The organism is Bacillus crepusculi, from assembly GCF_014764715.1.
Classification (GTDB): Bacteria; Bacillota; Bacilli; order Bacillales; family Bacillaceae; genus Bacillus.
The window spans coordinates 286,577-344,247 of the sequence record NZ_JACXXE010000003.1 but is presented as its reverse complement, the minus strand read 5'-3'; the positions used below and the strand labels follow the sequence as shown (position 1 = coordinate 344,247).

Genomic DNA, 57,671 nt, shown 5'->3' with positions numbered 1-57,671 from the left:
TGTCAGAGCTGGCAAAGCATGATATTTCATCTGTCGGTGTATCTGGTAAAGATGGTCAGATGCTCGTTGCTGATTTTCTCGATCAAGATGTTTATGGATACGTTGGACAAATCAAAGAGGTCAATCCTGAAATGGCTGAAGCATTAATGGATAAACAGTTTATCCCTGTTATTGCTCCGCTATCTATGACGGAAGAGTGCCAAACTTTAAATGTGAATGCCGATTTAGCAGCATCAGCTGTCGCAGGAGCCATGAAAGCCGATAAGCTCATGTTTGTCACAGATGTTGAAGGCATTTTAAAAAATGGTGAGCTATTAGATGTCGTCACCGAACAAGAAGCCCTCACGCTCATAGATGAAGGCATTATTTCCGGGGGAATGATTCCTAAAGTACAATCCGCGTTAAGTGCTTTATCAGGAGATGTGGATGAAGTCATGATCGTCAATGGCAAAGGTAGCATCTTTACAGGGGAAACCTTTAAAGGAACAAGAATTGTGAAACAAAAGGAGGCGGTCCTGTGAGTCATCTCTTTCAAACCTATGGCCGGTGGAATGTTGAAATAAAAGAAGCAGCAGGTTCTTGGGCAGTCGATACAAATGGAAAAAAATATTTAGACTTTATTCAAGGCATTGCGGTCACAAATCTTGGCCACAATCACCTAAAGGTGAATCAAGCCATTAAGGAACAGCTTGATCGAGTCTGGCATGTATCGAATCTATTTGAAAATGGACCGCAGGAAAAAGCAGCAGAAAAGCTGGCAGCAAACTGTTCAGGGGATCTCGTGTTTTTCTGCAATAGCGGGGCTGAGGCGAATGAAGGGGCTATCAAATTGGCCCGTAAAGCAACAGGAAAAACAAATATCGTGACATTTTTGCATTCTTTTCACGGGCGCACGTATGCTGGTATGGCTGCCACAGGTCAAGATAAAATCAAAACTGGCTTTGGCCCTATGCTGGAAGGCTTTCACTATGTACCGTTTAATGATCCAGAGGCTATGTCAGCTTGTGAAATCGATGATGTCGCAGCAGTGATGCTGGAGGTTGTGCAAGGTGAAGGTGGAGTGAATCCAGCGACAGCAGAATTTCTAGAGGCAGTTCAGGCATTTTGCAAAAAGCATGAAGCACTGCTCATCGTAGACGAAATTCAAACGGGTATTGGACGAACAGGAACAGCGTTTGCATACGAACAAACGGGACTTGATCCTGATATTATCTCAGCTGCAAAAGGTCTAGGAAATGGCTTCCCAGTCGGTGCAGTCATCGGGAAAAAGGCTTTAGGAGATGCATTCTCCCCAGGTTCACACGGAACAACATTTGGTGGTAACATGCTTGCCATGGCAGCTGTGAATGCAACACTCGATGTGATTTTCAAAGAAGAATTTCTTTCGGAAGTCAAAGAAAAAGGCGCTTATCTGTTAGAAAAACTACAAGACGTCAAACAGCTGAACATCGTAAAGGAAGTACGAGGAAAAGGATTAATGGCAGGCATTGAGTGTCATCAGCCAGTAGGTGACTACATCACAGCTCTTAGAGAACAAGGGTTGCTAGTGCTTCCAGCTGGTCCAAACGTCATTCGTTTATTACCTCCGTTAAATGTGGAGAAAGCAGAATTGGATCAAGCGATCGAAGCGATCATTCAAGTGTTAGCAAATGAAACGGTCACAGTGTAAATTTTTTTACACCATTTCGTATAAAAATGCATTTATATCATTAATTATTCAATTTTGGGGTGACATAAGCATGAAAGGTTATTTAAATTTAGAAGATGGAGCCTCTTTTGAAGGAGATCTGACAGGAGAAGCTGGTATCACTGGTGAAGTGGTCTTTTTTACAGGCATGACAGGTTATCAAGAGGTGCTCACAGATCCCTCTTATAAAGGTCAGATCATTGTGTTCACGTATCCGCTTATCGGAAATTACGGCATCAATCATGAAGATTTTGAGAGCAAAAAGCCTCAAGTAAAAGCGGTGGTTGTCTATGAGGCAGCTGAGCATTTTTCTCACCATCTTGCAGCAGTCAGCTTAAAGGATTATTTACAGAAATGGAACATTCCGCTTCTGACACATACTGATACTCGCGCAGTTGTGCAAAACATACGGGCAAATGGAACGATGAACGCTGTGTTAAGTATAGACGAAAACGAAACACCACCGGCGATGAAACAAGACAATGTAGTCGAGCAGGTCACAGAGGATGAGATCTACACACAAGGAAGCGGCGAGGAGCATATAGCACTCATTGATTTTGGCTTTAAAAAGTCAATTGCCGATTCGCTTGAAGCGCGCGGCTGTAAAGTAACGGTCCTTCCGTATAAACAAATGGAAAAGGTGTTTGAGATCAAGCCAGATGCGATTCTGCTGTCAAACGGACCTGGAGATCCTAAAACAATGAAACCATATTTAAAGACGATTCATGACATCATGATGACCTTCCCGACACTTGGCATTTGCTTAGGTCACCAATTAATCGCTCTAGCACTTGGCGGGGATACGTATAAGCTGCCGTTTGGCCACCGCGGGGCGAATCACCCTGTACAAGATACAGAATCAAAACGTGTCTTCATGACGAGTCAGAATCACAGCTATGTTGTGAATGAAAACAGCATGAATGACAAAGAAGTGGACGTGAAATTCCTTCATGTAAATGATGGGTCTGTAGAAGGATTCATTCATAAAGAGAAGCTGATCATGTCCGTTCAATTTCATCCAGAAGCACACCCAGGGCCTGCTGAAAGTGAATGGGTATTCGATGATTTTATTGAGAAAGTGAAACAAGCAAGGAGAGAAGTCGCACATGCCTAAAGATCAAAGCATACAAACCATTCTAGTCATCGGGTCTGGTCCAATCATCATTGGTCAGGCAGCAGAATTTGATTACTCAGGAACACAAGGATGTATGGCCTTAAAAGAAGAGGGCTACAACGTCATTTTAGTGAATAACAACCCAGCCACCATTATGACAGACGAGTCATTTGCTGATGAAATTTATTTTGAACCGCTTTCAGTTGATTCAGTGACAAGAATTATTGAAAAGGAAAAGCCAGATGGTCTTTTAGCCAACCTTGGCGGACAGACGGCTTTAAACCTTGCAGTCGAGTTAGAAAAAGCCGGTGTACTGAAAAAGCACGGGGTGACACTGCTCGGAACGTCAGTTGAAACAATTGAAAACGGTGAAGATCGTGAGAAATTCCGTGCTCTCATGAAACAGTTGAACGAACCTGTGCCAGATAGTGAAATTGTGGATAATGCGAAAGATGCCCTTCAATTTGCAAAAGAAGTAGGCTTCCCGGTCATCCTTAGGCCAGCGTACACACTTGGCGGTAAGGGCGGCGGAATCGCTTTAACAGAAGAGGCGTTTAAGCCGCTCATTGAAGGAGCCCTATTAGCAAGCCCGATTCATCAGTGTTTAGTTGAAAAAAGCATAGCTGGCTTCAAAGAAGTCGAATATGAGGTCATGAGAGATCGTCAAAATACGTGTATCACTGTATGTAACATGGAAAATATCGATCCAGTTGGTGTGCACACAGGTGACTCGATTGTTGTTGCGCCATCTCAAACATTAACGGATCAGGATTATCAAATGCTCCGTTCCGCGAGCCTGAAAATCATTTCAGCACTGGATGTAGTCGGCGGATGCAATATTCAATTTGCTCTTGATCCACTTAGTAAAAAATACTTTGTCATTGAGGTCAATCCTCGGGTCAGCCGTTCATCTGCTCTTGCATCAAAAGCAACAGGCTATCCGATTGCAAAAATGGCTGCAAAGCTTGCGGTGGGCTATACACTAGACGAATTGAAAAACCCGCTCACAGGTACAACTTATGCTAGCTTCGAGCCGGCACTTGATTATGTCGTTGTGAAATTCCCACGCTGGCCGTTTGATAAATTCAAACAGGCAGACCGTCAATTAGGCACAAAAATGAAGGCCACTGGTGAAGTCATGGCGATTGACCGTAATTTAGAGTCTGCCATTCAAAAAGCAGTCGCATCACTTGAGATCAAAACAAAGGGCTTTCACCTGCCAGAACTGAAAGAGCAATCGACTGAACAATTATTTGAATTAATCAAAACGCCAGATGATCGCCGCTTTTTCGCTGTCATGGAGCTTCTTTCAAGACAAGAGACGGTTGAAACAATTCATCAGATGACAAAAATTGATCTGTTTTTCTTACATGTGTTCAACCGAATGATCGCACTCGAACAGGAACTCAAGAATCAAAAGGGGACTCTATCGAAAGACACCTTGAAAAAGGTAAAAGAAAAGGGCTTCCTTGATGAAACGATTGCTCATCTTACAGGTAATAGTGAAGAGGCAATTAGGCAGCTTCGGAAGGAGTATGGCATTGCTGCTTCATTTAAAATTGTCGATACATGTGCGGCGGAATTTGATGCGAAAACGAATTACTTCTATTCCACGTACTTTGGGAAAAGTGATGGGGAGCATCAGGAGAAAACAAAGCAGCGTGCACTCATCATTGGCTCTGGTCCAATTCGAATTGGGCAGGGAGTCGAGTTTGACTATAGTGCGGTTCATGGGGTTCTCACTCTGCAAAAGCTTGGATTTGAAACCATCATGATGAACAACAATCCAGAAACGGTAAGTACCGATTATGAGATTGCAGATCGTTTATATTTTGAACCCATTACACTAGAGCATATCTTAAACGTGGTGGAAGCGGAACAGATTGATTTCGTCATCGTCCAATTTGGTGGACAGACTGCGATTAATGTAGCAGAAGGCTTGGAAAAAGCCGGGGTTACGCTATTAGGTACATCCTTTAACACATTAGATGCATTAGAGGATCGTGATTTGTTCTATCAGCTTCTTGATGAATTGAAGCTTCCTCATGCAAAAGGAGATACGGCTCACTCAAAAGAAGAAGCACTCACGCATGCCAAAAGCATCGGTTATCCTGTGTTAATTCGCCCATCGTATGTCATTGGCGGAATGGGAATGATTGTTGTCCAATCAGAAGCTCATCTCACATCACTGCTTGATCAGCCAGATCATTTGCCGTACCCGATCTTAATTGATGAGTATGTTACTGGAAAAGAAGTTGAAGTGGATCTTATTTCTGACGGAAAAACGACCTTCATTCCAACGATCGTTGAGCATATTGAGAAAGCGGGCGTGCATTCAGGTGACAGCTTTGCTATTTTACCAAGCGTCTCTATCAGTGAGGACATCAAACAGCAGGTGTATACTGCATCTGAACAAATAGCGAAGAAATTAGCGTTTAAGGGCATTATGAATATCCAATTTGTGATCAAAGGCGATCAGGCGCTTGTATTAGAGGTGAACCCTCGGGCAAGCCGGACTGTCCCAGTCGTCAGCAAGGTCATGGGCATTGAAATGATTCCAATGGCAACAAAGTTATTAGCTGGTGCGACGCTTGATGAATTAAACCCTTCAACGAAAAACAAGGGGGGAACAGCTGTGAAATTCCCAGTCTTCTCATCACATGCCATTCAAGATATCGATTTAAAGCTGACACCAGAAATGAAAGCGACAGGTGAAGGAATGTGTGTAGGCAAAAACGTCGAAAGCGCCTTGAAAAAAGTATTTGCGTCGATTTGGCAACAGAAAGGGAGCCTCTTTATACAAGGCAGTGAATTATTAATAGAGGAAGCGAAACAAGCAGGCTTTGACGTATGGACTGGCAGCTTTGAATCTTGGCTGCAACAAAGCGATAAATCCCTTCACATCCACTTAGGGGAGGATGAAGAGGCAAAAGAGCAACGTGTAAAATCGCTCACGCATGGTGTTCAAGTCCTAACCGAATATGAAACAGTTCAAGCATTCCTGAAAGGGAAAGAGGGAGATGTATCGCCAGTATCTCTCCATGAATTATATAAAAAGGAAGTGACGGCATGAATCAAGTAGACGTGCAACCGGCATTATACGGAAAAGACTTTTTATCGTTAAAGGATTTCTCTATCAATGACATTGCGTACTTAATTGAAAAAGCGGAAGAAATGAAACAACATCCATATCAGGATTTATTTAAAGGGAAAACGTTAGCGATGATTTTTGAAAAGTCCTCTACTAGAACCCGTGTATCGTTTGAAGCGGGCATGACGCAGCTAGGCGGACACGCGCTTTTCCTCAGCTCAAATGATTTGCAAATTGGCAGAGGAGAATCCGTTAGTGATACGGCGCAAGTGCTGTCCGGGTATGTAGATGGCATTATGATTCGTACCTTTGAACATGAGAAGGTAGAGGAGCTGGCAAAATACGCGTCCATTCCAGTCATCAACGGATTGACTGATTACTCACATCCATGTCAGGCACTTGCTGATTTATTGACAATCAAAGAAGCAAAAGGGACTTTAAAAGGAGTCAAAGTGGCGTATATCGGAGATGGAAATAACGTAGCGCACTCCTTGATGGTCGGCTGTGCGCAGTTAGGCTGTGATATTGCGGTTGCATCACCGAAAGGCTATGAACCACTCCAAGAAGTGACAGACACTGCGCGTGAGTTTGCGAAACAATCCGGTGCAGAAGTGATCGTTACAACAGATCCTGTCGCAGCTGTTCAGGATGCGGATGTCATATATTCAGATGTGTTTACAAGCATGGGGCAGGAAGCAGAAACCGAGAAGCGTCTTGCTGAATTTAAAGAATATCAAGTCAATGATGAACTGATGCGTCATGCAGCAAAGGACTATATTTTCCTTCATTGTCTGCCGGCACACCGCGGAGAAGAAGTAACAGCAGACATTATTGACGGGCCGCATTCAAAAGTATTTCAGCAGGCAGAAAATCGCTTGCATGTACAAAAAGCGTTAATCAAAGAGCTGATGTATCAACAAACCAAATAAACCATATGTGTCCCTGACTCGAAGGAGCAGGGACTTTTTGCATCAAGGATTGGGGAGGCAAGTGACGGACATAATAACAGCAATCGAGAAAGGAGGATGGAAATGGGCCAACAGCATCAGTTTAAATCAGGGAATAAAGCACCGAATAATGGTATCTATATCGAGATCGGTGAAACCGGCAGCATGGTGAAGGATCCTTTAAAGATTAAGCTTAAAGCAGGCGACGTCTTTCCGGATAACTCGAACCATAACCGTGTTTGGACGTATCAAAGAAAGCCGTAAGCAATTGACTAAGAGTCCATATGAATAAGTCTTTAGAGGCATGTGTCATGCCTCTTTTTTCTTTATAATAAAAAGCAATTAAGGTCAAATTTTCAAATAAATAGTATGAAAAAAAGAGAATGTAAGGTAAAATATGTAAGTGACAATTGAGATGTTGAAAGGATTTGTGTGATGGAAAAGACGAATCTCAGTGAAAGTGTTTGGAATAAACGCTTCACCTCATTATTTATATCAAGACTTATTAAAAATACAGGGGAAAGTTTTGCTTTTACATCCGTTCTTTGGCTATTGATTTTAAGAGGGGATGGAGCGCTGGGTACAGGACTTCTTCTAGCAGTTACCGTTCTTCCTTCATCATTGTTAGCCCCAATATTAGGACCTCTTATGAAAAAGCACCATTTGTCTAAATGGATGTTCGCTTCAGACATCGTTCGAGCAACAATTGTACTCATTATTCCACTACTGCACTTTTCGCATCTTTTGCCTTTATGGTTATTGATCTCATTAATGGTGATTCAGTCGGCAACAGGTGCAGCATACAACCCAGCTTCTGTGGCCATTCTGCCGCAGATTGTTCCGAAGCATCTCATTCAAAAAGCAAATGCAATCCTGCAATCTTCTTTTGAAATTGTCGCACTTGCAGCAGTGATGGTAGCGGGGCTTTTGGTCAAATTAATTGGACCTGCGGATACACTGCTGATCACAACAGCCTTATTTATCATATCTGGCCTGTTTATTATCGGTGTCAAACTTAAGAAAGCCGATGAAGAAAAGGTAGCGGGCGTGAAACAAGCAAAGAATACATACCTATATAACTTAAAAAGAGGCTTCCTTGTTGTCAAAAATCATCATATTTTATTTGCGCTGACGCTGTATTGTATTTTAATGAATGTCGCAGCAGCCCCGTGGCAGGCACTTTCCGCTGTATACGTAGCAGAAGCGCTGCAAAGTGATTCAATGGTGTATTCCATTTTAAGAGGCGTTGCCGCAGTGGGCGCGTTTATGATGGGCTTTGCGCTGGCAAAGGTGAAAATTAAAAGATTTGGTTTGTTCTTTATTGTCGCTGGAATGATTGAAGGGGCAGCGTTCTTTATCACCGGGATGAGCACATGGTTGCCGGTCGTTCTTCTTGCTTCCTTTATTTTCGGTGCTGCCGTCAGTGCGATCAATGTACCAGAAATGGTCATTATTCAAACGTCTGTCGACCAAGAGGACCAGCCGCAAGTATATGCCGTGATCAATGCATCATCAAATGTCTTTCTCCCGCTTGCAGCTGTTGTATCAGGTGTCCTAGCAGAAAGATTTGGAGCGGGACCTGTCATTGCTGGCGGAGGGGTGCTTGAAATTTTATCAGGCATCGCGATCTTCCTGTTTACAGGGCTTGCGAAAAGCCATTTGACTCAAGACAAACAGAAATCCGAAACAGTTGAGGTGTAAACCAATAAAAAAACCCCCTGTATTCAAGACAGGGGGTTTTAGCATGAAGAGAAACGTTTCAATAGACGCTGAAAAGAAGAAAAGAGCTAAAATCATCATTTTAGCCCTTTGTCAGCAATCATTTCTTACTATTAAGAGTGTTTTGTTGAACTTTCCGTTTCTTTCATTGGACTTACTTCAGCAAAGATGAATAAAATAACCGTAAACACAACAGCAAGAATGGAAGTCAAAGTAAAATCATAAGCAGCTCCATTCATAGATGCAACGATGTAACCAGCCATATGTGTCAGCAGAAAAGTCCAAATGAGGGTGATAATATAATGCATAATCCCACCGTCCTTTATGTAACAATCTATTGATTATCATACCATAGATATGAGTTAAGGGAAAAGACTGTTTTCCGCCTTTATGTGACCATTTTTAGACCTTCTCCTATAAAAATAAAAAGAATTCTTCTGTCTTTAGGGGATTTCCTTATTCCTACAAGAGTTGTTGTTCATATCATAGAAAGCAGAATCACTGAAAGGAGGCTGGCCATATGGGTGTAAGCGAACGGTTTTTCCAGCTTGGTTCCCAGTGGAACGTCATTCACCTTCCTCAAAAACCAAATGGCTTTGGCATTCTTATCCTCGGTGACCGAAATCACTTTGTGCAGGAAAATACATCATTCTGGCTTCAGCATTATGGAAGAAACCAGCTTTTAACTGCCTTAAAGGATGAAGGATATACATTGTTTAATAGTCATCTTCATGGGAATCACTGGGGATGCGAAGATGCTGTGTTTAGTGCAAAGCAGCTTGTTCATCACACATTAAAACAAGAAATATTAAACCGGGAAATTCATGTGCTGGCAGAGGGGATGGGGGCACTTGTCGCCATGAGCCTTGCCGAAGAAATGCCAGAAGTGCTAAGGTCCATTGCGATGGTGAATCCATGTTTGCATCTGCATGCACAAAGAGAAAGAGAAAAGGAACACAAATTCTTTTACAAACAGCTGATCAAAGAGTTGATGCAGAGCTATGGCTGCTCTGAAAAAGAAGCAGAAACGTATCCGCTGCCTTCTTGCCCTGTTCATTCAGCTCATGTACCGATTCATATATGGCAAAGACTAAGCGGCGCTCCGTATTCATATGAACTGCACGCAAAGCCTTTTATCGATCAGCATATGAGGAATCCAGAACATTGTCAGATCGATCTCACCTTGCATATGTTTGATCATCCGAGAAGAATCTTTCAGTCCATTCACAAGTTTTATAAATCGCATGAAAGAGAATTGTAATGAATAGGATGATAACAGCCCTTCATGGAAAGGGCTCTTCTTTTTATTCGATATACTAAAAAAGGGGACATGAACATGGAAACAGGATTGATCATAGGTGCAGATGAATTTTTTGGGCTGACACTTTGTGAATATATGATGAAAGAGGGCATTCAAGTAGATATCACGTGTCCTCACGATCATACAGAAGAGCAAAAGAGGCTGTTAGAAGAGCGGATGATGTGGCTCGGCCGAAATGACCTCGTCCGTGTCATTGACCTTCAGGATGGCAAAGAGATGTATGACCTGATCTTTATTCAATCAGAGGAACCAGATAAAAGAGAGGAAGACATCAAAGCGAAGCATGGGATGTACCGGATACTATTTAAGGAACACGAAGATGAACTGTCCAAACAAAACGTGCCAGCTGTCATCCTTCCTCGCATGTTCGGACCTTGGACACTTGATGAAGAAAAAAGAACAAAAAAAGACCACTCATTTTTTGTAGAAGATGTTGCAAAGGATCTTTTGAAGTGGGCGTCTTGCACCAATCAAAGACAGGATATGGCGCATCAATTGAAGGTAGAAAGCCAAACAGATGACAAACAAGCGGAAGAAATGATTGCAGATTGGAAAAGACAAAACTCAACATTTTTCGACAAAAAGTAAGAATGATCTTCCATCTTATCTTTTTTCAGTATAAAATAAACCTATATTTAACATACAGGTTCATGCCTGCATGTTGCAAAGGGAGTTGAACATGGCATGAAGTACCAACGGCTTGTCATGATCTTTTCGTTCCTTCTCCTATTATCTGCCTGCTCGCAGGCCCCTCTAAAAGGACATATTGAGAAGGTGGGTTTACTCGTCCCCGATACGATTAATGATCAAGTTTGGGGAACGAAAGGTTATAAAGGCTTATTAAATATCCAATCAACATTCGGTGTAGATGTTTATTATAAGGAAGGCATGGTTGACAAGGATAAAATCGTTGATGCCATTGAAGAATTCCATAAAAAAGGGGTCAATTTGATTATTGGCCATGGCAATGAATACAGCGAAATTTTTAACTTAATCAGTGAAGATTATCCTAAAACACAATTTATTACGGTTAATGGAAACAAGCCTCAGGCTGACAATGTCACAAATGTGACGTTTAAAGGAGAAGCCATGGGCTTTTTCGGAGGCATGACAGCAGCACATATGTCAAAAACCAAAAAAATTGGTATTCTTGCTACATACGACTGGCAAAGCGAAGTAGACGGCTTTATCAAAGGCGCAAAATATCAAGATGGACATGTACAAGTGCTAGCGGAATTTGTCGAAAACTGGGACGATGCTGACAAGGCCGTAGATCTCTATCAAAAGCTGAAAAAACAAGGCGTAGATGTTGTGTATCCAGCAGGGGATGGTTATAATATCCCTGTCATTGAACAAATCAAAGCCGATAATTTATCAGCGATTGGGTATGTCACCGATCAATCCAACCTCGGAAGCCACACCGTCTTAACGAGCACAGTGCAGCATGTCGATAAAGCGTACAGTATCATTGCGAAGAAATTTAATGAAGGCAAGCTAAATGACCAAGATGAGTACTCCTTTGACTTTAAAGAAGGAGTCATCGAAATGGGGAAATTTAGCTCAACCATTGACCGCGCTTTTGTGGAGGACATTGAGAGTGATATCGCGTATTACAAAAAAACAGGCAAACTGCCGAATGAAAAGTGAGGACATTGATCATGCAGCACGAAAAATCGATGGAGTTTTTACAAATTGCCATGAAATATTTCCCGCAGGCGAAAGAAGAATTAGATAAAGCAGGGATTCAGCTTGAGCCTGAAGCTCTTCAACCGCTTCTATCATTGTTTACATCGGTCATGCAAGAGGCATATGAGCTTGGAAAAGCAGATGCAGAATCAGAAAAAGCCACGGAATAGTGGCTTTTTTTTATGATAATTTTTTCTTGAAGGCACTAATCATAGGGCCAACATTTTTAAACACAGGCTTCAGCTCATCAATCGAGTTCATAATGTTCCCAATCTGATTCATGACATGCATATAGTCGATTGAGTCATCATTTGAAGATGTCTCCTCGCGTTCCTCCTTTGCTTTTGTCTTGTTATTCTCCTTTTCAAGCGGCTTGCCAAACATCATTGCCGTGAAAATATCCTTTTGCGCCATATCACATGTTCCTTTCTACTATTGGTATACATTAATCTATGAAAAAAGTGAGAGGAAAGGTTAGACGTTTGTATTGCCAAGGAGAAAAAAATAAGGTAAAATTAGTACCAGATACTAATATAAGATCACAATATTACATGCTCGTATGAGTAAAAGGAGTCTTATTCAATGAATGCTGGAATTATTGGCCTTGGCCGCTATATACCTGAAAAAGTATTAACAAATCATGATTTAGAAAAAATGGTTGAAACTTCTGACGAGTGGATTCGTACTAGAACAGGTATAGAAGAAAGAAGAATTGCATCTGATGATGTCAATACATCTCATATGGCGCTTGCTGCTGCAAAAAAAGCATTAGCTGACGCAGATGTGGCTGCAGAAGATATCGATATGATTCTTGTGGCAACAGTCACGCCAGATCAAGCATTTCCGACAGTCGCTTGTATGATTCAAGAACAGCTCGGTGCACATAAAGCATGTGCAATGGATATTAGTGCTGCTTGTGCTGGCTTTATGTATGGGCTTGTTACTGGAAAACAATTTATCGAAGCAGGAACTTTCAAGCACGTGCTCGTCGTTGGCGTGGAAAAACTTTCTCGCATTACCGACTGGGAGGACCGCAATACAGCTGTTCTGTTTGGAGATGGAGCAGGTGCTGCTGTGTTAGGAGCAGTCAGCGAAGGGAAAGGAATTCTATCATTTGAGCTTGGAGCCGATGGAAGAGGCGGGAAGCACTTGTACTTAGATGAAAAAGATCATACAATCATGAATGGACGAGAAGTATTTAAATTTGCTGTAAGACAAATGGGTGAGTCAAGTGTAAACGTCATCGAAAAAGCTGGACTATCGAAAGAAGACGTTGATTTCTTGATCCCGCATCAAGCAAATATTCGCATTATGGAAGCAGCCCGCGAACGCTTAGAGCTGCCAGTCGAAAAAATGTCGAAGACGGTCCATAAATATGGAAACACATCAGCAGCATCTATTCCAATTTCATTATGTGAAGAAATCGAAGCCGGAAAAATTCATGATGGCGATGTGATTGTAATGGTTGGTTTTGGTGGCGGATTAACGTGGGGCGCAATCGCTATGCGATGGGGCCGATAAAAGAGTGAGGTGCACAAATTAATGGATAAGAAGCGAGTAGTTGTTACAGGATTAGGTGCTTTGACACCTCTTGGCAACGATGTAGAGACAACATGGAAGAATGCTTTAGCAGGTGTATCAGGTGTTGGACCGATCACACGAGTCGATTCAAGTGAGTATACCGCAAAAGTAGCTGCAGAATTAAAAGATTTTAACATCGAAGATTACATGGAGAAAAAAGAAGCGAGAAAAATGGCGCGCTTCACTCAATATGCAGTTGTGGCTGCTCAAAAGGCTCTAGAAGATTCACGCCTTGAAATCACAGATGAAAATGCACCGCGTGTTGGTGTATGGGTTGGGTCTGGTATTGGCGGACTTGAAACATTTGAGGAGCAGTTTGAAGTGTATTCAAATAAAGGGGCTAGACGCGTAAGCCCATTCTTTGTCCCAATGATGATCCCAGATATGGCGACAGGACAAATTTCAATTGCACTTGGCGCAAAAGGAGTTAACTCTTGTACAGTGACAGCGTGTGCAACAGGGACAAACTCAATTGGTGATGCATTTAAAGTCATTCAGCGCGGAGATGCTGATGCCATGATTACAGGTGGAACAGAAGCGCCGTTAACAAAAATGTCGTTTGCAGGTTTCTGTGCGAACAAAGCCCTTTCGACAAATCCTGATCCAAAGACAGCAAGCCGTCCATTTGACAAAAACCGTGACGGATTTGTTATGGGTGAGGGTGCTGGGGTGATTGTTCTTGAAGAACTCGAGCATGCGTTAAAACGCGGTGCGACCATTTATGCAGAAATCGTTGGATACGGTTCAACTGGAGATGCGTATCATATTACAGCACCTGCTCCAAACGGAGAAGGCGGCGTCCGCGCAATGAAAGAAGCAATTCGAGATGCAGGTTTGAATGTGGAAGAAATTGATTATATCAATGCCCACGGAACAAGCACACCGTACAATGATAAATTTGAAACTATGGCCATTAAAGAAGTGTTCGGAGAGCATGCGAATCAGCTTGCGATCAGTTCGACAAAATCAATGACAGGTCACTTACTTGGCGCAGCAGGCGGAGTAGAAGCCATTTTCTCTGTCCTTGCGATTAAAGACAGCGTCATTCCTCCAACGATTAACCTTGAAACACCGGATGAAGAATGTGACCTTGACTATGTCGCAAATGAAGCTCGTTCAAAAGAAGTACAAGTTGCTTTGAGTAACTCACTTGGTTTTGGCGGACATAACGCGACAATTATTTTCAAAAAATACGAAGCATAATCCTTCCTGAAAAGGCGGCGATCTATAAACAGATCGCCGCCTTTTTGCATATGATGAAAAAGGAGGTGTTCAGCGGTATGGGTCTGATCAATACACAATATCTCATTCATCAATCTTCATCATTTCAGGAGCTTGCAGCGCGCTTTGTCCCTTATTTCAAAGGAGCAGCAGAAAAAGAATGGTCCTCTATTCTCAATCATTTACAGCATCATGGGATGGTGCGATCTTGGAGCCCATGCCAGGAAATGATCGATAAGCTCAAAGAAAAAGGGTATTTCAAACTTGTCATGAAAGAATATCAAACATTGCGAAAAGAGTGGGGAGGCCCTGACGTCCCAGTATTTATTTTGCCTGTCAATGAGAGCAGCAAAGAAATTAGAGAGCAATTTTATTATCAATCCGGCATGGCATTTGACGACAAAATCTTTCTCTTTTTATCGCCAAATACCCCGAAAGAGCGTATCGGTACATTGCTGACACATGAATACCACCATGTATGCAGGTTGCATTTTCTCACGAAGGAAGAAAAAGACTTTACATTTCTTGATACAATCATGATGGAAGGGTTGGCTGAATATGCTGTATATCATAGATACGGAGAAAGCTATACAGCCAAATGGACCACATTATATGACGAAGCTCAGCTCCAGCGCATGTACAAGAAATGGGTATCCAGTCATCTTCACCAAAAAGTTCAGGACGACGAAAGACTCATCCAGAACCTCCTTTATGGAAAAGGCAACTACCCTAAAATGCTTGGTTACGCCACTGGGTTTTATATCGTGAAAAAGTATTTCAGTGAGCACCGAATCAGTGAGAAGTCTATGATTGCAGAGCCAGCCGAAACCTTTTTGAAGGCGATAGAATGAAAAAGTGAATAATTCACATAAAAAGAGACATATTACAAATTTACTAAATACTTCTTGATTTCGTCATGCTGATGTAATAATATACAAATATAAATTTTGATCATTCTTTTTATTCTGAAAAGACGGAATCTTTTGGTCGGCTCTATTGATCTAAGGGGAAAGGAGCGAATGAATGAGCGCGCTACTTGAAGTGCAAAACTTAAAAACATACTTTTTTCGAAAAAAGGAACCGATACCCGCTGTTGATGGCGTTGACTTTAGCATCAACAGAGGAGAAACTGTCGCATTAGTTGGTGAGTCTGGATCTGGCAAAAGCATTACGTCCTTATCCATTATGGGTCTGATTCATGGAACTGGTGGAAAAATTATGGACGGTTCCATCAAGCTTGATGGCAAAGACCTGGTTACATATGGTGAAAAGGAATTATGCAGCATTCGTGGTAATGACGTATCCATGATCTTTCAGGAACCCATGACCTCACTTAATCCCGTCTTAACCATCGGGGAACAAATAACGGAAATCCTCATCTATCATAAAAAACTTTCAAAAAAAGAAGCCACAAGAAAAGCGATTGATCTGCTGAAGCTTGTTGGTTTTTCTCGCCCAGAACAAATCATCAAAGATTATCCGCACCGTTTATCAGGCGGCATGCGTCAACGAGTCATGATTGCCATTGCGCTAAGCTGCGATCCGAAGCTTCTCATTGCAGATGAACCAACAACCGCACTAGATGTAACCATTCAAGCGCAGGTGCTCACCTTAATGAAAGATTTATGTTCAACATTCGGTACATCCATTCTTCTGATCACACACGATTTAGGTGTCGTGTCTGAAGTGGCAGATCGAGTGATTGTTATGTACTGCGGACAGGTTGTTGAAAATGGGACGGTTGAAGAATTGTTTGATGAGCCGCTTCATCCATATACAGAAGGACTGCTTGAATCGATTCCAGTCATTGATGGAGAGATTCAGCCATTAACGGCGATTAAAGGAAATGTCCCTGCGCCAGATCAGCTTCCGGCCGGCTGCCGCTTTGCTCCTAGATGTCCAAAAGCTATGGACCGCTGCATAGGAGAGTTACCCAAGCTGAAAACATTTGAAAACGGCCGAAGCGTCAGGTGTTTCTTATATGAGGAGGAGGAAGGCCAAACATGACCCTTGCTGAAAAACAACCACAGCTCACAGATCTCCCAGAGAAAGAAACCATTCTTGAACTGAAAAATATTCAAAAGCACTTTCCAATTAAAGCGGGCATTTTGCAGAAAAAAGTCGGTGCGGTTAAAGCAGTTGACGGCATAGATCTCAAGATTTATAAAGGGGAAACGTTAGGCATTGTGGGGGAGTCAGGATGCGGTAAATCCACATTAGGACGGACAATGATTCGCTTATATCAACCAACTGACGGTCAAATCCTATTTAAAGGGCAAGATATCTCCCGCATATCAGAATCAAAGCTAAGACAATCAACACGAAAAAACATCCAAATGGTTTTTCAAGATCCCTTTGCATCACTCAACCCTAGAAAAACACTTCGAAGCATCATCAAAGAACCCTACAAAACACATCACTTATATTCCATAAAAGAAAGAAATGAAAAAGTAGAGCAGCTTTTATCCAAAGTGGGCCTTCATCCAAGCTTTGCGAATCGCTATCCACATGAATTTTCTGGCGGGCAGAGGCAGCGGATCGGCATTGCTCGAGCGCTTGCCATGAATCCCGAGATGATCATCGCAGATGAGCCTGTATCAGCACTTGATGTATCCATTCAGGCGCAGGTCATTAATCTGATGGAGGAGCTTCAGGAGGAATTTGATTTGACCTATCTATTTATCTCTCACGATCTAAGTGTCGTTCGGCATATTAGCGATAGAGTCGGCGTCATGTATCTCGGCAAAATGATGGAGCTTGCAGATAAGCACAGCCTGTACGATGATCCGCTTCATCCATATACGCAGGCACTGCTTTCTTCCGTTCCGCTCACCCGTAAAAAAGGGCAGGTGAAAAGAGAACGGATTATCCTGCAAGGCGACCTACCGAGTCCTGCTAATCCGCCAAAAGGCTGCGTATTTCACACAAGATGCCCGCAAGCGAAAGAAATCTGTAAAGAAAAAGTACCAGTATTTCAGGAATTAAAAACGAACCACTTTGTTGCCTGTCACCTCTACGACGCTTAATAGCTTGTATGATCTCATCTTTGAGAGGGGGGATGAAGCGGCATCTGTCGTCAATTTCTTAAAAAATAGGGGGAATTGTATATGAAAAATAGAAACAAAAAGTCCATTTTGGTCAGTTTACTGATGATCTTTACACTGATACTTTCGGCTTGCTCTGGTGGAAATAAAACATCTGGAGACAGTGAAAAGAAGTCCACTGGTAAACCTGTACAAGGCGGAGACCTTGTCATCGGATCAATTGCAGAGCCTACATTATTTAATTCGCTTTATTCAACAGATGTGGCAAGCTCTGATATTGAGGAAAGAATCTACAGCTTCTTACTTCAAACAGACGGAAAACTCAACCCGCAGCTATCGCTGGCAGAGGATATAAAAGAATCTGATGACGGCAAGCAGTTCGATGTGACCATTAGAAAAGGCGTAAAATTCCATGATGGTGAAGAGCTGACTGCTGATGATGTTGTGTTTACATACAGCATTCCGATCAACAAGGACTACAACGGAGAGCGTGGATCAGGCTTTGAAGTATTAGATTCTGTCAAAAAGACAGGAGATTATTCGATTGAATTCAAGCTCAATAAAAAAGATCCGTATTTTTATAATGTCACCCTAGGAAGCTATGGCATTTTGCCTAAGCATATTTTAGGTGATGTGCCTGTAAAGGATCTCGGCGAAAATGAATTTAACCGAAAAAAACCAATCGGTTCAGGTCCATTTAAATTTGCAGAATGGAAAGAAGGAGACTATGTCAAACTAGAAGCCTTTGATGATTATTGGGATGGCCGTCCATACCTTGATACGGTCACCATTAAAACCATTCCTGATCAAAATGCAGCCATCGCCCAGCTATCAGCAGGTGATATTGATTTCTTTGCTGTACCGGGATCAGAGTTGCAAACAGCTGAAAAAATCAGCAACGTTAAAATTGAATCTGATCTAGGACTGAATTACTCATACATTGGCTGGAACCAGAAAAATGATCTTTTTAAAAGTAAAAAGGTTCGCCAAGCGCTTACACATGCCATTGATCGTCAAACAATTGTTGATCAAGTGTTAGATGGAGATGGCAAAGTAGCCAACATCCCGGAAAGCCCGCTGTCATGGAACTATCCAAAGAGTGAAAATGTCCCAGTGTTTGAATTTGACCAAGAAAAAGCGAAAAAGATGCTGAAAGAAGAGGGCTGGGAGGATACAGATGGAGATGGCTATCTTGATAAGGACGGCAAAAAGTTCTCCTTTGTATTGAAGACGAACCAAGGAAACAAAGTCCGTGAAGATATCGCTGTCGTTGTCCAGCAGCAGCTTAAAGAAATTGGTGTAGAAGCAAAGCCGCAAATTGTGGAATTCAGTGCACTCATTGAGCAGACGACAGCACCTAAATGGGATTATGATGCACTTCTGCTCGGCTGGAGCCTTGCTACATTCCCTGATCAATTCAGCATCTTCCACTCAAGCCAGTCAGAAAAAGGCTTAAATAACATCTGGTATAAAAATAAAGAGGTCGATAAGCTGTTAGTTGATGCTAAAAAATTAAGCGATCGAAAAGAATATTCAAAGGCGTATGAAAAAATTTATAAACTGATCGCAGAAGATCAGCCGTATACGTTCCTTTATTATGCCAACTCACATCGCGCGATGCCATCTAATCTCCAAGGCTACTCTTACCACCCGAAAGATGAGTATTACAAAATCGAAAAATGGTGGCTTGAACAGTAGGCTGTTAGTGAAGAAGGGGAGTGTTCTCCCCTTTTTTCATCACAGTATGGCAATTCGATGAAAAGGAGTTGTGCATATGGTTACATATATCATTAGAAGAACATTGCTTTCCATTCCCATCTTGTTTGGGATTACGATTTTGTCCTTTGCCATTATGAAAGCTGCACCAGGCGATCCGATGTCACTCATGATGGACCCTACCATTAGTGCGGCAGACCGGGAAGCCTTTATTGATAAGTACGGCTTGAATGATCCTGAATATGTGCAATATATGAAATGGCTTGGCAATATGCTTCAAGGTGACTTTGGCACATCCATAGTCAAAAAGGGAACGCCCGTGGCTGATTTGATTTTTGCCCGGCTGCCAAATACCCTCATCCTCATGATCTTTTCTACATTAGTTGCCCTGATAATCGCCATCCCATTTGGTGTTCTTTCAGCAAAACGTCCGTATACAAAGCTTGACTATGGCATTACGGTTACATCTTTTATCGGACTGGCTATTCCAAACTTTTGGTTTGGTCTGATCCTCATTATGGTGTTATCTGTGAATCTAGGGTGGTTCCCGACTGGCGGAGTCTCTACCTTGAATGCCGATTTCAATGTGTTTGACCGGCTTCATCACATCATTTTACCAGCCTTTGTTTTAGCAACTGCTGATATGGCTGGGCTCACCCGGTACACAAGATCAAGTATGCTTGATGTCATGAGGCAGGATTACATTCGCACCGCAAGAGCGAAAGGCTTTAGAGAAAACAAAGTCATTTTTAAGCATGGTTTAAGAAACGGTCTTATGCCTGTCATTACAATTTTCGGACTGATGATTCCATCCTTTATCGGCGGCGCCGTCGTGGTAGAACAAATCTTCACCTGGCCTGGTCTTGGAAAGCTGTTCATTGATTCTGCCTTTTCGCGAGATTATCCGGTCATTATGGCAATGACCGTTATTTCCGCAGTGCTTGTGGTGGTTGGAAATTTAATAGCGGATATTTTATATGCGGTCGTTGATCCGCGTATTGAATATTAGAAGGGAGCTGAAGCACAATTGGCACAGCCTAATATGGGAACACCTCCTGTTGATCTCAAATTAAAGGAAGGCCTTCAGCCAAAACCTGAGACGATGCTGCGTTTATTTTGCGAGAAATTTTTCAAAAATAAATTGGCGGTTGCCGGCTCCGTGATCTTATTGGTGATTATCTTTTCAGCCATTTTCGCTCCAGTGCTCGCTCCATATACACCAGAGCAGCAAGATTTATTGAAGCGGCTCCAGCCGCCGAGTGCAGAGCATTTTATGGGCACTGACAAGTTTGGCCGGGATATTTTCTCAAGGGTGCTTTATGGAGCGAGGGTCTCTCTGTTAGTTGGTTTCGTCTCAGTGGTCGGGGCGATCACCATTGGTACCGTCGTTGGAGCGGTAGCAGGGTATTTCAAAGGATTTGTTGATTCTATCTTAATGAGGTTTGTTGATGTCGTGTTGTCTATTCCAGACATTTTTCTATTGATCACACTCGTGACGATTTTCAAACCAGGCATTGATAAATTGATTTTAATCTTTGCATTGACCGGCTGGACAACAACCGCCAGATTGATCCGCAGTGAATTCTTATCTCTTCGAACAAGAGAATTCGTACTCGCGGCGAGAACCATTGGAACGAAAAACCATGTCATTATCTTTTCACATATTTTACCGAACTGTATCGGTCCTATTATCGTATCAGCAACATTGAAAGTAGGCTCCGTCATTTTAGCAGAATCAACGCTTAGCTATCTAGGGTTTGGCATTCAGCCACCAACAGCAAGCTGGGGCAACATGCTGCAAGATGCACAAAATTTCTCGATTATGGTGCAAGCATGGTGGTATCCTCTTTTCCCAGGTTTACTGATCCTGCTCACCGTACTATGCTTTAATTTCCTAGGAGACGGGCTGAGAGATGCGCTTGATCCTAAAAAGCTGAAGTGATCCATCATACTTAAGTAACAAAAAATGTATTTTTATATTAAAAAAGGTTGAAAAAGGAAATAATATATAGTACCATAGATTTACAGTAAATAAGAGATTGAGAGGGGAGCTCCTTATTGTCTGCTAGAGTGGAAACACCAATTTCAGATGAGGGTACAAACTTTTTTGGTTTCCAGTACAAAGAGATTTACTCACGTCTTTTATCTCGCAATGTGGATGTGGAAATTGACTTCATTCAAAGAAAAATTCTTCGAAATTATGATCGTCCGCACATTCTAGATTTTTGTTGTGGACATGGAAGACACTTGCTTAAACTATGGCAGGATGGGTTTCAAGTAGATGGACTCGATATTAATCAGGACTTTTTGGCGCATATTGAAGAAGAGTCAAATCACCAAGTGACAACATTTTTAGCAGATGGAAGAGACTTTCAGCCCCCTAGAACGTATGATGTTGTACTTAATATGGAAACGTCAATTGTCTATATGTCAGATGATGAAAACATGAAAATGCTCAGGTCTATGTATTCATGTTTAAAAGAAGGTGGAACATTACTTCTTCACCTTGCAAATCGAGAATTCCTCATTAAGTACTTCCATCCACTTATCTGGTTCGGAGACGAAAAGACAGGCTATGCTTTAGAAAAAAGACAGCTAGATATAGTAAACAGCACTATTAAAATAGATCAGACAAGAATAATGAATTACAAAACAACCAATCATGTCATCACGATGAGATTATATAGTGTATCTGAAATCACAAATATGCTAAAAGATGCTGGTTTTATCGTCAAACATATCTATGGAGATTTTGAAGGTAATTCATATAACGTAGAAGCTCACAACACGATACTTTTATGCACTAAATGAAGCATTAAAGGGGGTGAGTCATATGAAAACAAACGTTATCATCATCATCACAAAATAAATGACATTTATATTCATTCTGAGAAGTGCGTGTTCTATCACACGCACTTTCTTACGTAAATAGTTCAGAAGAGAAGATAGAGAGGTTGATTTGATTGATCGCTATCCTGAAGCAGCCGCAATTCCTTACGTTTTGTATGGCGCAACTCATTTCCCGTTTTGGGGATGGGCTTACAACTATTGTCATCCTTTATGTGGTTGGAACTACATCGAATGATCCGTTATTAATTGGATTTGTGTTATTTTGTAAATATTCACCAATGTTTTTCTTTGGCTTAATTGGCGGCGTTGCGGCAGACCGATTTAAAAAACATCATATTATGATTGCAGCCGATTTATTTCGGTCTTTCATATTAATAGGAATGATCTTTAGTTTAAACCATCCAGTGTATGTCATTATCCTCGTTTTTTTATCTGGTATAGGAAGTGCTTTTTTTTATCCGGCGCGCTCTTCGTATATTCCGGTGGTCGTGGGGGAAAAGAATATTTCAGAAGCGATGGGGGTTTCTCAAAGTATTTATTCCGTTATGCAAATTGCGGGTCCTGGAATTGCAGGCCTACTTCTTCTTTTCTTCTCACCAACAGCTCTACTCATTATCGATATTTTCACTTATAGTCTATCTGCATGTTTCATTTTGCTGACGGCTATACTTGTGAAAAGGAACAATAAAGATGAGGAATCGAGCCCTTCGACTTCTAAAGAAAAACAATGGACGGCAATCAAGCAAGGATTGAAGGTCGTATTTCAATCAGCACCGCTTGCTTTTTTAATCCTTTTATTAACACAAGTCATGTTTATCGCAGGTATTTTTAATACCACATCCAACTCTATTTTGCTACACGAGTTTCGAGTATCAGGTTTTCATTTTGGGATGATTGAAGCATTTTCGGGTATCGGAGCCGTCATCGGTTCCATTTTAGGTCCTTATTTGCTGGGTAAATTAAAACCAGGTTATATTTTAATTACAACGACGATCTTTATGGGAGTTTGGATGATTGTTATCATACCGGTTGAGTTTCTGGAAGCACTGTTTGGGTTACCGCCAGTCTACCTTTGGGTTTTTGGTATCGGCTTAATGAATGCTTTCTTGAATGTGCCGATTAGCAGTTTATTTCTAGGGCTTACTCCAAATGCTTATAGAGGACGTGCGATGTCCATCTTACAAATGTTCTCTAATTTCGGTATCATTCTTGGATTAATCATCGCCGGCATTTTTTCAAAATACACTGGTGTCATATGGATTACTGCCATCTCCGGTGTAGTGTTGCTTGCTATCAGTTTATTGTCAATGCGGATGAAAGGTTTTTATGCTTTATTAACTGTCACGAAAGAAAATAAAGATAAACCATCTGTTGCCGAGCTTGAAGTTTAATAAAGTTGGAATAATTTCTCTATCCCTTGCCCATACTGTGGACAACAGTTTTTAAAAAGTGAGGGATTGGTTATGTTATTTCTTCATGACGTATGGGTGAATTGGTTTGAAGGGGAAGAGAATGGCTATAATGTGTGCCATTTTCATGAGTGGCGCAAGGAGGACAGCGTTGAGCTGTTAGATCAAGTACCTTTACTTAAGGTGCAGAGTCCTTTGTTTGATTACATAGAGAATGATCTATCTGAGCTGCCGAAGACGCTGCTAGAATCTGTTTTTGAGAAATCATATATCCGAAAAAATCATGAACGGCGTAAATTAGAGTATTGCTTTGTGGTCACCGACGGCATTCGCATCATTGCTGTGGATACGATTGGGTATTCCATTCCTGTGAGAAAGAGCCGCTTAATCCCAAGGCAGGAGCAATTGGTGTATGAAATGGTGAAAGATGTGAAGGCGGAGGAATATGAATTTTCAACAGATCACCTTGAGTCGACGAAAGAGTATCATATTTTGTCATTGCCGCCGCAGCATATCAGCGGATTAACGAGAAAAGAAAGACAGCTGAAGCAGCTCATGTTTATGGCGCTCGATCAATTAAAAGGACTTCAAAACAGGGCGGAAATTGCGTATTGGTATACGGAATGGAATCCGCGTATGTACAACCAAATCAAACGAATGTCATTCGAGGAAATTTGGAACATGCTTTACAATGAAACCATTGACGGGTGGTCAGAGAATCATTTAGCCTTCTGTGAAAAAATGATTAAAGGACAGCCATTTTTCGAAAAGCTTTGGGAGATGGAAAACGAATCAAAAGTAAATTAGAAAAAGCTTGCAGCACAACATGCTGCAAGCCTTTTTTATTTGCGTTTTCTGCCTAGACCCATCGCATTCTCCATTTTTTTCAGCATTTTGTTTGCTGCGCGGTTTGCTTTTTCAGCACCTTCGTCTAGAATACGGTCAAGCTCGTCTGATTCAATGAGTTCATAGTATCGATCTTGAATTGGTTTTAAAGCATCAATGACAACATTCGCAAGATCTCCTTTAAACTCACCATAGCCTTTGCCTTCGTACTTTTGCTCAAGCTCCGCAATTGATACGTTGCCTAATACAGAATAAATCGTTAGTAAGTTAGCGATTCCAGGTTTGTTTTCTTTATCATATTTGACAATACCTTCTGAATCAGTCACAGCACTTTTAATTTTCTTTTCAAGCTGCTTTGGTTCGTCTAATAAGGTAATGAAGGATTTTTGGTTCGGATCGGATTTGCTCATCTTTTTCGTTGGATCTGTTAATGACATGATCCGAGCGCCTTCTTTTGGAATTTTCACTTCAGGTACAGTGAAGATGTCGTTATACTTTCGGTTAAAGCGCTCAGCAAGCGTTCTAGTCAATTCAAGGTGCTGCTTTTGATCTTCTCCGACAGGAACTAAATCAGTACCGTATAATAAGATATCGCCAGCCATGAGCGGCGGATACGTTAACAGACCTGAAACAACAGCTTCTTTACCAGCGGATTTGTCCTTAAACTGGGTCATTCTTTCTAATTCCCCAATATAAGCAACACATTGCAGCATCCAGCCTGCCTGGGCGTGGGCAGGTACCTCTGATTGGATAAACAATGTCGCCTTCTCTGGATCAAGTCCTACTGCCAAATAAAGAGCCGCTAAGCTTCTAATATTTTGACGAAGAGCTAGCCGGTCCTGACTCACCGTAATCGCATGCTGATCCACCACACAAAAATAGCCATGATAGTCATGCTGCAAATCGACAAATTGCTTCATTGCTCCAATATAGTTCCCTAATGTAACAGAACCGCTCGGCTGAATGCCAGAAAAAATTGTCTTCTTTGTCATACTAAAACCTCTTTTCTTCAATATAAAAAGGCCCACCCATCACTTTTCAACAGAAAAGGGACGAATGAACCGTGGTACCACCCTTGTTATTTCAAACAGAAATCACTCAAGACGTTGATAACGGAGACTGCTCCGTCTAAGCCTACTCACTTTTTTAGAAGTGTTCGGTTAGCTGCTCCAAAGCCCATTCCATACATGCCATTATCTGCTCACACCGGCCGCAGACTCTCTGTAAATGGTGGATATATGTACTCTTCTTCTTCATCGCAATAGTATGTCTATCTATTATAAAGGATGACCATGAAAAAGTCACGATGCCCTTATGTGACCTTCTTAGCATGTCGTTTGACACTTAAAATTTTAGATAAAATAACAATTATCTGTCAGAATTTTTTAAAAAAGGATGATTAATTATATGTATAAAACATTATTCCTGCTTAATTTGTTAAATTGTTTTAATCAATTTACGCTTTAATTTGTTGAAGTGATTGAGACTTTAGTTTATAAAAATCCCTCTTTATCCCCATTTACGTTTTTTGAAAATATGTGAAATTGATATTGCAATAAATTATTCTATTCATTATAATGAATTTGTTCACACGTTTGTGCTAGGCTCTTTACATAATGAAAATTCAGAAAAAACAAAAGAAATAGAAAGTAAGCTATTCAGGGACTTTTTTACGCTATTTCTTAAATCTGAATCTCATCTTCTATCGAGACCTTTGAACTAAAAACATATTATAAGGGGGAATACAGTTGAAAAAGCGTTGGTCTGTTGTTACTTTAATGCTTATTTTCACACTTGTATTAAGCGCTTGTGGTTTCAGCGGAAACAAATCAGGCGACAGCACGAGCAGTTCTGGAGAGGCTAAAACAACTTTAAATGTGAATATCTCCACTGAGCCTTTTTCTCTACATCCAGGATTGGCAAATGATTCAACTTCAGGAAGTGTTATCCGTCAGACTTTTGAGGGATTAACAAGAATTAACGCTGAAGGTAAGCCAGAAAACGCAATGGCTTCTGATATCAAAACAAGTGCTGATGGGAAAACATATACATTCACACTTCGTGATGCCAAATGGTCTAATGGTGACCCTGTTAAAGCAGAAGATTTCGAATATGCTTGGAAATGGGCATTAGATCCTAAAAATGAATCTCAATATGCTTACCAGCTTTACTATATTAAAGGTGCTGAACCAGCGAACAAAGGAGAAGCGAAAGTTTCTGATGTTGGTGTGAAAGCTAAAGACGACAAAACGCTTGTAGTTGAGCTAGAGAACCCAACACCGTTCTTTACTGAACTAACTGCATTCTATACGTATATGCCAATCAACAAAAAAGTGGCTGAAAAAAATAAAAACTGGTACACAAATGCTGGTGAAAACTACGTATCTAACGGTCCATTTGCTCTTACTAAATGGAAGCACGGCGGTTCTATCACGCTTGAAAAGAACAATGAATACTGGGATAAAGATACTGTAAAACTGAAAAAGATTAACATGTCTATGATCAAAGATACAAACACAGAGCTTAGCATGTTCAAAAAAGGTGAGCTTGACTGGGCTGGTATGCCAACTGGAAACCTTCCAACTGAGTCTTTAAAAACATTGAAAAAAGAAGGCGGTCTGAAAATCCAAACGATCGCTGGTATCTATAACTACAAATTCAACACAGAAGTAAAACCTTTAAACAATGTAAACATCCGAAAGGCCCTTGCATACTCAATCAACCGTCAAGCGATCGTTGACAAAATTACGCAAGGTGAACAAGTTCCAGCTATGGCAATCGTTCCACCAACAATGGAAGGTTTCACTGATAACAAAACTGGCTACTTCAAAGATCACGATGTAGACACTGCTAAAAAACTTCTTGAAAAAGGTGTGAAAGAATTAGGTTATAAGTCTGTTTCTGATCTTCCAACATTGAAACTTTCTTATAACACAGATGAAGGCCACCAAAAGATTGCACAAGCAATTCAAGAAATGTGGAAAAAAGATTTAGGCGTGAAAGTTGAACTTGATAACTCTGAGTGGAACGTATACATCGACAAAATCCACAGCGGAGACTACCAAATCGGACGTATGGGCTGGTTAGGTGACTTCAACGATCCAGTAAACTTCCTTGAGCTTTACAAAGATAAAGACGGTGGAAACAACGATACTGGATGGGAAAGCAAAGAGTACAAACAATTGTTGAATGATTCTGCAAAAGAAACAGATAAAACAAAGCGTGAAGAAATGCTGAAAAAAGCAGAAGAAATCATCATCAACGATATGCCTGTAGCACCAATTTACTTCTACACTCAGCCTTGGGTACAAGATCCAAAACTGAAAGGTGTAGTTGTATCTGGACTTGGTGATGCACAATACAAATGGGCATATTTCGAAAAGTAAGATTATAGTGTAAGAGATCTATGGCAAGGATCTTAAGGTATATGGAGGATGTCTCTCCATATACCTTTCTTGCTGATTAGAGAAATTGTTGTAAAATCATGGAGGTGCAATTCCGTTGCTTAAATATATCGGTAAGCGATTAATATATATTTTAATCACACTGTTTGTTATTGTAACTGCAACTTTCTTTCTCATGCAGGCAGCACCTGGTGGTCCATTCTCTGGAGAGAAGAAACTTCCTGCTGAAATTGAAGCAAACCTAAACGAGCACTACGGGTTGGACAAGCCCTTATTTGTTCAATATGTAAGCTACTTAGGTTCAGTTGCAAAATTAGATTTTGGTCCCTCATTTAAATATAAAGGACAAACCGTAAATGACTTAATCAGTTCTGGATTCCCCGTTTCCTTTACCCTCGGAATTGAGGCAATTCTCCTCGCATTAGCATTTGGTGTATTGTTTGGGGTCCTTGCAGCGCTCTATCATAACAAGTGGCAAGACTATACGATTGCCATTTTAACGATCTTTGGAATCTCAGTTCCAAGTTTCATTTTAGCGGCGCTACTACAATATGTATTTGCATCTGAGGCAAGCATTATAGCGATTTTCCCAGTTGCAGGATGGGAGTCTTGGGCCAGCACCGTACTACCTTCTATTGCACTTTCCTTCATGCCAATGGCATTTATCGCTAGACTTGCGCGGTCAAGTATGCTTGAAGTACTAAACAGTGACTACATTAGAACGGCTAGAGCGAAAGGATTAACGAAAACAGCTGTTACGATCAAACACGCGATTCGAAACGCATTGTTACCCGTCATTACATACATGGGACCAATGGCTGCTTCAGTGTTAACAGGTAGTTTTGTCGTGGAGAAGATTTTTGGTATTCCTGGATTAGGCTCTCACTTTGTCACAAGCATTACAAACCGTGATTACACCGTCATCATGGGTGTCACAGTCTTCTACAGTATTATCCTATTAATCAGTATTCTAGTCGTTGACGTCCTCTACGGTATTATCGATCCTAGAATTAAACTGACGAAGGCGAAGAAAGGGGTCTAACACATGGAAGAGATGAGAAAAGATTTATTTGTGCCTGCGACAGCTGACGCAGCAGAATCTGAAAAAATTTCTAAACCGAGTCTATCTTTATGGAAGGATGCCATGCTTCGCTTCCGTGCTAATAAACTTGCAATGGTTGGATTGACGATCATTTTGATTATTGTCATGCTAGCTATAGTTGTTCCTATATTTTCTAAGTATGATTACTCGACCACTGATTTACTTAATGCGGATCAGCCGCCGTCAAAAGAGCATTGGTTTGGCACAGATGATCTAGGCCGAGACATGTTTGTTCGTACATGGGTAGGGGCTAGAATTTCGATCTTCATCGGTCTTGCAGCAGCTGTTCTTGACGTGATTATCGGTATTATCTGGGGAAGTATTGCTGCGTTCAAAGGCGGCCGTACAGATGAAGTTATGATGCGTATTGCAGACGTATTATGGGCAATTCCAACACTATTAATGGTTATTTTAATGATGGTTGTTCTGCCAAAAGGGTTATTAACAATTATCCTTGCTATGACAGTCGTAGGCTGGATTAACATGGCGCGTATTGTTCGGGGACAGGTTTTACAATTGAAGAGCCAAGAGTACGTTCTTGCAGCACAAACATTAGGTGCAAAAACATCTAGACTTTTATTTAAGCACTTGATTCCAAACTCAATGGGACCAATTCTTGTGACGATGACATTAACGATTCCTTCTGCTATTTTCACAGAGGCATTCTTAAGCTATCTAGGGCTTGGTGTACCTCAACCTTTGGCAAGTTGGGGAACAATGGCGTCAGACGGGATCCCGGCCATGACATACTATCCATGGAGATTATGGTTCCCAGCCGCATTTATCTGTATTACAATGTTTGGTTTTAACGTGGTTGGAGACGGACTAAGAGACGCTTTAGATCCGAAGTTGCGTAAATAAGGAGTGATTAGGATGGAACGTGAACGTATTCTAGAGGTGAAAGACCTTGCAATCTCATTTAAAACATATGGTGGAGAAGTTCAAGCCATTCGTGGTGTGAACTTCCACTTAAATAAAGGCGAGACACTTGCTATCGTAGGTGAATCTGGCTCTGGTAAAAGTGTGACATCACAGGCCATCATGAGATTAATTCCGATGCCGCCAGGTTATTTCAAGCGCGGACAGATCCTGTTTGATGGGCAAGATATTGTCAAAAAAACTGAAAAGCAAATGCAACACATTCGCGGAAAAGACATCTCGATGATCTTCCAGGATCCGATGACGTCTCTGAACCCAACCATGAAGGTCGGGAAGCAAATTACAGAAGTACTATTCAAGCACGAACAAATTTCAAAAGAAGCGGCTGAAAAAAGAGCCATTGAACTATTAGAGCTTGTTGGGATTCCAATGCCTGAAAAAAGAATCAAGCAATATCCGCACGAATTTAGTGGTGGGATGAGACAAAGGGTCGTCATCGCGATGGCACTCGCAGCAGATCCAAAGCTATTGATTGCCGATGAGCCAACGACTGCACTTGATGTAACGATTCAGGCACAAATTTTAGAATTAATGAAAGAAATTCAGCAAAAGGTGGAGACATCGATTATCTTTATTACCCACGATTTAGGTGTTGTAGCCAATGTTGCTGATCGTGTAGCTGTCATGTATGCAGGACAGATTGTGGAGACAGGGACTGTCGATGAAATTTTCTACAACCCGAAACATCCGTATACATGGGGACTTTTAGCATCAATGCCAAGTTTGGATACAGATGGCGGAGATGAAGGGAAGTTGACAGCGATCCCTGGAACACCGCCAGATCTGACAAACCCGCCGAAAGGAGATGCATTTGCACTCCGAAGTGATTATGCAATGAAAATTGACTTTGAACAAGAACCGCCAATGTTCAAAGTATCCGATACGCATTATGTGAAATCATGGCTACTTCATCCGAATGCACCTAAAGTTGAACCGCCTGCTTCTGTTAAGGCGAGAATGCGTGAAATAGAAGGTAGCTACGAAAAACCTGTATTAGTAAAAGAGGGTGAATAGCATGGCAGAAAAACTGTTAGAAATTAAAAATTTGAAGCAGCATTTTCATACAGCAAGAGGAACTGTGAAAGCAGTTGATGGTGTTTCATTTGATATTTATAAAGGTGAAACACTTGGACTTGTGGGTGAATCAGGATGTGGTAAGTCCACAACCGGCCGTTCCATCATTAGACTTTATGATGCGACAGATGGTGAGGTTCTTTATAGAGGGGAAAACGTTCACGGAAAGAAATCAAGACAAAAAATGCTTGAGTTCAACCGTCAAATGCAGATGATCTTCCAAGATCCATACGCTTCACTGAACCCTAGAATGACGGTGCTTGACATCATCGCAGAGGGCATTGACATTCATGGTCTTGCAAAAACAAAACAGGCGCGTAAAGAGCGTGTGTACCAATTACTTGAAACGGTTGGCTTGAACAAAGAGCATGCGAACAGATACCCGCACGAATTTTCTGGTGGGCAAAGACAGCGTATCGGAATTGCACGTGCATTAGCAGTAGAGCCGGATTTCATCATTGCCGATGAGCCAATCTCTGCACTAGACGTGTCGATCCAAGCGCAGGTCGTCAATTTATTGAAAGATCTTCAAGAGGAAAAAGGTTTAACGTACTTATTCATTGCCCATGACTTGTCCATGGTCAAATACATCAGCGATCGTATCGGCGTGATGTATTTCGGAAAATTGGTTGAGCTGGCACCAGCAAATGAATTATACGAAAACCCGCTTCATCCATATACAAAATCATTACTATCTGCGATTCCGCTTCCAGATCCTGATTATGAGCGTAACCGCAAACGAATTAAGTATGATCCATCTGTTCATAAAGGAACAAACACCGAGTTCCGTGAAGTGAAGCCAGGACACTTTGTGAGCTGCACAGAGGAAGAATTCAAAGAGCTCCAGGCTAAACAATAAGATAAGAATAGAGAAGAAGCACTGCTAGGTTAGTGCTTCTTTTTATTTGGTTTGGGGGAAGACAATTGAAAAAAATCACCTTATTAAATGGAGAAAATGTTGAAGAAGTTAAGAAAGCCATCAACATTTTGACCAAAGAATTAAATAAATAAGGCTTTTGTTTTTCTTAAATAGCAACAATAAACTTGAACAGATCTCTATATTTCATAAAAATTATGGTCATTCCCAAAGGGAGAAGTCTAGGAGGAAATAAGATGTCCGAATGGAAGGCTTTTCGCTATTCATTGCTTCATCTTCTGATCGTATTCATGCTTTTCTCAACGTCTTTTTTGGAGAAACCAAATGGAGGACAATGGTTTCTTTCGTTTATGGTGCTCATTGGTATCATTTCGTTTTCGGTGGAATATATACTGTATCGACATGCAAACAGCCAGAAGCATGAAGTGCGGCACTTAAAGTATCTTTATTTCATTATGTTTCAAATTGCGATGACACTCATTCTGTTTGTGTGCTTCCATATGCTGATGAATCGTTCGATATAAAACTTTTTTTGCATTGTTTGAAAAAAAGTGAAACCACTTAACACTTTGTAGCGTCTTACTAGTACAGGCGTTTAAATAGCAGGAAATCGGGAATATCTAAGGAAGTGGTTCTACACTATATCATAAGGAGCGGATCCATGAATTGGTATGAAAAGCTCAGTGAATACTTCCCGATAGAAGAAATGAAGTCAAAAGAGCATATGGAAGCTTTGTTAAAGGAAAGAAGCGAAATTTATCATAAGGAAGAAGGGCCTCATCATGTGATGATGTACGCTGAATTTGATTCTTTCATCTTTATTGATTATTTATTTGTTTCCAAAGATGCAAGAGGTGAAGGCCTCGGCTCAAAGCTCATTCATAAGCTGAAGGATAAAAAGAAACCGATCTTGCTTGAGGTCGAGCCTGTAGATGAAGATGATGCAGATACTGCAAAACGCCTAAAGTTTTACCAAAGAGAGCACTTCAAGCATGCCGAATCAATCGGTTATAAACGCAGGTCACTTGCAACCAATGAAGTGAACCGCATGGAAATTCTTTATTGGTCGCCTCTTACAAATCATGAGGAAGAAATCATGGAAGCCATGAGGAAGACCTATGAACGAATCCATACGTATAAAGATGAAGAATGGTATGGAGAATCGTATGAGGATGTTGATGATGTATTGAAGGTCATTGAAAATAAAAAACAAAAAAATATTTTCGATCATCTCGACTAAATGAGAATGTTTAGACATCAAGCATCACCACAAAGTGAATGAAATTGTCTAGTTTTTGTCACAAAAATTGCAAGAAAATCTGTTCACACTTACTTTTTTATAGTATAATCACTATAAAGATTACTTATTTAGAACAATTTTAATTTGAGAATACAGATCAATATTCATTCTACAAATTGAGGAGTGAAGATTTATGGTAACATTATACACATCACCAAGCTGTACATCATGCAGAAAAGCAAGAGCGTGGTTAGAAGAGCACAATATTCCATATCAAGAGAGAAATATTTTTTCTGAGCCTCTTTCAATCGATGAAATCAAAGAAATTCTTCGAATGACAGAAGACGGTACAGATGAAATCATCTCAACACGTTCGAAAGTATTCCAAAAGTTAAATGTGAATGTGGAGACAATGCCGCTTCAACAATTGTATAAACTGATCAATGAGCATCCTGGTCTTCTAAGACGTCCAATTATTTTGGATGAAAAAAGATTACAAGTTGGGTACAACGAAGATGAAATTAGACGTTTCCTTCCAAGAACGGTTCGTACATTCCAACTAAGAGAAGCTCAGCGACTTGCTAACTAATAGAAAAACGAAAAGCTGCCGATCATTTGGCAGCTTTTTTTATTTGTTTTCAGCCGTTTGTTCGTAAAATAGACTGGCTAAAATGACGGTTGCGACTGTCAAAAAAGGAAGCAAAAATTCAAGGGCTGCATGCTGCACCATGAATTCATTCAATTTCACATCACGGACAATCATTTCACCGCCAGTAAAAGCTAAAAGGGCACTTCCTCCGTATAAAAGAAACGGAAATCTGGTTAAGGCTGTATGAATAAGCTTACTTCCCCAAATAATAATAGGCACTGAAATCATTAAACCAAAAGCGGTGAGCAACATGTTGCCTTTTGCAGCTCCTGCAACTGCAATCACATTATCAAGCGACATAAAGAGATCCGCAATCACAATGGTTTGAACCGCACGCCAAAGGGAGCCACTGCTTTTAATCCGAATGGATTCTTTCTTTTGTTCAATTAACAGATTGTATCCTATATAAAGGAGAAAGAGCCCGCCGATAAATTGCAAATAAGGGATGGTCAATAAATAAACTGCTGCACCTGTCATCGTAATTCTCATCAGCACTGCCAAAAGTGTGCCGATCCATATGGCCTTATTGCGTTTATCATTAGATAAGCTTCTGCTGGCCATCGCAATGATGAGCGCATTATCTCCGCCTAAAATCAGGTCTATGCCAATAATCATCAGTAAGGATACGATCCACTCTGTTTCCACCCATTTCACCTCACGTTACTAATAGAGCTCGTACAACCAATATATGAGGACAATTCAAATATATGTTTCTGCAAGTTTTCTTTGCAAAAAATGCGTTTTTATTTCTTTTATTCATGTTTTATCATAAAATAGACAGTACAAAGTAATACCTCAATTCTTTAAACGGTTAACATGTAGACGGAACGGGTAAAGTGTAGTAAAGTACTATTAATTGGGAGCTTGTATGTCCCTTCAACATCTTATATAGAAGGGAAGGTTGGCAAAATGGAAATCGAAAGAATAAATGAACATACAGTAAAATTTTATATTTCCTACGGTGATATTGAAGATCGCGGTTTTGACCGTGAAGAGATTTGGTATAATCGTGAACGCAGTGAAGAGCTGTTCTGGGAAGTAATGGACGAAGTGCACGAAGAAGAAGAGTTTGCAGTAGAGGGACCGCTTTGGATTCAAGTACAGGCACTTGATAAAGGTCTTGAAATTGTCGTGACAAAAGCCCAACTTTCTAAAGATGGACAAAAGCTCGAATTGCCGATTCCAGAAGATAAAAAAGGTCATACAGATGAAGAAAGTCTAGACGCACTGCTTGATGATTTTCAAAAAGAAGAGCAGGATCAAGAAGAACATAATGAGAAGGACAAAAAACTTCAACTTCAATTTGTGTTAAAAATGGATGATTTTGAAGATTTGATTGCACTTTCTCAATTAAATATGCAGGATTTTACCACAAGTTTATATTCGTTTGAAAACCGTTATTATCTATATGTTGACTTCCACGAGGATTTATCAGATGAGCAAGTGGAGAATAAGCTCAGCATTTTGCTTGAATATGCTCATGAATCAGTTGTCAGCATCTACAGACTGCAAGAATACGGTCAGCTGATTATTAAAGGGAATGCCCTTGAAACGATTCAACAGCACTTCTCGTAAACAACAAAAAGTCGATTTCTATAGAGGAATCGGCTTTTTTATCTGAATGAATCGTTAAACAAAGAGATCGTCAAGGAGAAAATGAAATGAGAAATTTAGTCAAGGTTCTATTTTTTCTTATCATTACGATAGGTGCTTATTTGATTATCCAAATTTTCGCCGGTGATCTAAAGGTAAGTGTACTAAGTTCCGTCAGTGTTCTATTCACTTTATCGATTATCTTCATCGGATTTGTCATTTTCTTAGAAAACAGGAATCCGTCTCAAACGATTACGTGGCTTGTTCTGCTTGGCAGCTTCCCGCTTTTCGGATTTTTGTTTTATATTTTCTTTGGACGTAATATTAAAAAGCGCCGGCTGTTTGAAAAGAAAGCGGTCTTAGATGAACAGTTAATCCAGGAAGATGAACGTATTCATAGAGAAGCGATTGAAAAAATGACGCATATGGGTGACCATCAGCAGCTCTTATTTAAGCTTGCCCATAGACTTGGACATACCCCTATTACGTATCGCACGTCCTCTAAAGTCCTAACCAATGGAGAAGAAACGTTTTCTCATATTTTTGAAGAGATTAAAAAAGCAACACATCATATTCACCTAGAATATTATATTCTCCGCCACGATGAGCTTGGTCAAGAATTAAAGAACATTTTAATTGAAAAAGCGAAAAATGGTGTCATTGTTCGTTTTTTATATGACGATGTAGGCAGCTTAAAGCTCTCTCGGCAATATATTGCTGACTTAGTAAAGGCTGGCGTTCAGATCGTCCCATTTTTACCAGTAAGACTCCCTTTGTTAAATAATAAAATCAACTTCCGTAATCACCGAAAAATTGTGGTGATTGATGGAGAAGTAGGATTTGTCGGCGGTCTTAACATTGGCGACGAATATATGGGGAGAAGCAGACAATATGGATTTTGGCGTGATACGCACCTAATGATTAAGGGTGAGGCCGTTCGCGATTTGCAGCAAATTTTTATGCAGGATTGGTATTATATGACCAATGAAAGATGCTCAGGTGCGGACTATTTTAAAGATTTCAGCCATCTTGAGAGTACAACAGAGGGCGTACAAATGATTGCTGGCGGTCCTGATAAACAGTGGGAGGTCATTAAAAATCTCTTTTTCTCCATGATCATCTCTGCTAAAAAGTCAATTTGGATCGCTTCGCCGTATTTTGTACCGGATGATGATATATTGTCAGCCTTAAAAATTGCTTCTTTGAGCGGAGTGGATGTACGGATTATTGCACCGAAGAATCCGGATAAACGCATCGTTTTCCATGCGTCTCGTTCATACTTCCCGGAGCTTCTTGAGGCAGGGGCGAAGGTATATGAATATGACCAAGGCTTTATGCATAGTAAGTTTATTATTGTAGATAGTGAGCTGGCTTCGATTGGGACAGCCAACATGGATATGAGAAGCTTTCATTTGAACTTTGAAGTGAATGCCTTCCTCTATAAAACGAAAAGCACAGCGAAGCTCGTCAACGACTTTTTAGGTGATTTAGAGCATTCTCATGAAATCGTTCTTGAGGAATTTGCAAAGAGACCTTTGAGGATAAGGCTGTTTGAATCTACCGCAAGATTATTATCACCACTTTTATAAAGATTGTATTTCCCCCTTTATTGAAAAGGGGGATTTTTCATTTTAACGAGAAAAAGCTAGGGGAAATCCTGTTTTGAAACGATAAAAGTCCATTTTCACTATTCGCTTCTCTTGATGAGAACAGGCTATCATATGATCATCAAAGAGTAAGGGGCGAAATGAATGAACGCAGCGATCATGGAAAATGGGAAGCTTATCCGTATTACACATCATGTAACGAAAAGTCGGCTAGAGCATGTAAGGGCTACGTGTAAATTTTATTGTCCTGAATGCAGGCAGGAGGTGCAATTAAAGTTAGGAGAGCATCGTGTCTATCATTTTGCACATAAACAGCTGACCGCATGTCCGTTAGCTGCTTCAGGCGAAACGGCCTATCATCACGCGGGGAAGGCAGCCATTAAAAATTGGCTCACTCGGCTCGGACATGAACCGATGCTAGAGAAATATGTTTCAAAGGTGCAACAGCGTCCTGATGTGACTGTCACTATAGGAGATGCAAGCTATGCGATCGAATTTCAATGTGCGAATATTTCGCAGCAAGAGCTGCGGAAAAGAACAGAAGGTCTACGTGCAGCAGGGCTCTTTCCTATATGGATCATAGGTGCAAATCGGTTGAAACGAAAATCTACCCAGCTCTTTTCTCTTTCGGCCATTCATTGGGGAATTTTAAGACAAACGAAGAAAAGAAGACTCATTTTTTACTGTCCGATTCAGCAAATGTTCATTCATCTTGATCACCTCCTTGTGTTTCAGCCAACGAAAATATGCGCCACAATAACCGTCAGGCCGCCTTCAGCATACCGTCCATTTTCAGCACTTCTAACTTCCTCCCTGGGCAAGCGTCCATTAAATAAGCAGTGGCTTAGGTGTATTCAGCAATTTAGGCAGAAGCCTCCTCGCATTTTATCAAATGAAAGTAAGCGTTTGAGCCATATTTTTTATGAGCATCACAAAACGGCATTTCCGTTTTTGCCATCTGAATTATTTATCCCGCTGACAGAAGCGTATATTTTTACAAGTCCTGTTTATGTGTGGCAGGGATGTCTGTATGATTGGATGATGAGAAAAAGAGAAGGAGACCCTGTGACCATTCGACACCTGATAAAAGAAATCAATCGGTGTGTGAAGGCAAAAGAAGTGAAGCTCCGATACGCAGACGTCTCAATAGAAGAAATCAAAAATGTGATCACCGCATATGTAAAGGCACTTGTCCGTCAAAGGTTTTTACACATGACGAAAGAGGGTAATTATGTAGTAGCGTCGAATCAAATGCCTATACGAACAATAGATGAAGTGTTAAAACGAGACGCTTTCTTATTTCATTAGCATGTTTCAGACCCACTTTGATCATCATAAGAAAAAGGTGGTGCTGCTATTGAATAGAAAGAAACGCTTTTTTCTCATTTTATTAGTCTGTTTGGTATTTATTTCTGCATATGATTTGACAAATATAGTTCAAAACAAAGAAGATAAATACAACACCAATTTTTTTCACTTTCCGAAAGGTTGGTTCAACACAACTCACGCAAGGGGGATTCATATGACTTCACAAAGTAAAAACAACCATTTACCGGACAGAAGCGAAGTAAAAGAAGAAAACAAATGGCGTCTTGAAGATATTTTTGAAAGCGTCGATTCATGGAATAAGGAATTCGAAGCTGTCAAAAAAGAAATTCCTAAGCTAGCTCAATATAAAGGCAAGCTGGCCCATTCTGCTGATGTCTTGTATGAAGCCCTAACATTTCAGGATCAACTTTCTGAAAAGCTTGGCAAGCTTTATACATATGCGCACATGAAATACGATGAAGATACAACAAACTCATCCTTTCAGGCATTAAATGATAAGGCGTCCAATTTATTTACACAGCTGTCTAGTGCATCCGCTTATATTGTTCCAGAGATTTTAACGATTCAAGAAGATAAATTGCAGCAATTTATTCTGGAAAAAGAAGAATTGAAACTTTATTCTCACGCTCTCGAAGAAATTAACAAAGAGCGCCCACATATTTTAAGTGAGGAGCAAGAAGCTTTATTAGCAGAGGCCTCTGAACCTCTCTCAACTTCATCCACTACTTTTAGTATGTTTAACAATGCCGATATTTCGTTCCCTTCTGTCAAGGATGAGAATGGGGAAGAAAAGAAGATTACGCACGGCAATTTCATCACATTTTTAAATAGTGATGATCGTGAAGTGAGAAAGAATGCCTTTAAAGCGGTGTATAAAACATATGATCAGTATAAGAATACACTTGCTTCTACACTGAGCGGTTCGATTAAAAAGGATAATTTTTATGCGAAAGTACGAAATTACAAATCCGCAAGAGAAGCAGCACTATCAAGAAATAGCATTCCAGAAGAAGTGTATGACAATCTAATTGATACAGTTCATCAATACTTACCGTTATTACACCGTTATATTGAATTGCGTAAAAAGGTGTTAAAGCTTGATGAAGTGCACAATTATGACTTGTATACACCGCTTGTAAAAGACGCTGGCATGAAGTTAACCTACGATGAAGCAAAGGAGTATATGCTGAAAGGGTTAGCACCATTAGGAGAAGAATATGTGTCCGTGTTAAAAGAAGGACTGAACAATCGCTGGGTGGACGTTTATGAGAATAAAGGGAAACGAAGCGGTGCGTATTCATCAGGAAGCTATGGCACAAACCCATATATCTTAATGAACTGGCAAAATAATATTGATAATTTATTTACACTGGCTCATGAATTTGGTCACTCTGTCCATAGCTACTATACAAGAAAGCACCAGCCTTATCCGTATGGAAACTATAGTATTTTTGTAGCTGAAGTAGCTTCCACAACAAATGAAGCGTTACTAGGTGAATACTTGCTCAATCATTTAGAGGATAAAAAGCAGCGTTTGTATGTGTTAAATCACCTGTTAGAAGGGTTTAGAGGAACAGTATTCAGACAAACGATGTTTGCTGAGTTTGAGCATCTTATTCACGTGAAGGCGCAAGAGGGAGAGGCATTAACGCCAGAGTTTATGACGAACCTTTATTACGACCTGAATAAGAAGTATTTTGGTGACGGTATGGTTGTGGATAAGGAAATCGGATTAGAATGGACGAGAATCCCTCATTTCTATTACAACTATTATGTGTATCAATATGCGACAGGCTATAGTGCGGCGCAGGCATTGAGCAAGCAAATATTAGCAGAAGGTCAACCTGCGGTGGAGCGCTATACAGACTTCCTTAAAGCAGGAAGCTCCGATTATCCAATCAATGTGCTGAAAAAAGCAGGTGTTGATATGGCGTCAAAAGAACCCATTGAAGCAGCATGTCAATTGTTCGAAGAAAAACTCAAAGAAATGGAAGAACTCATCTCCAAAACAGGTGAGTAACGAGAAGACTTCTGTCAGATGTGTGAGTGTGAACTCATCCTTTGGCAGGAGTTTTTTCTGTCATCAAAAAGACCTCTCCTGATAAAGAGGAGAAGCCTTTCAAGTGATCATCCTTTAAATCCTTTAAAGGTCTTACGGTGATTCATTCGATAGAGCGTAAAGAGAATGGAAGCAAATAAGAGCGGCGACGTCAGATAAAGAGGCAGCATTTTCATTAAGCCTAATATATTTAAAAAGAAACATAAGCCAATGGCAACAAGTCCAATGGTTGTGCTGCGCATGAAGATCCCCCCATTTTTTCGTTACTTTCACTATATGAAAGTGGCAACCCTCTTATGTTTTGTGACAAAAATATGAACATATAGCATATCGGTTGTCATAAGTCGACAAAATTTGATATACTACAGATGTGAAATTAATCACATACAAACATTACCCCTTTGTTTGACCGTGAAAAATTTCTCCCATCCCCTTTGTTGTCGTTAAGACATAGTGAAACCGCGCTTATCCCGGCGCGGTTTCTTCGTATTTAAAAGAGAACAAATGTTCCTTCCGGCGATAAAGAAAAAACATGGGTCAGCACCCATGTTCATTCTCACAGCGGTAGACATCAAGATCTGAATGGTTTTCATCTTCTTTATAGCGCCAAAACATTTCCTGATGTACTTGTACACGCTCTACCTTTTTAGCGAAAGCCAGCTTCTTCATTTCTCGTTCAACTTCTTCAAGTGTCAGGTCATATACTACGGCGATTTCTTTTGCAGAGGCAAATTGAAAGTAAGCAATAAACCATTCAATCGGTGGCCGTACTGAAGGTGTTGGTTTTTCGCCGATCATTTCAAAGAGAATTTCCTCGTATATATCATAAGAGTATGCACCTGAAATCTTTAATCCTTCATCACCGTTTACCGTATTAAAAAACGCGAAGGTAGGAAGCTCAGATACATCCATTTCAGCTGCAATTTTCATATCACATTGTAGGGCTTTAACAGCACTTTTAGAATGAATGTCACGCTGGAATTCTTCGATGTCCAGACCAGCATTTTTTGCATTTTCCAGCAAGACATGTTCACTTGTGACATCTTGCTGATGGCAAAAAAGGGATTCTTGAATGAGACGCAAAAATTTCATTCCGCATTTTCTACCTTGAAGCTCCGCCGCTTTTAGTGCGAGCGAGGCGAGGTAAGGTGATGTCACAATTTGTTCAGACAGCATTTGATCTTTTTTCGTCTGAGTTTTGGTGGCAAATTTACCCCATGCTTCGGTCAGTAAATGCTTTTTTCTTTTCCGATTCAATGCGTTAATACTCGAACTTGTGACCGTTCGTAAAGTGAAGAAACGGCCGTACTTCATCTTCAATTTTTTAATTGATGGCTCCAATAACCAGCAGTCTGGGCTGAGAGGATCAATGAATACATAGATTTCAATCGGCTTTTGAGGATGTCCGTGACAGTGTGAGAAATATTGATCGTGCTGATTGCAGCTCAAGGTCGCCCGTCCTTTTCAGGTGTTTGATTGATCATATGACGAGCCGTCAGAGAAAGCCGCTCAAATAAAAAGTCACGAATATCGCCGATTAGTCCTACTTGGTCCATTGCATCCTCCATGCATTCAAGCCAGGCGTCAGCCCGCTCCTCAGTAATCGGAAAAGGGAGATGTCTCGCCCGCAGCATTGGGTGGCCATGCTCCTCTGTATAAAGCGGAGGGCCGCCTAAATATTGAGTGAGAAACTGTTTTTGTTTTCTTGCTGTTTCTTTTAAGTCATCCGGGAAAATAGGATGAAGCAAAGGATGACACTTTACATTTTCATAAAAAGTATCAACAAGTTGCGATAGAAGTTCCTCTCCAACCGCTTCGTAAGGTGCGTTAAACGATTGTACCATGTTGACTACTCCTTTTACTCGTAGCTAATAGGATGACTCACCCTATTGCGGATTCATTTATTTTAAAAGTGATGTTCCGTTTATTCTATTTTATTGTTTCAATTCTTGTATACTTATTTTAACAACCTCAACTCAATTCCACAAACAAACCGCTTTGGTCCTTTGGGAATAGTGAGAAGAACAGGTTCCGTGTTCAATTGACCATATCATAACACATTCGGTCAAAAAAGGGTGAAAAGCGACATACAAAAAACCGAAGAGGTTATTCTCTTCGGTTTAGGCGTAATATTGAGCGGTGATTTTCTTTACATAATTTTGTGTCTCTTTAAATGGGGGAATGCCTCCGTATTTATCTACATTTCCTGAGCCTGCGTTATAAGCAGCTAAGGCGAGTGAGACATTTCCGTTATATTTTTGAAGCATTTGTTTTAAATACTTCGTTCCGCCTTCTATGTTTTGGGCTGCATCAAAGGCATTACTTACGCCAAGGGACTTAGCAGTAGACGGCATGAGCTGCATCAGTCCAAGCGCACCTGCATGGCTGACAGCATTCGTTCGATAGCCGGATTCCTGCTTAATGACAGCGTGGATCAGCTTCTCTGGAACGCCATGCTTTTGAGCCATTTGTGACACGATTTGATTCACCTCTTTTGATGAACCGTTTGAGACAGCCTTTTGAAGCGGCGGCGTATAGCTGCTATTTAAGACGTTTCCAATGCCATTCGCTGTATTTAATTGAGCGTCATCTGCATATACAGACTGAGCTGGCAGCTGTTCACTGCCGGTGATCGCAGATAGGTAAGGATTCGTACGCGCATATTGTGTGTTTAGAGTCGTTGATGGGTCCGTTCCCATAAAAGCAGAAATGGAGAGCGGGAGCCGTGATAATTCTGATCCGCCTAAAAAATCTTGCAGCAGCGACTGAAATGAAGCTTGAGCGCTCGATTCTTGGCCAGCCGGCATTTGTGTTTGCCCATTATCCGATTGTAACGCTTTAAGTGATTGAAGCTGCATAAAGGATTGAAGTTGATTGACGTTCATCATGTTCCTCCTTCAAGGAATTCATCTATTCTGTGTATTCTTCATTTTTTCTTCATAAAAACGAATCACTTTGTTGTTCGTTTTTCGTGTTGGGATCTGAAATTGACGAAGCAGTGCGGAGAATGCGGCTTGTCCGATTTCCAGATCACTCACTTCAAATTCAAGTTCATAGTCCTCTACTGTTAAATATCGGCTATGATCCAAAACAATTAAGCCTTCTTCGATCATTTTTTCTGCTCTTGATGTTTCAAGCGAACCAAAATACACAATTTGATCCTTTTGAATGTTCAGATGATCTAATCGGTCCGCTACCTCACCTTCTGGCAGATGAAAATTGTCAAGGCGGGCGGGAGGAGTGATCGATTGGTGGGTTTCGAGAAGGCCTATCTCGTGTGGTTCCTTTAACGTAAGGACCCATTGACCATCTTTTTCTCTCATTCTTAATGCAGCAAATCGAGATTTTATATCAAATTGAGGTGTATCAAAGTAATAGTTAGTTTGAGTGTGGAAATCTGCATCCTTCAATTGGAAATATTGTTTTAGCTGTTCAAATTCTTCTTTCATTAATAATTGCTTTAGTTCGATTTCAATTTCCTGTGCCATTTTGAATCAACCTTTCATTTAGAGGAAATATGAATATTGTACATGATGTGTGTTCTTTATGTAAAAGTCTGTTTTTTTCTTTCATTCATCCTTTAGCATGTGCAACATTTTTGTAGAATGGTGTGAAATGATCATTTAAAAGAAGAAAACGGCATTTTCGCAATAAGTTCGGTTTATCAATATTGAACTTGATATGATAAAATAAAGCTGTACTTTGTTGTAAAGGAGATCATGATGCAAAACAGAATTGAAATCACAGAAGCAACTTTAAAAGAAGACAGGCTGATTTTGACGATCGAGTCAGAGGAGCAAATTCAAAAAGCAAAGGCATCAGGACAAATGCTTGTTGATTCTGATCACTTTGCGTTCGTTTACATACTCGAAACTGAGGAGTCTTTTATGTATCTTATTTTAGCGGAACATACATGGGCTCCATTAAAAGAAGCAATGAATCTTGACATCCCTGTCTATTTGGCAGCGGAAGACCATTCGTTAGAACTCATTCAATTTCATCAAGAATTAAATTATTTAATCGACAATATTAAAGACAATGCCAATTACGGAGATATGGAAGAGAAAGTGAAGAGCACATTCCTCTGAAATAATTAGGTATTTGGAATTGGGGGAAGTTTCATGGACAAAAAACAATGGGATCAATTCCTCGCACCGTATAAACAAGCAGTCGAAGAATTAAAAGTGAAGCTTAAAGGCATTCGAAAGCTATATGAATTTGAGGATGACCATTCACCAGTAGAATTTGTGACAGGCCGAGTGAAACCCGTTGCCAGCATTTTAGAAAAGGCAAAGCGTAAAAACATCCCGATGCATGAAATTGAAACAATGCAGGATATTGCCGGGCTTCGCATTATGTGCCAGTTTGTAGAAGATATACAAGTTGTGAAAAAAATGCTCCAGTCACGCAAAGACTTTGTGGTTGTAGATAAACGCGACTATATTGCAGAACATAAAGAAAGCGGATACCGCTCATACCACCTTGTTGTGTTATATCCGCTGCAAACAGTCAACGGAGAGAAGCAGCTCCTTGTCGAAATCCAAATTCGTACGCTTGCCATGAACTTTTGGGCGACCATTGAGCATTCTCTGAATTATAAATATAGCGGGAATATCCCGGAGAAGGTCAAGCAGCGCCTTCAAAGAGCTTCTGAGGCAGCATCTCTTCTTGATGATGAGATGTCTGAAATCAGAGGGGAAATTCAAGAAGCACAGGTGGCATTTTCCCGGAAAAAGAAAAACGATAGCTGAGCCTAAGCTTGATCAAATATGATGCTGCCCTCTCATAGCAGCAAGGTGGAAAAGGAGAAGAATTCATGAAATTTGCAGTTTCTTCGAAAGGGAATTCTGTATCTGACACACTCAAAAATAAAATTCAGACCTACTTATTAGATTTTGGAATGGAATTAAATGAAGAGGAACCGGATCTTGTCATTACTGTTGGTGGAGACGGAACCCTTTTATATGCCTTTCACCGCTATAGCAACCGCCTGAATGAAACAGCTTTTGTCGGAGTTCATACAGGTCATCTCGGCTTTTATGCTGATTGGGTGCCAAGTGAAATCGAAAAGCTTGTCCTAGCAATTGCCAAAACGCCTTATCATATTGTGGAATATCCGATTCTTGAAGTCATCGTCAGATACAACGACGGCGGCCGGGAAGAGAAGTATTTAGCAATGAATGAATGTACGATTAAAAGCATGGAAGGTACGCTTGTGGCAGATGTTGAAATTAGAGGTCAGCTTTTTGAAACTTTCAGAGGTGACGGTCTTTGTTTGTCTACACCATCTGGCAGTACGGCCTATAATAAAGCACTTGGGGGCGCCATTATTCATCCTTCCATTAGAGCTATTCAGCTTGCAGAAATGGCCTCAATCAACAACAGAGTATTCCGGACGGTCGGTTCACCGCTTATTTTGCCAGATCATCACACCTGTGTGATCAAACCAATAAATGATGTTGATTTTCAGGTAACAATTGATCATTTGTCGCTGCTTCATAAAGATGTTAAATCTATTCAATGCCGGGTGGCAGACGAGAATGTTCGTTTTGCCCGATTTAGACCATTTCCGTTTTGGAAAAGGGTGCAAGATTCCTTTATCGGAAAAGGAGAATAAGAAAGAGGTTGTTCTCGCTGAAATACTTTACGTTAACCAAAACCATGACAGCCAAAGAAAAGGGGCTGCTCTTAAAGGACTATTTAATCGATCTTGGCATTTCAAAAAGAATGCTGACAGATATTAAATTTGATGGCGGTGACCTTCTCATTAATGGAGAGCATGTCACCGTGAAGTGCGAGCTGCATGAGGGTGACAGGCTCACCATTTTATTTCCTGAGGAAAAGGTGAGTGAAGGGCTGAAGCCTGCTCCGATTCCGCTGGATATTTTATTTGAGGATGAGCATGTCCTTGTGCTGAATAAAAGGCCATTTATTCCATCGATTCCTTCTAAAGAGCACCCAGAGCATAGTATTGCGAATGGTCTGCTGTACCATTATGCTGAGCAGTCTGTTCGGCTAACGGTTCATTTGGTGAGCCGTCTTGATCGTGATACATCTGGTGTCATGCTTGTGGCCAAGCATCGATTTGCCCATAGCCTGTTATCAAAGGCGCAAAAAAGTGGCGCGGTCAAGCGAACGTACAGAGCGTTTACACATGGCTTGATCACAGAAAAACAGGGCACCATTCGAGCAAAAATTGCCCGTAAAGGGGATAGTATCATTGAGCGAATGGTCGATGAGACTGGCCAGGAAGCAGTGACGCATTATACAGTGCGACAGGTAAACGCTGATTTGAACATGTCGGATGTGTCTCTTGTACTTGAAACTGGAAGAACGCATCAAATTCGTGTGCACATGCAATATCTCGGTCATCCACTCATCGGAGATACGCTGTATGGCGGAACGACCGAGCGGATAGATCGGCAGGCGCTGCATAGTGAAACCCTTGTCTTTCCTCATCCGATGACAGGTGAGCAAATGACCTTTTCGGCTCCATTACCAGATGACATGAAAGCATTGCTTTTAAACAATTAAAACCCGGTGACCTGCAAAACAGGGTCGGGTTTTTTTATGAGGTGAAATGCTGGAACCTAGATTCATCATAAGGCATAGATGAAGGGACAGAGACCGTTTCAAGCTCAGGATATCTAAGAGCAGACAGCTGATTGCCAAAAACACAGCCTGTATCAATATTGACGGTTCTGCCCACGAATCGAGGTTCTTTCACTGGTGTATGACCGTAAACAATCCACGAATTTCCTTTATATTCCTTTGCCCAATCCTTTCGCACAGGTCGTCCATCTGGCCAAGTCTCTCCTGTGACAGCACCGAATAATAGATATGATCGCATCTGTTTATTCGGCTTCTTGCCAATGTCCTGCTCCTTCATCGCTGCGTGTGCAATGATTAGCTCATCTGGAATCAGCACATCATAAAGTGGAGCCCTCTCAAATAACTGTTTAAATTCATGTGATAATTTATTTTTTTGAGGAAGCGGCAGTTTTTTTATTTCGTTCACTGTTGTTTCAATGCCATGTAGTAATTTAATGGGATTTCCTTTTAAATAGCGATAAAGCTTAAAGCAATGGTTTCCAGGCACGTAACGAATCGCTCCATGTGAATAGGCATGGATGACAAATTGCATGACGGCAACCGATTGAGGGCCTCGATCTGTTAAATCACCGACAAGTGCTAGTGTTCTTTTGTCAGGATGGACGGGTAATCCATGTTTGAGTTCATATCCTAGTTTGTAGATAAGGGTAAGTAGCTCTTCGTAGCAGCCGTGGATATCACCAATGATATCGAATTTCATAAGATTTCCTCCTGATCTTTCTCATCAATTCAGCGGGTATCAAGAAGTTTGAATTTTAGAAAATATAACAAATCGCTTTCATTTCATTTAGGCAATTGTTAGAATCAATGCTTTAACGTAAGACTTAAAAGATTAAATATGAATGTTAGGAGGCTTTAGCCAATGGAGCATACATCTGTTTCATCACTCGTTGTCGTTATTATCGTAGCCTTTTTCACCCCCATTTTATTGCACCGATTTAAGCTGACCATTCCGGTCGTTGTCGCTGAAATTATCATGGGGCTCATCATTGGAAAAAGCGGGTTTCAACTGGTTGTCGAACATGATGCATGGCTAGATACGTTATCCATGCTCGGTTTTATTTTCCTCATGTTTTTAAGTGGACTTGAAATAGATTTCTCTTCTTTTGAATCAAAGAAGAAAGCACGTGAACTTCCAAATGGTTTAAAAGAACCAAATACGTTTAAAGCAGCCACCGTTATTTTTCTTGGGGTATTTTGTATTTCCTTTATTCTGTCCTATGCGTTTGTACTTGCAGGGTTTATTCAAAATGCCTTTTTAATGACGCTCATCATTTCCACCATCTCATTAGGGGTAGTGGTCCCCACCTTAAAAGAGGAAAAGCTGATGCAGACGAATATCGGTCAAATCATTCTGCTTGTAGCTGTCATTGCTGATTTGGTGACGATGATTTTACTAGCTGTGTTTTCCTCTATTTATGGCGATGGAACAGGGAACATGTGGCTGCTGCTCTTATTATTTGCTGCGGGCATTCTTCTTTATTTATTTGGCCGTGTATTTAAGACAAAATCCATTTTTCAGTCCATGTCAAAAGGAACGGTGCAAATTGGGACAAGGGCAATCTTTACTCTCATTATAGTCTTAGTTGCCTTATCTGAATCACTCGGTGCTGAAAATATTCTTGGGGCGTTTTTAGCAGGTGTGCTCGTGTCCCTTCTTTCGCCAAATAAAGAACTGGTTCAGCAGCTCGACTCATTTGGTTATGGATTTTTAATCCCGATCTTTTTTGTGATGGTCGGGGTGGACTTGAATATATGGGCACTGTTCAAGGACCCAACCATTATGATCATGATTCCGCTACTCTTTATTGCATTACTGCTTAGTAAGCTAATTCCCATTCTTTATTTGAAAAAATGGTATGACATGAGAAAAGTCATTGGCTCCGGCTTTTTATTAACATCGACGTTATCACTCGTCATTGCAGCTGCAACGATTGGGGAGCGGCTCGGTGTCATTGATCATAAAATGTCAGGTGCACTCATTTTAGTTGCTGTATTGACGAGTATTATAACGCCTGTTTGGTTTAAAGCGCTGTTTAAAAAAGAACAGGAAGCGAAGCAAAAAAAGCGTGTGACCTTTATTGGTGCGAACCAGTTGACGTTACCCGTCACACTTGATTTGCATCAGGATGAATATGACATTCGTATTTTGCATGTGTTTCAAGAAAATAAAGAAGCGCTGCTTGCCGACTCGATCTTTGAAGTTGAAGCGATTGAGCAGTACGATGATGAGACGCTGAGAAAGGCAGGCATTGGCCAGGAGGATGTCCTCGTCGTTGCAACAGGCAGTGAGACGAAAAATAAGGAAATTGCTTTATTTGCAAAAGAAGAAGGGGCGAAACAAGTCATTGCAAGTGTGAACAAAGCCGAGACTGAGCTGACGCTGAAGGAAGCGGGCATTGATACGTTCTCTAACTTCCTATCATCTAAAACGGTGCTGAGGGCGTTAATTGAAGCACCTGATGCGATTCGATTGTTAACAAATGAGGATACGTCTTTGTATCAAATTCAAATGAACAATCATCGGTATCATAATGTCATGCTGCGGGAATTCCCGTTTACCGGCGATTTGGTGTTTGTCCGAATTTTTAGAGGGGTAGACAGCTTAGTGCCGCACGGAGATACGACGCTCAGAAGCGGAGACCGCGTGCTTGTGTCAGGGTCTAGGGAGTATGTGGCAGGACTTAGAGCACAATTAGAGTTGCAATGAACCCTTGACCAATGAACAATTCCTGATTAAGATAGAGGTACAACATCATATGTTTGATCCACTAGGGGAGTCCTTTAAAAGGGCTGAGATAAAAGTGTCGACTTTTAGACCCTCATTACCTGAACAGGTTCATACCTGCGTAGGGAAGTGGTGCGGTTTTTGACTATACTTTTTACAAATTCCAAGCCACTTTCCACGCGGAAAGTGGCTTTTTTTATATGAAAAAACAGGAGGAGAGAAACATGACTTTTTCAAAGGAATGTAAAGAGGCAGCAGCAACATGGTGGAATGGAAGCTTTACGCATCCTTTTGTGAAGGGGATTGGAGATGGCACACTTTCACTCGACCGGTTCACCTATTACGTGATGCAGGATTCGTATTATTTAACTCATTTTGCAAAGATGCAAGCATACGGGGCTGCCATTAGTGAGGACTTACATACGACGGGCAGAATGGCGTATCATGCGCAGGGAACGTATGAGGCAGAGCTTTCGCTTCATAGAAAGTTCACTGAGCTTTTGCAGATCTCTGACGAAGCACTCAAAAGCTTTAAGCCTTCTCCAACTGCTTATGCATATACCTCGCATATGTACCGGTCTGTGCAAAGTGGGCGATTTGAGGAGATATTAGCCGCGTTATTGCCATGCTACTGGCTCTATTATGAGGTGGGCGAAAAGCTGAAGCAAACGACGCCTGACCATCCGATTTATCAAGAATGGATTTTGACATATGGAGGGGATTGGTTTAAGGAGCTCGTTTTTGAACAGGTGAACCGCTTCGATGAACTCGCGGAAAAAGCACCAGAACATGTGCGCGCCAATATGAAAGAAAATTTTGTGATTTCAAGCTACTACGAATACCATTTCTGGGAGATGGCGTATAAAAAAGAAACGTGGCAAACAGCGTGCTTAGATGGGGTTGGTGCAAATGGAACTCCACGCGGTGACAAATGATTCATTTCCCATCAATGAACTGATCAAGCAAATCAAAGCCATTGAATCTGAGGTGGACTTTATTCATATCCGGGAACGGTCTAAAACAGCAAGTGAGCTTGTTGATCTCGTGAAACAACTCCTTTCAGAAGGTGTATCGAAAGAGAAACTGGTCATCAATGACCGAGTAGACGTCGCGCTGCTCACCAATATTCACCGGGTACATCTCCCAGGCCACAGCTTTTCGCCAAAGGAGCTGAGGCAAAAGTTTCCTCACCTTCATGCGGGTGTGTCTGTTCATTCGATAGAAGAGGCCAAAGCGGCAGAGAAAAACGGTGCAGAGTATGTTATGTTTGGGCACGTATATGACACCTCATGTAAACCTGGACTTAAGGCGAGAGGTGTAAAGCTTGTAGAAGAACTGACTTCTGCGCTGTCCATTCCGGTGGTGGTTATTGGCGGATTGACACCTGATCGAATCCCAGAATTGCTGCAAGTGAATGTGAAAGGGATTGCTGTCATGTCAGGTATTTTCGCTCACCATCAGCCGCGCATCATGGCGCAAGCATTTTCTAAAAAGCGAAAGGAGAATCCTTATGAAAAAGCATTATGACGTTGCAATCATTGGTGGTGGAATCATAGGGATGTCAATTGCTTATCACCTTGCAAAAGCAGGAAAGAAGGCTCTTTTACTTGAGGCGAATGAGATAGGGAAGCAAACGACGAGTGCGGCTGCTGGGATGCTCGGTGCACATGCTGAAGGAGAGGGTCATGAGGATGTTTTCTTTCAGGCAGGCAGAGCAAGTCAGGCATTATATGAAAAATTAAAAGTCGATCTTCAGCATGAATCAGGCATTGATATTCGAAAATCAGCGGGCGGCATTATGAAGGTGGCCTTTACAGAAGAGGAAAAACGTGCCCTTTGCCGGATGCAGCATTTGTCTACATTTCAATGGCTTGACGCAAGCTGTGTAAAAAAACGTATGCCACAAATCGCCAATCACATCATAGGAGCAGGTTTCATTGAAGACGATGTTCATGTGGAGCCTTATGCGGTATGCAGGGCATTATGGCAGGCGGCCGTTCGGTACGGTGCAGATGTCAAAGAGTTTACACCCGTGATTGAAGTCAAGCGGGACAAAGAAGTATTGACTGTCAGAACCGCTCAAGGCACATTCACCTGTGATGATCTTACGATAGCAAGTGGTGTATGGTCTGGCCGCTTTTTTGAAGAGCTGGGGTTATCTTATTCTCTTTATCCGGTAAAAGGAGAATGTGTGTCTGTATGGAATAGTGGTCCAGCGCTCGCACACACGATTTACCACGATCATTGTTATATTGTTCAACGAGATAGCGGAAAGCTGGTGATTGGTGCAACGATGAAGCCAAATGATTGGCAGGCTGTTCCAACACTTGGCGGCATTGAGGCTGTCATTCAAAAAGCGTCCCAGCTCATGCCTTCTATCAAGGAGATGCCGATTGAAGAGTGCTGGGCAGGTCTTCGTCCGGCGACTAGCGACCGGCATCCTTATATCGGAAGACACCCGCAAGATGAGCGCATTCTTTTTGCAACGGGACATTACCGGAATGGCATTTTACTTGCACCCATTACTGGAGAAATCATTCGCAATCTGATATTAGGCGAGCCTGTACAAGACGAATGGCTTCATGCGTTTCGCATTGACCGAAAGGAGGCATTGTTCGTATGAAAATTCAATTGAATGGTAGAGTTGTTGATTTTGATCAAGAGAATGGAACGATCTATGATCTGCTATCAGCCTATCAGCTTGAAAACCGTGTGGTGATCGTCGAAAAGAACCAAGAAATTATTGATAAAGAAGCCTTTCAACAAGTAGAAATTCAACCAAATGACACGATTGAAATCGTTCACTTTGTAGGAGGAGGATGACAACATGCTGCGCATTGGCGGAAAAACATTCACATCAAGACTATTACTCGGTACAGGAAAGTATCCATCATTTGAGGTTCAAAAGGAAGCAGTAAACGTATCAGAAGCTGAAATTTTGACCTTTGCTGTGAGAAGAATGAACATTTTTGAAGCTTCTCAGCCCAATTTCTTAGAGCAGCTTGATTTATCAACATATACTTTACTTCCGAATACAGCAGGTGCAAGTACAGCGGAAGAAGCGGTACGTATTGCTCGTTTAGCGAAGGCTTCCGGGCTGTGTGACATGATCAAGGTAGAAGTGATTGGCTGTTCAAGGTCTCTTCTGCCAGATCCAGTCGAAACGCTGAAAGCATCTGAAATGCTTTTGGAAGAAGGCTTTATCGTACTGCCGTATACATCAGATGATGTGGTACTGGCAAGAAAACTAGAAGAACTCGGTGTCCATGCCATTATGCCAGGGGCCTCTCCAATCGGTTCAGGTCAAGGCTTACTAAACCCTCTGAATCTCTCATTTATTATCGAGCAGGCGAAGGTGCCGGTCATTATTGATGCGGGCGTAGGTTCTCCAAAGGATGCGGCTTATGCGATGGAGCTAGGGGCTGACGCTGTATTACTGAATACCGCTGTGTCTGGCGCAAAGGACCCTGTGAAAATGGCAAAAGCCATGAAGCTGGCGATTGAATCAGGAAGACTAGGTTTCGAGGCAGGACGTATTCCACTTAAAAACTATGGTACAGCGAGCAGTCCGCAGGAAGGGATGCCAGCGTTTTGAGCACACGTTATTCACGACAAGAGCTTTTTCGGCCGATCGGAACAGAGGGGCAAAAACGGCTAAACGCTTCAAAGGTTGTCATTATTGGAGCGGGAGCCCTTGGAACAGCTAGTGCTGAAATGCTCGTTCGTGCCGGCGTTGGATCTGTCACCATTTTGGATCGAGATTATATTGAATGGAGCAACCTTCAGCGTCAACAGCTTTACACAGAGCAAGACGTGCAGGACCGGCTGCCAAAGGCAGTGGCGGCTGAAAAAAGGCTCAAACAGGTGAACAGTGAAGTCAATGTTAGAGGAATTGTCATTGATGTGACTGCTCAACATATTGATGAGCTTGTTAGCGATGCTTCGATCATCGTAGATGCAGCGGATAATTTTGAGGTGCGAATGATCGCAAATGATGCCGCTGTCAAACATCAAATTCCTTTTCTTTATGGAGCCTGTGTAGCCAGCTATGGCATTCAATTCACTGTCATACCGGGTGAGACGCCCTGTTTACACTGCTTGCTTGAGCATTTACCTGCACAAGGTATGACGTGTGATACAGCAGGTATTATTAGTCCGGTTGTGCAGCAGGTGGCGGCATATCAAGTGGCAGATGCACTTAAATATTTAACAGGGCATCAAGTGACTCCGATCATCAGATCCTTTGATTTATGGACAAATGAACGGTCTGACATTCGGTCCGTCTCGTCTTTAAAGAAGGAGCAATGTCCAAGCTGCGGACTGAAGACATATCCATTTCTCTCATATGACAAGAGAGCGAAGGCAGACGTACTATGTGGCCGTAATACGGTGCAAATCCGCAGTGCAGCAGAGACACCTCCACCTTTACATGAAGTAGCCCTTCGATTAAAGAAAGCAGGGATGGATGTGCTTGAAAATCCGTATTTGCTTTCTTGTCAAAAGGATGAGTTCAAGCTCGTCTTATTCAAAGATGGCAGGGCGCTTGTACACGGTACAAGTGATATTGCCAAAGCGAGAACCATTTATCATCAGTGGATTGGCTAATGAGAGGGTGTAATGAAATGACGATTAAAAAGGCATTAACAATCGCAGGTTCGGATTCTGGCGGCGGAGCAGGCATTCAAGCAGATTTGAAAACCTTTCAGGAGCTCGGTGTTTACGGAATGTCTGCGATCACAGCGATTACAGCGCAAAACACACTTGGTGTTCATGGAATATATCCGCTTTCGGTAGAGGCGTTAATCAGTCAAATAGATGCAGTGGCAGAAGATCTACTGCCAGATGCCGTTAAAACAGGGATGCTGTGGAGTGATGAAATGATCAACACCGTTGCTGAAAAAACGGTTCAATATGAGATGAAGCTGATTGTAGATCCAGTCATGATTGCAAAGGGCGGGGCTTCTTTATTAAATGAAGACGCTGTTTCTGCAATGAAAACACAATTGCTGCCAGTCAGCTATGCAGTAACCCCCAATCTTCCAGAGGCAGAAGTGCTGACAGGCATACGCATTCAGACAAAAGAGGATCGCTATCTAGCAGCAGAACGTCTTTATGAGCTCGGCACAAAATATGTCGTGATCAAAGGCGGACACGGTCCATCTGGCGGCTTGATCACAGACCTGCTCTATGATGGGAAAGGCTTTTTTGAAGTCACAAATGAACATATTGATACACCGCATACACATGGCACAGGCTGTACATTTGCAGCAGCAATAACAGCAGAAATAGCCAAAGGATGTTCCATGAAGGAAGCCTTTGAAACAGCGGAAACCTTTGTTCATGAAGCCATTCAATATCCTCTGCATATTGGCGCTGGTCACGGGCCTACCAACCATTTTGCTTATCAAAATAATAGGATCAAAGGATAAAAATTGGACCGTCTTCACTTATGAGGACGGTTTTTTGATGAAAAAGAAACTTTATTCAAGCGGAAATTGTCATTCTCTCAAGATATGTGATAATATTATGATCAGGTACTAATACTATGTCTTGAAAAAATAGGAGGCTTTAATACATATGAACTTTTCTTTAGAAGGCCGTAATATCGTGGTCATGGGTGTTGCCAATAAACGAAGCATTGCTTGGGGAATTGCTCGCTCACTACATGAAGCAGGAGCTCGTTTAATTTTTACTTATGTTGGAAATCGTCTTGCAGAATCTGTGAAAGAGCTTGCAAGCACACTTGAGCGTGATGATTCAATTATTCTTCCTTGTGACGTAACAAGTGATGAAGAAATTGAGAAATGCTTTGCTACGATTAAAGAAAAAGTACAAGTCATTCATGGTGTTGCGCATGCGATTGCATTTGCAAACAAGGAAGAGCTTGTTGGTGAGTATTTGAACACGAACCGTGAAGGTTTCCTGTTAGCGCACAACATTAGTGCATACTCTTTAACAGCAGTAGCAAAAGCTGCACGTCCATTGATGACAGAGGGCGGAAGCATTGTGACGCTTACATACCTAGGCGGAGAGCGCGTTGTATCTAACTACAATGTAATGGGTGTAGCGAAAGCATCACTTGAAGCAAGTGTGAAATATTTAGCAGCTGATCTAGGAGCAGAAGGTATCCGTGTGAACAGTATTTCTGCTGGCCCAATTCGTACTTTATCTGCAAAAGGCATCAGCGGCTTTAATACGATCCTGAAGGATATTGAAGAGCGTGCACCGCTTCGCCGTACAACGACTCCTGAAGAAGTTGGTGATACAGCACTATTCTTATTCAGTGATCTATCTCGCGGTATGACAGGTGAGAATCTGCATGTTGATTCTGGCTTCCATATCATTGCCCGCTAAACGCATAAACTTACTTACAGCATACCGAGCACTGGTATGCTGTTTTTTTATTTTTCTTCTGATTTGAAGCTTCCGTTCATATATATAAGGAATGAATCATTCGGGAGGGATTAGTATGTCAAATAAAGGTGATGAAAATCAAAAGCCGCTTATGTATATTGTTCAGCCGAGCTACAATGAATCAAAGCCGGCCATGCAAGATATTGTGAGAAAGCGAAAGAAGGCAGAAAAAACGCCTGAAAACAAAAAAATCAATAAAGACCCAATCGAAGAAAGCGCGCAGGAACTTGTATCCGAGGAAGTAGATGAGAAGAAAGAAGCAGAGCCACCTATACCTCAGCAAGAACAAAAGATTACACAAGAGGCAGAGTTTATACAAGAACGAGAGCCCCTGAAAGAAGAAGAAAAGCAGTCAGAAGGCGTATTTCATGAAACAAAACAAGAACCAAAAAGAAAACGAGTGAAAAAGCCTTTAAGTCAAATGAGCATTGATGAGAAGGTCGATTTTCTAACGAGTCTGCCTCATAATATGCCAAGAGCACTTTGCCTGATTGAAGCCGATGGAAAAACATACAGAGGGATTATAGTGGATAGGAAGGAAAATATAGCGATCATTCGTACAGCAGGCGGTGGAAATCCAGTTGAATTAGCGATTGATGAAATCACGTCCATTCATCCGCTTGGCTTTTAAACGATATGAAAAAAAAGTCCCATTTAGGGACTTTTTTTGTTAGCAGCTACGGTTGATGAGTCGTGGATTTAAGCACTCGATTGCGCAGAAGCAGTCAAGATCCACTTCGATGCAATACTTCGATTTTTCTAAACGGAACACATCACATACGGAATCTTTATCTGTAAAATCTAAAATATGACGGTCTTTGTCAAATGCAATAAGCAAGCTGAGTGTTGCGCAGTGATCAGAGATGTGTTCGACTCTGAAAAATGCAGTGCTGAAGCAAGGTCCTGGATCTACTTCTCCAACGTTTCCGAATGCGACAAATGGTTTTGATTTGGATGTAAATAGAACAAACGGGACAGTGTCACCTAATGAATGTGATGGAGAAAGGAGATTGCTGTAACAGCTAGTCGGGCATTCTTCTTCGACAGCATTTTGTAAGTCGTTAATGTTTTCAACGGCCTCTGCTACACAGTTCCATGAATGTTTGCGGCTCATATTCAACCCTCCTATACAAGGAATTTTGTTTGAGTATTTGAGCACTGTCATCATCTACAAGCGATATGGTGTGTTGCGCCTGTTGAAGCCTTTTGGTTCAATCAATGCGGAAGAGGCAGCTCCTATGCTGACTGCTCCGCACGATTGGTTGTCATTCGTAAGGAAGGGGATGCTTTGACTCATGACAAGTTAGGTCAACGGACGATTTGTTTAGCCGTGGTGATGATGTTTTTTATCTTTCGTTGGCAGGACTCTGTCTACTAGTTCTGGGTTTAAGCATTGAATCGCGCAGAAGCAGTTCAAATCAACCTCAATACAAAAGTCCGTTTTTTCTAAACCAAAGAAGTCAGGATCACAAGGGTGACACACGCTCAGCGTATGTCCGTGTACATCAACAGGTTTTAATACAGATAATGTGGCACAGCAGTCGTGTAATTTTTCAACCCGGAAGAAGATGGATTCGAAGCATTGGCAATCATCAACAAATCCTCCAATGTTTCCAAAAGTAGAGAACAATCCGCCCTTTTTATCAAAAAGTAAAAACGGAATCGTATCTTTACCAGAAACTGTTGGGCTTAATAAATTACTGTAGCAGCTCGTAGGACATTTATCTTCTACAGCTTCCTGCTCTGCTAAAATCTTATCAACCGCATCGCATACACAGTTTTCATCATGTCGGCCATGGTGTTTTCCGCAGC

Annotated in this window: 60 protein-coding genes, 1 riboswitch and 1 other annotated feature (2 of these 62 running past the window's edge); of the genes, 48 read left to right on the top strand and 12 right to left on the bottom strand. The window is 41.3% G+C overall.

The features are described from left to right. From argB to IEE86_RS08570, 7 genes are all read left to right on the top strand, one after another. Positions 1-521: the 3' portion of an acetylglutamate kinase gene (argB, locus tag IEE86_RS08600; RefSeq protein ID WP_191096830.1), read on the top strand. 256 nt of this gene lie to the left of the window's left edge; the window shows 521 of its 777 coding nt (coding positions 257-777); its start codon lies off the left edge, out of view; it ends in the stop codon at positions 519-521. Then, a complete protein-coding gene (locus tag IEE86_RS08595) occupies positions 518-1,669 on the top strand; it encodes an acetylornithine transaminase (protein ID WP_191096829.1) in 1,152 nt (383 codons plus the stop codon). Before argB ends, IEE86_RS08595 begins: the two co-directional genes overlap by 4 nt. 70 nt (positions 1,670-1,739) lie before the next feature. After that, positions 1,740-2,801, top strand: coding sequence for a carbamoyl phosphate synthase small subunit (locus tag IEE86_RS08590; RefSeq protein ID WP_191096828.1), 1,062 nt, complete (start codon positions 1,740-1,742; stop codon positions 2,799-2,801). After that, positions 2,794-5,874: a carbamoyl phosphate synthase large subunit gene (locus IEE86_RS08585; protein WP_191096827.1), complete on the top strand. Its 3,081-nt coding sequence runs from the start codon at positions 2,794-2,796 to the stop codon at positions 5,872-5,874. The genes IEE86_RS08590 and IEE86_RS08585 overlap by 8 nt, the downstream gene beginning before the upstream one ends. After that, the gene (gene argF / locus IEE86_RS08580) at positions 5,871-6,821 is read left to right on the top strand and encodes an ornithine carbamoyltransferase (protein ID WP_191096826.1); all 951 of its coding nucleotides are present in this window, start codon (positions 5,871-5,873) and stop codon (positions 6,819-6,821) included. Before IEE86_RS08585 ends, argF begins: the two co-directional genes overlap by 4 nt. Positions 6,822-6,923: 102 nt before the next feature. Then, positions 6,924-7,103 carry a YjzC family protein gene (locus tag IEE86_RS08575; RefSeq protein WP_071167791.1) on the top strand — a complete coding sequence of 60 codons (180 nt, stop codon included), beginning with the start codon at positions 6,924-6,926 and terminating at the stop codon, positions 7,101-7,103. A gap of 171 nt (positions 7,104-7,274) precedes the next feature. Continuing rightward, positions 7,275-8,540: an MFS transporter gene (locus IEE86_RS08570; protein WP_191096825.1), complete on the top strand. Its 1,266-nt coding sequence runs from the start codon at positions 7,275-7,277 to the stop codon at positions 8,538-8,540. Between the two features lie 131 nt (positions 8,541-8,671). Here IEE86_RS08570 and IEE86_RS08565 read toward each other — a convergent pair whose 3' ends face one another. Continuing rightward, positions 8,672-8,866 (bottom strand): YjzD family protein, encoded by a 195-nt coding sequence (locus IEE86_RS08565; protein ID WP_003211779.1) that lies wholly within the window; start codon positions 8,864-8,866, stop codon positions 8,672-8,674. A 212-nt stretch (positions 8,867-9,078) separates the two neighbouring features. Here IEE86_RS08565 and IEE86_RS08560 point away from each other — a divergent pair, with 212 nt between their 5' ends. The 4 genes from IEE86_RS08560 to IEE86_RS08545 all read left to right on the top strand — a co-directional run bounded on the left by IEE86_RS08560 (position 9,079) and on the right by IEE86_RS08545 (position 11,735). Beyond that, complete coding sequence (locus IEE86_RS08560) at positions 9,079-9,819, top strand: hypothetical protein (RefSeq protein WP_191096824.1); 741 nt, start codon at positions 9,079-9,081, stop codon at positions 9,817-9,819. Between the two features lie 75 nt (positions 9,820-9,894). Next, positions 9,895-10,467 (top strand): nad binding enzyme, encoded by a 573-nt coding sequence (locus tag IEE86_RS08555; RefSeq protein ID WP_191096823.1) that lies wholly within the window; start codon positions 9,895-9,897, stop codon positions 10,465-10,467. Positions 10,468-10,563: 96 nt separating this feature from the next. Beyond that, positions 10,564-11,526, top strand: a complete 963-nt coding sequence (locus tag IEE86_RS08550) for a BMP family ABC transporter substrate-binding protein (protein ID WP_191096822.1) — start codon at positions 10,564-10,566, stop codon at positions 11,524-11,526. 11 nt (positions 11,527-11,537) lie between these two features. Further along, positions 11,538-11,735, top strand: coding sequence for a ComZ family protein (locus IEE86_RS08545; RefSeq protein WP_003211983.1), 198 nt, complete (start codon positions 11,538-11,540; stop codon positions 11,733-11,735). A 10-nt stretch (positions 11,736-11,745) separates the two neighbouring features. On the opposite strand, the gene IEE86_RS08540 is transcribed toward IEE86_RS08545, so the two are convergent. Next, positions 11,746-11,979: a hypothetical protein gene (locus IEE86_RS08540; protein WP_191096821.1), complete on the bottom strand. Its 234-nt coding sequence runs from the start codon at positions 11,977-11,979 to the stop codon at positions 11,746-11,748. Positions 11,980-12,147: 168 nt separating this feature from the next. Between IEE86_RS08540 and IEE86_RS08535 the strand changes: the two genes are divergently transcribed. From IEE86_RS08535 to IEE86_RS08485, 11 genes are all read left to right on the top strand, one after another. Then, positions 12,148-13,086 (top strand): beta-ketoacyl-ACP synthase III, encoded by a 939-nt coding sequence (locus IEE86_RS08535; RefSeq protein WP_191096820.1) that lies wholly within the window; start codon positions 12,148-12,150, stop codon positions 13,084-13,086. 21 nt (positions 13,087-13,107) lie between these two features. Further along, on the top strand, positions 13,108-14,349 hold the full coding sequence (gene fabF, locus IEE86_RS08530) for a beta-ketoacyl-ACP synthase II (RefSeq protein WP_191096819.1): 1,242 nt from the start codon (positions 13,108-13,110) through the stop codon (positions 14,347-14,349). Positions 14,350-14,426: 77 nt separating this feature from the next. Continuing rightward, positions 14,427-15,218: a DUF2268 domain-containing putative Zn-dependent protease gene (locus IEE86_RS08525; protein ID WP_191096818.1), complete on the top strand. Its 792-nt coding sequence runs from the start codon at positions 14,427-14,429 to the stop codon at positions 15,216-15,218. Between the two features lie 172 nt (positions 15,219-15,390). Further along, positions 15,391-16,374, top strand: coding sequence for an ABC transporter ATP-binding protein (locus tag IEE86_RS08520; RefSeq protein ID WP_191096817.1), 984 nt, complete (start codon positions 15,391-15,393; stop codon positions 16,372-16,374). Next, the gene (locus tag IEE86_RS08515; protein WP_191096816.1) at positions 16,371-17,393 is read left to right on the top strand and encodes an ABC transporter ATP-binding protein; all 1,023 of its coding nucleotides are present in this window, start codon (positions 16,371-16,373) and stop codon (positions 17,391-17,393) included. The genes IEE86_RS08520 and IEE86_RS08515 overlap by 4 nt, the downstream gene beginning before the upstream one ends. Positions 17,394-17,474: 81 nt before the next feature. Next, positions 17,475-19,109, top strand: a complete 1,635-nt coding sequence (locus IEE86_RS08510; RefSeq protein WP_191096815.1) for a peptide-binding protein — start codon at positions 17,475-17,477, stop codon at positions 19,107-19,109. A gap of 76 nt (positions 19,110-19,185) precedes the next feature. Next, positions 19,186-20,136, top strand: coding sequence for an ABC transporter permease (locus IEE86_RS08505; RefSeq protein WP_191096814.1), 951 nt, complete (start codon positions 19,186-19,188; stop codon positions 20,134-20,136). Between the two features lie 33 nt (positions 20,137-20,169). Next, positions 20,170-21,069 (top strand): oligopeptide ABC transporter permease, encoded by a 900-nt coding sequence (opp4C, locus tag IEE86_RS08500; RefSeq protein ID WP_191096925.1) that lies wholly within the window; start codon positions 20,170-20,172, stop codon positions 21,067-21,069. 116 nt (positions 21,070-21,185) lie between these two features. Continuing rightward, entirely contained in the window at positions 21,186-21,938 is a 753-nt protein-coding gene (locus IEE86_RS08495) for an SAM-dependent methyltransferase (protein WP_191096813.1), read from the top strand. A gap of 152 nt (positions 21,939-22,090) precedes the next feature. Continuing rightward, positions 22,091-23,368: an MFS transporter gene (locus IEE86_RS08490; RefSeq protein ID WP_191096812.1), complete on the top strand. Its 1,278-nt coding sequence runs from the start codon at positions 22,091-22,093 to the stop codon at positions 23,366-23,368. 72 nt (positions 23,369-23,440) lie between these two features. Continuing rightward, complete coding sequence (locus IEE86_RS08485; RefSeq protein WP_008355296.1) at positions 23,441-24,193, top strand: YjbA family protein; 753 nt, start codon at positions 23,441-23,443, stop codon at positions 24,191-24,193. Between the two features lie 35 nt (positions 24,194-24,228). Here the strand turns inward: IEE86_RS08485 and trpS are convergent, their stop codons facing one another. Further along, a complete protein-coding gene (gene trpS, locus IEE86_RS08480; protein ID WP_191096811.1) occupies positions 24,229-25,224 on the bottom strand; it encodes a tryptophan--tRNA ligase in 996 nt (331 codons plus the stop codon). A gap of 53 nt (positions 25,225-25,277) precedes the next feature. Continuing rightward, positions 25,278-25,498 (bottom strand) — a binding site (T-box leader). 482 nt (positions 25,499-25,980) lie between these two features. Here trpS and IEE86_RS08475 point away from each other — a divergent pair. The 8 genes from IEE86_RS08475 (at position 25,981) to spxA (ending at position 33,457) form a co-directional block, all read left to right on the top strand. After that, positions 25,981-27,618, top strand: a complete 1,638-nt coding sequence (locus IEE86_RS08475) for a peptide ABC transporter substrate-binding protein (RefSeq protein WP_191096810.1) — start codon at positions 25,981-25,983, stop codon at positions 27,616-27,618. 115 nt (positions 27,619-27,733) lie between these two features. Next, positions 27,734-28,678 (top strand): ABC transporter permease, encoded by a 945-nt coding sequence (locus tag IEE86_RS08470; protein ID WP_191096809.1) that lies wholly within the window; start codon positions 27,734-27,736, stop codon positions 28,676-28,678. Between the two features lie 3 nt (positions 28,679-28,681). Beyond that, on the top strand, positions 28,682-29,599 hold the full coding sequence (locus tag IEE86_RS08465) for an ABC transporter permease (RefSeq protein WP_191096808.1): 918 nt from the start codon (positions 28,682-28,684) through the stop codon (positions 29,597-29,599). A gap of 12 nt (positions 29,600-29,611) precedes the next feature. Next, positions 29,612-30,691 (top strand): ABC transporter ATP-binding protein, encoded by a 1,080-nt coding sequence (locus IEE86_RS08460; protein ID WP_224740873.1) that lies wholly within the window; start codon positions 29,612-29,614, stop codon positions 30,689-30,691. 1 nt (position 30,692) lies between these two features. Then, positions 30,693-31,610: an ABC transporter ATP-binding protein gene (locus IEE86_RS08455; protein WP_191096806.1), complete on the top strand. Its 918-nt coding sequence runs from the start codon at positions 30,693-30,695 to the stop codon at positions 31,608-31,610. A 254-nt stretch (positions 31,611-31,864) separates the two neighbouring features. Then, on the top strand, positions 31,865-32,152 hold the full coding sequence (locus IEE86_RS08450; protein WP_191096805.1) for a hypothetical protein: 288 nt from the start codon (positions 31,865-31,867) through the stop codon (positions 32,150-32,152). Positions 32,153-32,289: 137 nt separating this feature from the next. Next, a complete protein-coding gene (locus tag IEE86_RS08445) occupies positions 32,290-32,868 on the top strand; it encodes a GNAT family N-acetyltransferase (protein WP_191096804.1) in 579 nt (192 codons plus the stop codon). A gap of 193 nt (positions 32,869-33,061) precedes the next feature. Further along, positions 33,062-33,457 (top strand): transcriptional regulator SpxA, encoded by a 396-nt coding sequence (spxA, locus tag IEE86_RS08440; protein WP_003211421.1) that lies wholly within the window; start codon positions 33,062-33,064, stop codon positions 33,455-33,457. A gap of 39 nt (positions 33,458-33,496) precedes the next feature. Here spxA and IEE86_RS08435 read toward each other — a convergent pair whose 3' ends face one another. After that, positions 33,497-34,162, bottom strand: coding sequence for a TerC family protein (locus IEE86_RS08435; RefSeq protein ID WP_191096803.1), 666 nt, complete (start codon positions 34,160-34,162; stop codon positions 33,497-33,499). Between the two features lie 264 nt (positions 34,163-34,426). On the opposite strand from IEE86_RS08435, the gene mecA reads away from it, so the two are divergent. From mecA to pepF, 4 genes are all read left to right on the top strand, one after another. Then, on the top strand, positions 34,427-35,092 hold the full coding sequence (gene mecA / locus IEE86_RS08430) for an adaptor protein MecA (RefSeq protein ID WP_191096802.1): 666 nt from the start codon (positions 34,427-34,429) through the stop codon (positions 35,090-35,092). Positions 35,093-35,178: 86 nt separating this feature from the next. Continuing rightward, positions 35,179-36,699 (top strand): cardiolipin synthase, encoded by a 1,521-nt coding sequence (gene cls / locus IEE86_RS08425; RefSeq protein WP_191096801.1) that lies wholly within the window; start codon positions 35,179-35,181, stop codon positions 36,697-36,699. A 162-nt stretch (positions 36,700-36,861) separates the two neighbouring features. Beyond that, positions 36,862-38,025: a competence protein CoiA gene (locus IEE86_RS08420; RefSeq protein WP_191096800.1), complete on the top strand. Its 1,164-nt coding sequence runs from the start codon at positions 36,862-36,864 to the stop codon at positions 38,023-38,025. A 214-nt stretch (positions 38,026-38,239) separates the two neighbouring features. Then, the gene (gene pepF, locus IEE86_RS08415) at positions 38,240-40,066 is read left to right on the top strand and encodes an oligoendopeptidase F (RefSeq protein ID WP_191096799.1); all 1,827 of its coding nucleotides are present in this window, start codon (positions 38,240-38,242) and stop codon (positions 40,064-40,066) included. Positions 40,067-40,173: 107 nt separating this feature from the next. Here the strand turns inward: pepF and IEE86_RS08410 are convergent, their stop codons facing one another. From IEE86_RS08410 to IEE86_RS08390, 5 genes are all read right to left on the bottom strand, one after another. After that, positions 40,174-40,347: a hypothetical protein gene (locus IEE86_RS08410; protein WP_187441334.1), complete on the bottom strand. Its 174-nt coding sequence runs from the start codon at positions 40,345-40,347 to the stop codon at positions 40,174-40,176. 295 nt (positions 40,348-40,642) lie between these two features. Further along, complete coding sequence (locus IEE86_RS08405) at positions 40,643-41,554, bottom strand: ClpXP adapter SpxH family protein (protein WP_191096798.1); 912 nt, start codon at positions 41,552-41,554, stop codon at positions 40,643-40,645. Then, positions 41,551-41,949: a globin domain-containing protein gene (locus tag IEE86_RS08400; RefSeq protein ID WP_191096797.1), complete on the bottom strand. Its 399-nt coding sequence runs from the start codon at positions 41,947-41,949 to the stop codon at positions 41,551-41,553. Before IEE86_RS08400 ends, IEE86_RS08405 begins: the two co-directional genes overlap by 4 nt. 276 nt (positions 41,950-42,225) lie before the next feature. After that, positions 42,226-42,990 (bottom strand): lytic transglycosylase domain-containing protein, encoded by a 765-nt coding sequence (locus IEE86_RS08395; protein WP_191096796.1) that lies wholly within the window; start codon positions 42,988-42,990, stop codon positions 42,226-42,228. A 21-nt stretch (positions 42,991-43,011) separates the two neighbouring features. Further along, positions 43,012-43,593: a CYTH domain-containing protein gene (locus IEE86_RS08390; protein ID WP_191096795.1), complete on the bottom strand. Its 582-nt coding sequence runs from the start codon at positions 43,591-43,593 to the stop codon at positions 43,012-43,014. A gap of 234 nt (positions 43,594-43,827) precedes the next feature. On the opposite strand from IEE86_RS08390, the gene IEE86_RS08385 reads away from it, so the two are divergent. From IEE86_RS08385 to IEE86_RS08370, 4 genes are all read left to right on the top strand, one after another. Continuing rightward, the gene (locus IEE86_RS08385) at positions 43,828-44,193 is read left to right on the top strand and encodes a UPF0738 family protein (protein WP_191096794.1); all 366 of its coding nucleotides are present in this window, start codon (positions 43,828-43,830) and stop codon (positions 44,191-44,193) included. Between the two features lie 33 nt (positions 44,194-44,226). Then, positions 44,227-44,856 (top strand): GTP diphosphokinase, encoded by a 630-nt coding sequence (gene yjbM, locus IEE86_RS08380; RefSeq protein ID WP_034322868.1) that lies wholly within the window; start codon positions 44,227-44,229, stop codon positions 44,854-44,856. A 65-nt stretch (positions 44,857-44,921) separates the two neighbouring features. Then, positions 44,922-45,722, top strand: a complete 801-nt coding sequence (locus tag IEE86_RS08375) for an NAD kinase (protein ID WP_008355343.1) — start codon at positions 44,922-44,924, stop codon at positions 45,720-45,722. 17 nt (positions 45,723-45,739) lie between these two features. Next, the gene (locus tag IEE86_RS08370; protein ID WP_191096924.1) at positions 45,740-46,639 is read left to right on the top strand and encodes an RluA family pseudouridine synthase; all 900 of its coding nucleotides are present in this window, start codon (positions 45,740-45,742) and stop codon (positions 46,637-46,639) included. Between the two features lie 34 nt (positions 46,640-46,673). Here the strand turns inward: IEE86_RS08370 and prpE are convergent, their stop codons facing one another. Beyond that, positions 46,674-47,417: a bis(5'-nucleosyl)-tetraphosphatase PrpE gene (gene prpE, locus IEE86_RS08365; RefSeq protein ID WP_191096793.1), complete on the bottom strand. Its 744-nt coding sequence runs from the start codon at positions 47,415-47,417 to the stop codon at positions 46,674-46,676. Between the two features lie 162 nt (positions 47,418-47,579). Here prpE and IEE86_RS08360 point away from each other — a divergent pair, with 162 nt between their 5' ends. The 10 genes from IEE86_RS08360 (at position 47,580) to IEE86_RS08315 (ending at position 56,490) form a co-directional block, all read left to right on the top strand. Beyond that, the gene (locus IEE86_RS08360; RefSeq protein WP_191096792.1) at positions 47,580-49,427 is read left to right on the top strand and encodes a monovalent cation:proton antiporter family protein; all 1,848 of its coding nucleotides are present in this window, start codon (positions 47,580-47,582) and stop codon (positions 49,425-49,427) included. Positions 49,428-49,480: 53 nt separating this feature from the next. After that, positions 49,481-49,590: riboswitch (TPP riboswitch) on the top strand. Positions 49,591-49,669: 79 nt separating this feature from the next. After that, positions 49,670-50,380, top strand: a complete 711-nt coding sequence (gene tenA / locus IEE86_RS08355) for a thiaminase II (RefSeq protein WP_191096791.1) — start codon at positions 49,670-49,672, stop codon at positions 50,378-50,380. Next, positions 50,355-50,972, top strand: coding sequence for a thiazole tautomerase TenI (gene tenI / locus IEE86_RS08350; protein ID WP_191096790.1), 618 nt, complete (start codon positions 50,355-50,357; stop codon positions 50,970-50,972). The genes tenA and tenI overlap by 26 nt, the downstream gene beginning before the upstream one ends. After that, positions 50,956-52,068: a glycine oxidase ThiO gene (gene thiO / locus IEE86_RS08345; RefSeq protein ID WP_191096789.1), complete on the top strand. Its 1,113-nt coding sequence runs from the start codon at positions 50,956-50,958 to the stop codon at positions 52,066-52,068. Before tenI ends, thiO begins: the two co-directional genes overlap by 17 nt. Then, the gene (gene thiS, locus IEE86_RS08340; RefSeq protein WP_191096788.1) at positions 52,065-52,268 is read left to right on the top strand and encodes a sulfur carrier protein ThiS; all 204 of its coding nucleotides are present in this window, start codon (positions 52,065-52,067) and stop codon (positions 52,266-52,268) included. The genes thiO and thiS overlap by 4 nt, the downstream gene beginning before the upstream one ends. 4 nt (positions 52,269-52,272) lie before the next feature. Continuing rightward, complete coding sequence (locus IEE86_RS08335) at positions 52,273-53,040, top strand: thiazole synthase (RefSeq protein WP_191096787.1); 768 nt, start codon at positions 52,273-52,275, stop codon at positions 53,038-53,040. Next, on the top strand, positions 53,037-54,050 hold the full coding sequence (locus tag IEE86_RS08330; RefSeq protein WP_191096786.1) for a thiazole biosynthesis adenylyltransferase ThiF: 1,014 nt from the start codon (positions 53,037-53,039) through the stop codon (positions 54,048-54,050). The genes IEE86_RS08335 and IEE86_RS08330 overlap by 4 nt, the downstream gene beginning before the upstream one ends. A 17-nt stretch (positions 54,051-54,067) precedes the next feature. Next, the gene (thiD, locus tag IEE86_RS08325) at positions 54,068-54,874 is read left to right on the top strand and encodes a bifunctional hydroxymethylpyrimidine kinase/phosphomethylpyrimidine kinase (RefSeq protein ID WP_191096785.1); all 807 of its coding nucleotides are present in this window, start codon (positions 54,068-54,070) and stop codon (positions 54,872-54,874) included. Between the two features lie 148 nt (positions 54,875-55,022). Further along, positions 55,023-55,799, top strand: coding sequence for an enoyl-ACP reductase FabI (gene fabI, locus IEE86_RS08320; protein ID WP_191096784.1), 777 nt, complete (start codon positions 55,023-55,025; stop codon positions 55,797-55,799). 115 nt (positions 55,800-55,914) lie between these two features. Further along, entirely contained in the window at positions 55,915-56,490 is a 576-nt protein-coding gene (locus IEE86_RS08315; RefSeq protein ID WP_224740872.1) for a CotO family spore coat protein, read from the top strand. 39 nt (positions 56,491-56,529) lie between these two features. On the opposite strand, the gene IEE86_RS08310 is transcribed toward IEE86_RS08315, so the two are convergent. Together IEE86_RS08310 and IEE86_RS08305 are read right to left on the bottom strand one after the other, a co-directional pair. Beyond that, positions 56,530-56,973 (bottom strand): CotY/CotZ family spore coat protein, encoded by a 444-nt coding sequence (locus tag IEE86_RS08310; protein WP_191096783.1) that lies wholly within the window; start codon positions 56,971-56,973, stop codon positions 56,530-56,532. Positions 56,974-57,183: 210 nt separating this feature from the next. Beyond that, a protein-coding gene (locus IEE86_RS08305) for a CotY/CotZ family spore coat protein (protein ID WP_191096782.1) crosses the window boundary here: on the bottom strand, positions 57,184-57,671 show its 3' portion. Its footprint extends 4 nt past the window's final position; 488 of the gene's 492 nt are visible here — the last part of the coding sequence; the start codon falls outside the window, past its right edge; the stop codon is at positions 57,184-57,186.

Excerpts from the sequence above, each read along its gene's own strand:
- IEE86_RS08575 (WP_071167791.1), top strand. The coding sequence starts at position 6,924 with ATGGGCCAACAGCATCAGTTTAAATCAGGGAATAAAGCACCGAATAAT.
- IEE86_RS08450 (WP_191096805.1), top strand. The coding sequence starts at position 31,865 with ATGTCCGAATGGAAGGCTTTTCGCTATTCATTGCTTCATCTTCTGATC.
- IEE86_RS08455 (WP_191096806.1), top strand. The coding sequence starts at position 30,693 with ATGGCAGAAAAACTGTTAGAAATTAAAAATTTGAAGCAGCATTTTCAT.
- IEE86_RS08560 (WP_191096824.1), top strand. The coding sequence starts at position 9,079 with ATGGGTGTAAGCGAACGGTTTTTCCAGCTTGGTTCCCAGTGGAACGTC.
- cls (WP_191096801.1), top strand. The coding sequence starts at position 35,179 with ATGAGAAATTTAGTCAAGGTTCTATTTTTTCTTATCATTACGATAGGT.
- IEE86_RS08540 (WP_191096821.1), bottom strand. The coding sequence starts at position 11,979 with ATGGCGCAAAAGGATATTTTCACGGCAATGATGTTTGGCAAGCCGCTT.
- IEE86_RS08375 (WP_008355343.1), top strand. The coding sequence starts at position 44,922 with ATGAAATTTGCAGTTTCTTCGAAAGGGAATTCTGTATCTGACACACTC.
- IEE86_RS08535 (WP_191096820.1), top strand. The coding sequence starts at position 12,148 with ATGAATGCTGGAATTATTGGCCTTGGCCGCTATATACCTGAAAAAGTA.
- IEE86_RS08360 (WP_191096792.1), top strand. The coding sequence starts at position 47,580 with ATGGAGCATACATCTGTTTCATCACTCGTTGTCGTTATTATCGTAGCC.
- IEE86_RS08395 (WP_191096796.1), bottom strand. The coding sequence starts at position 42,990 with ATGAACGTCAATCAACTTCAATCCTTTATGCAGCTTCAATCACTTAAA.
- IEE86_RS08485 (WP_008355296.1), top strand. The coding sequence starts at position 23,441 with ATGTTATTTCTTCATGACGTATGGGTGAATTGGTTTGAAGGGGAAGAG.
- IEE86_RS08545 (WP_003211983.1), top strand. The coding sequence starts at position 11,538 with ATGCAGCACGAAAAATCGATGGAGTTTTTACAAATTGCCATGAAATAT.
- IEE86_RS08590 (WP_191096828.1), top strand. The coding sequence starts at position 1,740 with ATGAAAGGTTATTTAAATTTAGAAGATGGAGCCTCTTTTGAAGGAGAT.
- IEE86_RS08460 (WP_224740873.1), top strand. The coding sequence starts at position 29,612 with ATGGAACGTGAACGTATTCTAGAGGTGAAAGACCTTGCAATCTCATTT.
- IEE86_RS08505 (WP_191096814.1), top strand. The coding sequence starts at position 19,186 with ATGGTTACATATATCATTAGAAGAACATTGCTTTCCATTCCCATCTTG.
- fabF (WP_191096819.1), top strand. The coding sequence starts at position 13,108 with ATGGATAAGAAGCGAGTAGTTGTTACAGGATTAGGTGCTTTGACACCT.
- pepF (WP_191096799.1), top strand. The coding sequence starts at position 38,240 with ATGACTTCACAAAGTAAAAACAACCATTTACCGGACAGAAGCGAAGTA.
- IEE86_RS08515 (WP_191096816.1), top strand. The coding sequence starts at position 16,371 with ATGACCCTTGCTGAAAAACAACCACAGCTCACAGATCTCCCAGAGAAA.
- IEE86_RS08555 (WP_191096823.1), top strand. The coding sequence starts at position 9,895 with ATGGAAACAGGATTGATCATAGGTGCAGATGAATTTTTTGGGCTGACA.
- spxA (WP_003211421.1), top strand. The coding sequence starts at position 33,062 with ATGGTAACATTATACACATCACCAAGCTGTACATCATGCAGAAAAGCA.
- IEE86_RS08510 (WP_191096815.1), top strand. The coding sequence starts at position 17,475 with ATGAAAAATAGAAACAAAAAGTCCATTTTGGTCAGTTTACTGATGATC.
- tenA (WP_191096791.1), top strand. The coding sequence starts at position 49,670 with ATGACTTTTTCAAAGGAATGTAAAGAGGCAGCAGCAACATGGTGGAAT.
- IEE86_RS08465 (WP_191096808.1), top strand. The coding sequence starts at position 28,682 with ATGGAAGAGATGAGAAAAGATTTATTTGTGCCTGCGACAGCTGACGCA.
- IEE86_RS08310 (WP_191096783.1), bottom strand. The coding sequence starts at position 56,973 with ATGAGCCGCAAACATTCATGGAACTGTGTAGCAGAGGCCGTTGAAAAC.
- IEE86_RS08525 (WP_191096818.1), top strand. The coding sequence starts at position 14,427 with ATGGGTCTGATCAATACACAATATCTCATTCATCAATCTTCATCATTT.
- thiO (WP_191096789.1), top strand. The coding sequence starts at position 50,956 with ATGAAAAAGCATTATGACGTTGCAATCATTGGTGGTGGAATCATAGGG.
- yjbM (WP_034322868.1), top strand. The coding sequence starts at position 44,227 with ATGGACAAAAAACAATGGGATCAATTCCTCGCACCGTATAAACAAGCA.
- IEE86_RS08570 (WP_191096825.1), top strand. The coding sequence starts at position 7,275 with ATGGAAAAGACGAATCTCAGTGAAAGTGTTTGGAATAAACGCTTCACC.
- mecA (WP_191096802.1), top strand. The coding sequence starts at position 34,427 with ATGGAAATCGAAAGAATAAATGAACATACAGTAAAATTTTATATTTCC.
- tenI (WP_191096790.1), top strand. The coding sequence starts at position 50,355 with ATGGAACTCCACGCGGTGACAAATGATTCATTTCCCATCAATGAACTG.
- IEE86_RS08445 (WP_191096804.1), top strand. The coding sequence starts at position 32,290 with ATGAATTGGTATGAAAAGCTCAGTGAATACTTCCCGATAGAAGAAATG.
- IEE86_RS08400 (WP_191096797.1), bottom strand. The coding sequence starts at position 41,949 with ATGGTACAATCGTTTAACGCACCTTACGAAGCGGTTGGAGAGGAACTT.
- trpS (WP_191096811.1), bottom strand. The coding sequence starts at position 25,224 with ATGACAAAGAAGACAATTTTTTCTGGCATTCAGCCGAGCGGTTCTGTT.
- thiD (WP_191096785.1), top strand. The coding sequence starts at position 54,068 with ATGACGATTAAAAAGGCATTAACAATCGCAGGTTCGGATTCTGGCGGC.
- IEE86_RS08420 (WP_191096800.1), top strand. The coding sequence starts at position 36,862 with ATGAACGCAGCGATCATGGAAAATGGGAAGCTTATCCGTATTACACAT.
- thiS (WP_191096788.1), top strand. The coding sequence starts at position 52,065 with ATGAAAATTCAATTGAATGGTAGAGTTGTTGATTTTGATCAAGAGAAT.
- IEE86_RS08585 (WP_191096827.1), top strand. The coding sequence starts at position 2,794 with ATGCCTAAAGATCAAAGCATACAAACCATTCTAGTCATCGGGTCTGGT.
- IEE86_RS08550 (WP_191096822.1), top strand. The coding sequence starts at position 10,564 with ATGAAGTACCAACGGCTTGTCATGATCTTTTCGTTCCTTCTCCTATTA.
- prpE (WP_191096793.1), bottom strand. The coding sequence starts at position 47,417 with ATGAAATTCGATATCATTGGTGATATCCACGGCTGCTACGAAGAGCTA.
- argF (WP_191096826.1), top strand. The coding sequence starts at position 5,871 with ATGAATCAAGTAGACGTGCAACCGGCATTATACGGAAAAGACTTTTTA.
- IEE86_RS08390 (WP_191096795.1), bottom strand. The coding sequence starts at position 43,593 with ATGGCACAGGAAATTGAAATCGAACTAAAGCAATTATTAATGAAAGAA.
- IEE86_RS08565 (WP_003211779.1), bottom strand. The coding sequence starts at position 8,866 with ATGCATTATATTATCACCCTCATTTGGACTTTTCTGCTGACACATATG.
- IEE86_RS08410 (WP_187441334.1), bottom strand. The coding sequence starts at position 40,347 with ATGCGCAGCACAACCATTGGACTTGTTGCCATTGGCTTATGTTTCTTT.
- IEE86_RS08335 (WP_191096787.1), top strand. The coding sequence starts at position 52,273 with ATGCTGCGCATTGGCGGAAAAACATTCACATCAAGACTATTACTCGGT.
- IEE86_RS08520 (WP_191096817.1), top strand. The coding sequence starts at position 15,391 with ATGAGCGCGCTACTTGAAGTGCAAAACTTAAAAACATACTTTTTTCGA.
- opp4C (WP_191096925.1), top strand. The coding sequence starts at position 20,170 with ATGGGAACACCTCCTGTTGATCTCAAATTAAAGGAAGGCCTTCAGCCA.
- fabI (WP_191096784.1), top strand. The coding sequence starts at position 55,023 with ATGAACTTTTCTTTAGAAGGCCGTAATATCGTGGTCATGGGTGTTGCC.
- IEE86_RS08315 (WP_224740872.1), top strand. The coding sequence starts at position 55,915 with ATGTCAAATAAAGGTGATGAAAATCAAAAGCCGCTTATGTATATTGTT.
- IEE86_RS08385 (WP_191096794.1), top strand. The coding sequence starts at position 43,828 with ATGCAAAACAGAATTGAAATCACAGAAGCAACTTTAAAAGAAGACAGG.